Genomic DNA, 57,671 nt, shown 5'->3' with positions numbered 1-57,671 from the left:
TGGACATCATCAAACTGAAAGGTGGCCAGCCAGCTAACTTCTTGGACGTCGGCGGTGGCGCAACCAAAGAGCGCGTGATCGAAGCGTTCAAACTGATTTTGGCTGATCCTTCGGTCAAAGGCGTGTTGATTAACATCTTCGGTGGTATCGTGCGTTGTGACATGATCGCAGAGGCGATTATCGCTGCGGTGAAAGAAGTCAACGTGACAGTCCCTGTCGTAGTGCGTTTGGAAGGTAACAATGCCGAACTGGGCGCAAAACTGCTGGATGAATCCGGTCTGCAATTGATCTCGGCCCAAGGTCTGAATGACGCTGCCGAGAAAATTGTTGCCCAATTGGCTGCAGTCTGATCCACCGCACTTACGGAGTGAACCATGAGCGTACTCGTTAACAAAAATACTAAAGTGCTGGTGCAAGGTTTTACCGGCAAAAACGGCACTTTCCATTCTGAACAAGCGATTGCCTACGGCACCCAAGTGGTCGGTGGCGTGACCCCAGGCAAAGGTGGCAGCACTCACCTCAATCTGCCGGTGTTCAACACCATGAAAGAAGCTGTCCGCGAAACCCAAGCTGACGCTTCGGTGATCTATGTGCCAGCCCCTTTCGTGTTGGATTCGATTGTGGAAGCCGTGGATGCTGGCATCAAATTGATCGTGACCATCACCGAAGGCGTGCCAACATTGGACATGCTGAAGGCCAAACGTTATATCGAGCAAACCGGTGGCGTGCGTCTGATCGGGCCAAACTGCCCAGGTATCATCACTCCAGGTGAATGTAAAATCGGCATTATGCCTGGCCATATTCACCAACCAGGTAAAATCGGTATCGTGTCGCGCTCCGGCACCTTGACCTACGAAGCAGTGGCACAAACCACCGCCGCTGGTTTAGGTCAATCGACATGTATCGGTATCGGTGGCGACCCCATCCCTGGTACCAGCCACATTGATGCCTTGGAACTGTTCCAAAACGATCCACAGACTGAAGCCATCATCATGATTGGTGAAATCGGTGGTACCGCTGAAGAAGAAGCCGCTGAATATGCAAAAGCCCATGTGACCAAGCCAATCGTTGGTTACATTGCTGGTGTCACCGCACCAAAAGGCAAACGCATGGGTCATGCTGGTGCGATTATCTCGGGCGGTAAAGGCACTGCTGAAGAGAAATTTGCTGCTTTCGAAAAAGCAGGTATCCGCTACACCCGCAGCCCAGCTGAATTGGGCAGCACCATGGTGGCACTGTTGAAAGAAAAAGGCATGCTGTAATCTGGGTAGCCATCTAGCCTAGATGAAAAAAGGGAAGCTCAGTGGCTTCCCTTTTTGCTTGCTAACGCGGTTGAAAATTAAACCACGCCCTGCTCAATCATCGCATCAGCCACTTTACGGAAACCAGCGATGTTGGCACCTAACACCAAATTACGCTCAGCACCAAATTCGCGAGCCGTTTCACTCGCTGATTGATAAATCCCCGCCATAATGCGCTGCAATTTGCTATCGACTTCTTCAAAAGTCCATTGCTGCATACTGGCATTTTGTGCCATTTCTAATTGGCTGGTTGCCACACCACCTGCGTTGGCCGCTTTACCCGGGCCATACAAAATATTAGCAGCCAAGAAAGCTTCCACCGCTTCTTGTGTAGAAGGCATATTGGCACCTTCTGCCACTAAGGTGCAGCCGTTTTTCAGTAATTCTTTGGCATCTTCGCCATTGAGTTCATTTTGTGTTGCGGAAGGGAAAGCGGCATCACATGGCACCGACCAAACCAAATTACGACCCGCTGGATAATCGCTGACCGGCACAAAACGCACACCACCGCGACGTTTAGCGTATTCAGCCAAAGAGGTACGTTCAACCTCTTTGACTTGCTTCAACAGCGCAAGATCAATCCCTGCTGGGTCGTGAACAAAACCGGAGGAATCACTCACGGTGATCGGTTTGGCACCAAAATGATAGAGTTTTTCTACGGTATAAATCGCCACATTACCGGCACCTGACACCGCACATTGTTTGCCTTCCAAGCTCTCACCAATGTCACGCAACATATTGTCAGCGAAATAGACAGTGCCATACCCAGTGGCTTCTTTCCGACCAAGAGAGCCACCCCATTTCAATCCTTTACCGGTCAACACGCCTTCATAGCTGCCAGTCAGTTTTTTATATTGGCCGTACATATAGCCAATTTCACGCGCACCAACGCCGATGTCTCCCGCTGGCACATCGACGGTTGCACCAACATGGCGATAGAGTTCATTCATAAATGCTTGGCAGAAGCGCATGATTTCTTGCTCGGATTTCCCTTTAGGATCGAAGTTCGAGCCACCTTTGCCGCCGCCAATCGCTAAGCCAGTCAGCGCATTTTTAAAAATCTGTTCAAAACCTAGAAACTTGATAATGCCGGCGTTGACACTTGGATGAAAACGGATACCGCCTTTGTAAGGCCCCAAGGCAGAGTTAAATTGCACACGATAGCCTTTGTTGACCTGTACTTGGCCGCGATCATCCACCCATGCCACACGGAACATAATTTGCCGCTCGGGCTCGACAATACGGTCGATAATCCCGTACTTGCGATATTTGGGGTCGTTGTCTAATAGGGGACGCAAAGATAACAACACTTCTTCGCAGGCTTGATAGAACTCATGTTGGGCTGGGCTGGTGCGATTGAGGTGAGCAATCGTATCGGCAACGTAAGGCATCAAAAGCTCCTAGAACATAAAGAGAAATAGTGGCAACACAAAAACAGTGCATGACTTACAGATATTGCACTAAATTTGCGCAAAGATTACTCCTTTATGATGTCGCTTTGCAATAATTTTGTGTGCCAAAAACGAAAAACGCCCCAAATAGGGGCGTTTCGGTGTTTCAAAATAGTGCGTAAATTAGCCAAATTTACCAGTAATATAGTCTTCAGTGGCTTTTTGCTTCGGTGCCGTAAAGATTGTGTCGGTATCACCAAACTCGATCAAATCGCCAAGATACATATAAGCGGTGTAATCAGATACCCGTGCCGCCTGCTGCATATTGTGCGTCACAATCGCAATGGTGTAGTTTTCTTTCAACTCGTTCACCAACTCTTCGATTTGTGCTGTGGAAATTGGATCGAGCGCCGAGGTCGGTTCATCCAATAACAATACTTCTGGCTTCGAGGCCACGGCACGCGCAATACATAGCCGCTGTTGCTGACCACCGGATAAAGAGTGACCCGACTGTTTCAGCTTGTCTTTCACTTCCTCCCACAGCGCCGCCTTACGCAACGCCCATTCCACCCGATCATCCATTTCGGATTTACTGAGTTTTTCGTATAACTTCACCCCAAAGGTTACATTGTCATAAATCGACATCGGGAATGGGGTCGGTTTTTGAAACACCATACCGACTTTGGCACGCAGTAAGTTGATATCGACGTCTTTGTCGAGGATGTTTTTACCATCCATCACAATCTGTCCTTCAGCACGCAAGCCGGGATAGAGTTCATACATGCGGTTGAAAATCCGCAACAGCGTCGATTTACCGCAACCGGATGGGCCAATAAACGCCGTGACTTTTTTCGAAGCAATCGACAGATTGATGTTTTTCAGCGCATGAAAGCCGCCGTAGTAAAAATTGAGATCTTTGACTTGCAGTTTGGTGGTATCAGTAGTCATGACGGAAACCTTATTATTGCGAATTATTTTGTTTGCCTAACCAGCGGGCAAGCACGTTCAAACCCAATACGCTGACGGTAATCAACAGCGCACCAGCCCAAGCCAAAGCATGCCAATCTTCATACGGGCTCATGGCAAACTGGAAAATCACCACCGGTAAGTTGGCCATCGGTTGATTCATATTGCTGCTCCAGAACTGGTTGTTCAGTGCAGTGAATAACAACGGGGCAGTTTCACCAGAAATCCGCGCCACAGCCAATAAAATACCGGTCAAGACACCTGCTTTAGACGCACGCAGGGTCACCATCATCACCACTTTCCATTGTGGTGCCCCCAAAGCCGCCGCGGCTTCACGTAAGGTGTTCGGCACCAAACGCAGCATATTTTCGGTCGTCCGCACCACCACCGGCACCACGATAATCGCTAGCGCCAGCGCCCCCGCCCAACCAGAGAAATGGCCGACAGAGATCACGTAGATTTCATAGACAAACAAGCCAATCACAATTGAAGGGGCTGACAGCAGAATATCGTTGATGAAACGGGTGGCAGGGGCCAACCAGCCACGCTCGCCAAACTCGGCCAAATACACCCCAGCCAAAATGCCAATTGGGGTACCAATTAAGGTGCCAAACAACGTCATCAACAAACTACCGTAAATAGCATTGGCCAAACCACCAGTACTGCCGGGGGGCGGGGTGCTTTGAGTAAAGACCGATAAGTTAATCCCACCCAAACCATAGCTAAACAAGGTCCACAGAATCCACACCAGCCAGAACAAACCGAATCCGACAGCCAACATCGACATCACCATATTGATGCTGTTGACGACGCGGCGCTGGCGATACAAGTTATGATCCATGCGCATACTCTCCGTTAGGTTTTCTTACCTTCGTTTTTCGATAAGCGCAGCAGTAACAGTTTTGCGCAAGCCAACACCACAAAAGTGATAAAGAACAGAATCAAACCTAATTCAATCAGTGCCGAAACGTGTAAGCCTTCTTGCGCCTCAGCAAATTCATTGGCCAAAGCCGAAGCAATCGAGTTACCAGGATCCATCAACGAGCCTGTGATTTGATAGGCATTACCAATCACAAAGGTTACTGCCATTGTTTCACCTAAAGCACGACCCAAACCCAACATAATGCCGCCAATCACCCCTGCTTTGGTGTAAGGCAATACCACATAACGCACCACTTCCCATGTGGTAGCACCAAGGCCGTAGGCAGATTCTTTTAACATCACTGGCACAATTTCAAACACATCGCGCATCACCGAGGCAATAAACGGAATCACCATAATGCCGAGGATCAAACCAGCGGTGAACACACCAATCCCCATCGGCGCACCTTGGAACAAGAAACCGATGCCGGGCAGATGACCGAGGTTTTCGATAATCCAAGGTTGAACATGATCGGCAAACAGCGGGGCAAAGACAAACAAACCCCACATACCGTAAATAATCGAAGGAATGCCTGCCAACAATTCAATCGCTACGCCAATCGGACGGCGCAACCAGGCAGGACATAACTCAGTCAGAAATAAGGCAATACCGAAACTCACCGGCACACCGATAAGCAAGGCAATAAACGCAGTGACCAAGGTGCCATAAATGGGCGCGAGGGCACCAAAGTTTTCAGCAACCGGATCCCATGAACTGCTGAATAAAAAACTGAATCCAAAAGATTGGAGGGTTGGCATCGCCCCGATAATCAGGGAAATAATGATGCCGATTAAGGTAGCAAGTACCAGAAACGCAAAACCGCGAGTAGTGCCTCGGAATAAGGTATCTAGGCGGCGCTGCATTTTGAGGGTGTTCTCAATGTGCTGGGCGTGCATGTCACTCTCTCAGGCTGACCGACAAAAAAGCCGGGGTTACCCCCGGCCTGTGATAGACCCATCTGCTTTCCGTCCACTCACAGCCGAAAAGCAGACGTTAGCAAGGGGCAAAAAATTAGTTATTCCAAACTGGTTTGCCGCTGGTGTCGGTGATGTTAGCTTTCCAGTGTGCACGAATTTGGTTAGCCACCACATCTGGCAGTGGGATGTAATCCAAGTCCAAGGCCAGTTTGCCACCCTCTTTATATGCCCAATCAAAGAACTTCAGGGTTTCCAAACCTTGTTCTGGTTTGTCCTGTTTCTTTTGCATCAGGATGAAGGTTGCACCAACGATAGGATAAGATCCCTTACCTGCTTGGTCAGTCAGGATTTCGTAGAAACCAGGCGCATTTTTCCAATCTGCATTAGCAGCAGCAGCTTTAAAGCTTTCTTCGCTTGGCAAGGCAAATTGACCATCTTTGTTTTTCACCGCGCCGTAGGTAATTTTGTTTTGCTTGGCGTAGGCATATTCAACGTAACCTAAGCCGCCTTTGATACGGGTCACGTAGTTCGCTACCCCTTCATTACCTTTACCACCCACACCGACAGGCCAGCTCACCGCTGTACCTTCACCGACTTTTTGTTTCCAATCTGCCGATACTTTGGACAAGTAGTTGGTCCAAATGAAGGTCGTACCCGAACCATCTGAACGGCGTACGATAGTGATAGCTTGATCTGGCAAGTTCACACCGGGGTTTAATTGACGAATTGCAGGGTCATTCCACTTACTTACCTTACCCAGATAGATATCCGCCAACAGTGGGCCAGTAAATTTCAAGCCGGTTTGCACACCCGGAACGTTAAAAATTGGCACCACACCACCCACGACAGTGGGGAACTGTAATAAACCATCTTTTGCCAGTTGTTCTGGCTTCAGCGGCATATCAGAGGCACCGAAATCCACCGTTTTCGACACAATCTGTTTAATCCCACCACCAGAACCAATCGATTGATAGTTGACTGAATGGTTGGTCTTCGCCTTGTAGGCTTCCGCCCATTTTGCATACAAAGGATAGGGGAAAGTTGCACCAGCACCAGTGATATTGGCGGCAGCGGCATAACCTGACAACATTGCACCGGCCACAGTCAGTGCGGCGGTAAGGCGAACAGTGTGTTTCATGCTGGGAAGCTCCGTGCGAAATGGAATAAGCAAAAATAGCAACGTGGCCGGATGGTAAAGGGCTGCCATTGCAGAAATATTACAAGTCGTGTTTTTATCCAGCATCGCGTTTGGCATCATGAAGAGGGCTATCTGTTGTGCGATCTAGCTGATTGTTGGCAGAGTGTTTGCTTAGCTTGCCGTTAAACAATTGTTTTACGGTACAATCGCCGCCTTTTTCCGCACTAAAATTCCACTCACTTCAGGCACATCATGCAAATTCTCGAACGCTATTTTCAGCTACGTGAGCATGGCACTTCAGTCAAAACCGAAGTCCTTGCCGGTCTCACCACTTTCCTCACCATGGCCTATATTATTTTCGTCAATCCGGCGATTTTGTCGCAAACGGGGATGGATTTTAATGCGGTCTTTGTTGCCACCTGCATTGCCGCTGCCTTGGGTACTTTAGTGATGGGGGTTGTCGCTAACTATCCCATTGCCCTAGCGCCGGGGATGGGGTTGAACGCCTACTTCACCTTTGCCGTTGTGAAAGGTATGGGTGTGCCGTGGCAAACGGCGTTGGGGGCAGTCTTTATCTCCGGTATTATTTTTGTTTTGGTGAGTTCATTTAAGCTGCGTGAGCTGATCGTCAATGCCATCCCCTACTCTTTAAAACTGGCGATTTCAGCAGGGGTAGGCTTGTTCCTCGCGATCATTGGCTTAAAAGGTGCAGGGGTGATTACCGGCTCCGAAGCCACGATGGTTACCTTAGGAAATATTCATTCCCCCTCAACCCTCTTAGCCGTATTTGGCTTTTTATTGATCGTGGTGTTGGAATACCGCCGAGTCACCGGATCAATCATTATTGGTGTATTGGCTGTCACTTTATTGTCTGTGGCTTTGGGGTTATCAGAGTTCAAAGGCGTGTTTTCTATGCCCCCCTCCATTGAACCTACTTTTATGCAGATGGACCTCGCCAGTGCGTTAAACGCTGGCCTGATTGGTGTCATTTTCATCTTTTTCTTTGTCGACTTATTTGATACCACAGGCACCTTAGTTGGTGTGGCACACCGTGCAGGCTTACTAGATAAACAAGGTCGTCTCACACGTCTGAAAAAAGCCTTGTTTGCCGACTCCACCGCGATTATGGCGGGTGGTGTGTTGGGCACATCAAGCGTCACCGCTTATGTTGAATCGGCTGCGGGTACCGCTGTTGGAGGTCGCACAGGCCTCACCGCCGTCGTTGTCGCGTTACTGTTTATCGCAGCATTATTTTTATCGCCTTTAGCAGGAACCGTTCCGGCGTATGCAACAGCCCCCGCGCTGTGTTATGTGGCGGTGTTAATGGCACGCGGTTTAGCGGAGATTGATTGGGATGATTTAACGGAATCGGCACCAGCGGTGATTACAGCAGTTGGCATGCCTTTTACCTATTCAATTGCAGATGGGATTGCCTTCGGCTTTATCAGCTACACCGTGATTAAGCTGCTATCTGGCCGTTATAAGGACATTACACCCATGGTTATTGTGATTGCAGCCCTGTTTACAGTGAAATTCGCCTTCTTCCATTAAAACCTAACAAGGCAGTCATGGCGCATCACCCTGTCAGAGCGATGCGTCATCTTCTCTGCACAAGATAAAGGGCGAACACATCGGTTCGCCCTTTATCAATCAATCAGTGTAAAACGGTTAATCTACCCTCAAGCCTTCGGTGTCAAATCTTTTGACAAGAAAAACGCATCAGAGAAGAAGCTATCCGCCGGTAGTTGACGTTCTTGGATAAAACTTTGGTGCGCGGCTTCGACTACGACTGGCGCACCGCAGGCATAGACTTCATGTCCAGATAGATCTGCAAAATCATCCAGGACCGCCTGATGGACAAAACCAGTCCGACCGGTCCATTGGTCTTCCTCAGTCGCATCAGATACCACTGGGACATAACGGAAATGTGGCAGTTGTTGTGCCCAACTTTCAGCCATTTGGTGGAAATACAAATCAGCAGGCCGACGACCGCCCCAATATAAAGTCATGGGCCGCTGAATATTCTGATGAATCATGTGTTCAATAATGCCTTTAATCGGGGCAAAACCAGTACCGCTGGCAAGGAACACAATCGGTTTATCGCTAGACTCATTCAGACAGAATGTCCCTAATGGTCCTTTGAAACGCAAAATTTCACGCTCTTTCATGGTATGGAAAACATATTCCGAGAACGTCCCACCGGGCATGTGACGGATATGCAACTCCAAGAAAGCATCATCATGTGGCGCATTCGCTAATGAGAAACTACGCGCCTTACCATCACGCATCAAAATATCAATGTATTGACCGGCCATGAACTGCAAACGCTCACTGGCGGGAATTTTGAGTTTCAGCACGGCGACATCGTGGATTTTTTCAATCGACTCGACACGACATGGCAGGGTTTTTACTGGAATCTCACCGGCGCTAGATTCGCGTGCTTCAATCACCAGTTCACTGCTACTGGCTTCAGCACAGCATAACAAAGCCTGACCCGCTGCTGATTCTGCCGCAGGTAAGGCTTTTTCTTGATATTGGCGGTGTTTCACTTGACCTTCTACCACACGGCCTTTACATGCACCGCAAGCACCGTTACGACAACCATAAGGCAAACCAATGTTTTGCCGTAGGGCCGCTTCTAGGATAGTTTCGTGGGCATTGACGCTAAACGAGCGGCCGCTTGGCAACAGCTTGACAGTAGATGCGTTTACTTCAGACATGATAAAGCTACCTTATTCGATCAATTCCGACCTCTGTTAAGCGCAATTCGGCGCCGAACAGGCTTTGCTAGAAAGAAGACAGATTGTGATGCAACACAAAACAGGACGTACTCGGGTGTTACTGGTAGGGTGTGGCGACATTGCTTGGCGAGTATTGCCCAAACTCACTTCTCGTTACACCGTTTTTGCGCTTTTACGCCGCCCAAGTGAAGCGGCCAGATGGCGTGCAGCAGGGGCGAAGGTGGTCATAGGCGATTTAGATCAACCAAAAAGTTTACAACGCTTGGCGGGTTTGGCCATTGATAAACTATTGATGTTAGCGCCCCCGCCAACATCAGGGCACCAAGACAGCCGCTCGCAACACCTGATTGCGGCGCTGCAAAAACGGGGGATGCTACCACAACATGTTGTTCTTATCAGCACCAGCGGCGTCTATGGCAATCGGGCAGGGGCATGGCTGACCGAAACCGCACCACCTCATCCTGAATCAGCACGTGCCCAACGGCGTTGGCATGCAGAACAGTTATGGCGCAGCGCCAGCCGGCGGTGGGGTGCCAGTTTGCTAACCTTACGTGTGCCCGGTATTTATGATGCAGAACGGCTACCCATCAATCGGATCACACAACGCACACCGGCCCTTATCGCAGAAGAAGATGGCTATAGCAACCATATCCACGCTGATGATCTGGCTACGATTTGCGCCAAAGCATTGCAATGGCATCGCGGTTCGCGGGTGATTCATGCTTGCGATGCACAACCGATGAAAATGGGCGATTATTTTGATGAGGTTGCCACGGCTTTCGGTCTTCCACCTCTCCCTCGTTTGCCAAGCGTAGCGTTACAACCGCTTGTTTCGCCGCAGTTATGGTCATTTTTACGCGAATCGCGACGTTTAGATTCACAACGCTTGCAACGCGAATTAAAAGTTCAACTGCGTTACCCCAGCGTCAGCCATTTTTTGGTGCAATATCTTGGTGAGAAAGAAGTCTCTCCGCCAAAACTGGTAACATCTCGCCCCTAAAAAAATTTCTGGATGAAATGATGTCAACCGACCACGACACTGATGCCGCTTTAGACAGCGAAAACCCGACCCATCGCCGTATTCGCAGTTTCGTCTTGCGCCAAGGCCATTTATCACGGGCTCAAGAACGTGCGCTTGAAACCTTATTGCCCGTCTTTGGGGTACCTTATCAAACCACCCCACCAGATTGGGACAGCGTTTTTGGACGCACAGCGCCAATGATTGTCGAAATTGGCTTTGGCATGGGACAGGCCACCGCCGACATCGCACAAACCCTACCAGACTATAATTTTCTCGGTTTAGAAGTACACAGCCCGGGTGTCGGTAGTCTGTTAAAGCTGGTAGAAGAAAAACAACTGAGCAATATTCGCGTGGCACAACATGACGCGGTGGAAGTGCTGCGCGACATGATCGCGCCGAACAGCCTCGCCGGCGTGCATATTTTCTTTCCCGACCCTTGGCACAAAAAACGCCATCACAAACGCCGTTTAATCCAAGCCCCATTTGTTGCTGATTTAGTGTCTCGCATTGCCCCCGGTGGCTATCTGCATGTGGCGACCGATTGGGAAGATTACGCGATCCAAATTTTAGATGTCCTGTCACAAACAGCCGGTTTGGAAAACACTGCCGAAGGCTATGCAGAGAAACCGGCCTATCGACCACAAACCAAGTTCGAAGCACGCGGCTTACGCTTAGGACATGGAGTGTGGGATATTGTGTTCCGAAAATCAGCCTAACAAGGCCTCAATTTCTGCCAATAAATCACTGGGTTTGGTGGTCGGTGCATAGCGGCCAACCACCTCGCCTTGGCGATTGATCAGAAACTTAGTGAAGTTCCATTTAATCGATTCGGTATTTAAGATGCCGGGCTTTGCCTGTGTGAGAAACTGGAACAATGGATGTGCCTGTGCACCATTGACCTCTACCTTGGCAAACATCGGAAACGTCACCGCAAACCGTGTCTGACAAAAAGTGGCAATTTGTTGCTCATCACCCGGCTCTTGTCCACCGAATTGATTACACGGGAACCCTAACACCACCAATCCACGATCCGCCAAGTGCTGATACAGTTCTTGCAGACCCTGATATTGTGGGGTGAAGCCACATTCACTGGCGGTATTAACAACCAGCACCACTTGGCCCCGATAGTCGGTCATGGCTTGCTCGGTGCCATCTAACCGCTTGGCGGTAAAATCGTAAAAACTTGCCATTTCTCTGTTCTCCTGTGTTGACGGCGCGTGGGATAATCAGCCTTCGTTCCCATCTTGAACTTTGACCATGTTTAACCCCAGTCGTGACCAAGCGCGCCAATTTTTGTTTGATACTTGGCGTAAACACCTCAGCCATCAACCCCTAACCGATCTCGAAAAGCTGACGCTGGCAGTGTTGTTCCAACATCCTGAATATCACACGATGTTAGGACAACCAGAACGCTGGCAGCAACAAGATTGGCCACCAGAATTAGGTGAAACCAATCCTTTCCTTCATCTGTCTTTGCATCTGGCGATTGAAGAACAGTTGTCGATTAAACAACCTCATGGGTTATATGAGCTTTATCAACAACTGTGCCTGCAATGTGGGGATGAACATCGCGCACAACATGAAGTAATGGATGGTCTAACAGAGATGATTTGGTATGCCCAACGCTACCAAACCCCTCCAGACCCAACACGCTATTTAAATGTATTGCGGCGTAAACTTGGGCAAGTAGAACAGCCTAATGCGACTGACGCTGCTGCCGCCACTGGTTCAAACACTGGTCCAACTCATTAAAGTTCGCCAACACGGACAACTGCCCGTGCGAGCGCAAACTACGACAACCACCTCCGCCTACCCAAATTTCGGTGTGGGGAGGCAATAAACTCTGTAGCGTTTGCACTTGCTCGGCAACATCCCCTTCATACGCCGACGAAAACGATAACAACACCACATCAACCTGATGTTTGCGCGCAGCAGAAGCAATATCAGAACATGGCATCTCGCAGCCAAATGGTAGCGTTTCTGCATTTGCCATCCGCAACACCACCTCAACCATCAGCAACCCCAGCATGTGCATTTCTCCCGGGCAAGTCGTCAACAATACCCGAGGGGGGTTCATCGGTAACGACATCCGCGACAGTGTTTCACGCAACAGGCGGTTAATCTGTTCCGAATAAAAATGCTCTTCGTAAACCTGCAACTCACCACGCATCCATGCTTCACCCACCAATTGATTACACGTCGCAATAAACTCTCGCACAAAAACCTGTAATCCCAACTCATGTAAGCGGGTTTGTAAAAAAGCCTGCACCTGTGCCGGATTATGGCCCAACAGCACCCGAATCAATTCATGACAAGGGGCAGGGGCTTCTAAACGAGGTTGATGGGCTTGCACCTGTTGCAACAACTCGGCCATCGGTAGGTTAATAATTTTTCCGGGACGAAACCCCATATCCATTAAACGCCGAACTAAGCGCAGTTTTTCCACTTGTTGACGCGAATACAAGCGATCACCCTGTTCATCGCGGGCAGGTTCAGGAAAGCCATACCGACGTTCCCACATCCGCAATAAATCTTTTGAGATACCAGTCTCTCGTTCCACTGCACCAATGGGCAGTCCCATGTTGACATCGCTCATAACTATTTTCTTAATTGTGTTGACGTGATACACCAAAGCGGCGGAATTATGCCATGTGCCGTTTTATCCGCCGCAACAAAGCGCCGAGCAACGGAATTTTTTCATATAACTCACCCGCTGCGTCCCAATAATCTCGATGGTTAACCACCCGTCCATCCGGCGCGAAATGCAGCAGGGTGCCACCATGAATGTGCATGGCCTTTCCTTGCCATAAAAAGGTGAAGTCCCACACTAAAAATGCTTTGTCAGCCTGTTCAATCCGTTCTTGTACGACAAAACGGGGTTGTTGCAAGGTATGAAACATGCGTTGAAAGAGCGCTTCAATCGCAGCCGTTCCTTGAATACGGTTAAAAGGATCTTGAAACCAAGCATCTGGCGCATAGAGCTGATGTAGCTGCGGCAGCGTTTGTGGAGAGAGTTGCTCATACCATGCCACGATGGCAGAACACGAAGTCGTTACGGGTAAGTTCATCACCAAACTCGCTTCACTCGGCAAGGGAATACTCTAAGGATAGAGAAACCACTTATTTTGTCAAAGCATTGTCTTATACGAAAATATAAATATTCGTCTGACCACCGACAAATATTTGTTCTAAAATCACATTCTTTGACTAAGTCAGGGATAAAAAATGGAAAATATCACCACTGCATCAGGCCTCATCTATTGTGATGAAGTGATCGGAGAAGGCACCGTTGCCACAGCCGGAGAAGAAGTGACCGTGCATTACACAGGTTGGTTAGCAGATAATGGCGAACAATTTGACTGCAGCCGCCAGCGCAAACAGCCCTTTACTTTCCCACTGGGCGCGGGACGCGTGATTAAGGGCTGGGACGAGGGCGTGCAAGGGATGAAAGTCGGCGGTAAACGCCGTTTAACCATTCCGGCGGCCTTGGGCTACGGAGCACGAGGCGCAGGTGGTGTTATCCCACCCAACGCCACCTTGGTCTTTGATGTTGAATTGCTGTCGGTGGGCTAAGCCGATTGGTTTGATTTAAGCCGATTTCGCCGTCTTACGGCGGCGAAGCCACCACCACACGCCTAAACCCACTGCAGCCACGGCCAACACCATCAGAATGCCCGATTGCCCACGATGTAACCATGTCAGCAACCAATCACGGTTGTTGGCGCCAAAATAACCAAGATATACCCACACCGGCACACTAATCAGGGCGGCAAAACCATCCATCAATAAAAAACGCCAGAATGACACTTTGCGTGTCATACCAGCGGTCAGGAAAATTGGCGAACGCAAACCAGGGAGAAAGCGGGCGACAAACAACACCCAATTGCCGTATTTAGCAAACTTTTCCTGCACAGCCATAAATCGTTCTTCGGTGAGATAACGCGCCACAAAACGCACTTGCATCACCTTAGTCCCATAAATGCGACCAATGGTAAACATGGTGGCATCACCGACCAACACCCCAGCCATACCGACGGCAAACATAGTATGGACATTGGTATACCCTAAACCAGAAATAATACCGCCAGCCACCAGCGTCACGTCTTCTGGAATTGGCACCCCAAAACCACAAATCAGCAACACAAAAAACACCGCAGCATAGCCATAATTGGTGAAAAAATCGGTGAGCAGTTGCAGGATGTCCATGTGCTTACGCCTCTTTAATAACTTGGGCAATTTGTTGTGCCCAACGTTCTGCCAAGCCAGCATCCTCTGCCTCAACCATCACCCGCACCACCGGCTCCGTCCCCGATGGCCGCAGCACCACACGGCCTCGCCCATGTAATGCCGCCTCTGCCTCTGCCAATACTGCCGCCGAGGCTTGTTGCCAATCTTGGCCATGTAAACGAACATTGATAAGCGTTTGTGGAAAGGCTTGCCAATCGCGGCAGACTTCGGACAACGAGAGGTTAAGATCAAACAAACTACGCAATACTTGCAACGCCGAGACAATCCCATCACCCGTATTGTGTTTGTCTAAACACAGCACATGACCGGACGCTTCTCCGCCAATCAACCAAGAACGGGCTTGTAACATTTCCAGCACATAACGATCCCCGACCTTGGCACGGGCAAAGGGAATATCACGGGCTTGAAGGGCAAGCTCCATCGCCATATTGGTCATCAACGTCCCAACCACCCCGCCTTTTAATTCGCCGCGTTCAGCACGCGCCCGCGCAATCACATAAATCAGTTGATCGCCGTCATAGACTTGGCCTTGTTGGTCAACCATCAACAGCCGATCACCATCGCCATCTAAGGCAATACCAAAATCGGCTTCATGCTGTAAGACCGCCGCTTGGACCGCGCGAGGATACATCGCACCGGCACGATCATTGATATTAAAACCATTGGGTTCAGTGCCAATACTAATGACATCCGCACCCAGTTCGTGAAACACCTTCGGTGCAATGTGGTAGCTGGCACCATGGGCGCAATCAACCACGATCTTACAGCCGCGCAAATTGCGGTCATTCGGGAAAGTGCTTTTACAAAATTCGATATAACGCTCAGCAGCGGCATCCATCCGCCGCGCTCGTCCCAACAAAGCAGAAGGCTTGGTTTGTAATGGCATATCGAGCGCAGCTTCGATTTCTTGCTCAATATGGTCGGCTAGTTTCCGTCCACCTTCCGCAAAGAACTTAATACCATTGTCTTGATAAGGGTTGTGCGAAGCCGAAATCATCACCCCTGCCGATAAACGCAAAGCGCGGGTTAAATAAGCAACCCCCGGTGTGGGTAACGGCCCAGTCAACAACACATTCACCCCTGCTGCTGTAAAACCCGCTTGTAACGCGGCTTCTAACATATAGCCAGAAATACGGGTGTCTTTGCCGATTAACACGGTGGGCGTTTGTTGATCGTGATTCACCAACACACGACCAGCGGCATACGCCAGACGCAACACAAAATCAGGGGTAATTGGTTCTTGCCCCACTTCTCCACGCACCCCATCGGTGCCAAAATATTTTCTTGTCATCATCGTTCCGTTATGCGTACTCGGTCACCGCTTGCCACACTTTTAACGCTTGCACTGTGGCTTTCACATCATGGACGCGAATGATTTTTGCGCCATATTGTACCGACCACAACGCCGCCGCCACACTGGCGCCCAACCGTTCGGTTGCCACCGGTTCATCACAGATTTGCCCCAACATCGACTTACGCGATAGCCCGACTAACAATGGCAGAGGGACACACTCTGTCAACAACGGCAACTGCGCCAACAGTCGCAGATTGTGCGCCAATGTTTTACCAAACCCAAACCCAGGATCAATTAACAAACGTTCGCGGGCAATCCCAACGGCCTCACAGGCGTTGACACGCTGTTGTAAGTAATCTGCCACGTCTAACACCACATCGCGCTCATAGTGCGGTGCGCGCTGCATAGTGTCAGGATTTCCTTGTTTGTGCATTAAGCAAATTGCTGCGGAATGAGGTGCCACCGTCGCTAAGGCGCCCTCGTCTTCTAAGGCCGATACATCATTGATGAGATCCACCCCAATCGCCAGCGCTGCCTGCATCACTGCGGTACGGCGCGTGTCAACCGATAACACTGCACCACAGCCTTGTAGTGCTTCTAGTACCGGCAACACACGATCCATTTCTTCTTGAATCGACACTGGCGCGGCATTCGGTCGTGTAGATTCACCACCGATGTCAAGAATCGCCGCCCCTGCTTGCAGCAGGCGTTCGGCTTGTTGTAAAGCTTGATCAGGTTTGCAATACACACCGCCATCTGAAAAAGAATCGGGTGTGACATTGAGAATGCCCATCACCAACGGATGGGACAACGACAGTTGATGCCGACCACAGTTGAGAATCTGCATAGATGTGTGCTTACAAAAACGGAGAGCAAAAACAACACCAGCGGCAGAAAGCTGCCGCTGGTGTCATGTCAAAAGACCTTAGGGATCAATGCTCCTGCGCCGGTGTCACCGTGACTTCGGGTGCCGAACCGCTGCTAGGCGAGGAAGGCGTATTGCTCACCCCCATCGAACCGCTTGGTTTAGGTGGACGAGGCGGACGACCATCCATAATGTCGTTGATTTGGTCTGCATCAATGGTTTCCCATTCCAACAACGCGGCGGTCATGGCTTCGACTTTATCGCGATTTTCGTCCAACAGCCGGCGAGCCAAGGCATATTGCTCGTCAATAATGCGGCGGATTTCTGCATCCACTTGCTGCATAGTGGCTTCGGATACGTTCTTATGTGTCGTAACAGATCGACCTAAGAACACTTCGCCTTCATTTTCGCCGTAGACCATCGGGCCCAACTTATCGCTCATGCCATACCGAGTCACCATATCACGCGCCATTTGCGTGGCACGTTCAAAGTCGTTGGAAGCACCGGTCGTCATCTGGTTCATGAACAATTCTTCGGCAATCCGACCACCGAACAAAATCGCAATCCGATCCAACAAATAGTTGCGGTCGTAGGCAAAACGATCTTGTTCAGGTAATTGCATGGTCAAACCCAACGCACGGCCACGAGGAATAATCGTGACTTTGTGGACAGGATCGGACTTCGGCAACAACTTGGCGACAATCGCATGACCCGATTCGTGATACGCGGTATTGCGCTTTTCTTCTTCGGACATCACCATGCTGCGACGCTCAGCGCCCATCATGATTTTGTCTTTGGCCGCCTCAAAATCTTCCATGTCCACCATGCGTTTGTTGCGGCGAGCAGCAAACAGCGCAGCTTCATTGGCCAAGTTAGCTAAATCAGCACCAGAAAAACCCGGGGTACCACGTGCCAGAATTTCCGGTTTGACATCATTGCCAATCGGGATTTTGCGGATATGAACATTGATGATCTGCTCACGACCCCGAATATCTGGCAATGGCACCACCACTTGACGGTCGAAACGACCCGGACGTTGTAGAGCAGGATCGAGAACATCGGGACGGTTAGTCGCGGCAATCACAATCACCGTGGTATTGGTTTCAAAACCATCCATTTCGACCAACAACTGGTTCAAGGTTTGTTCGCGCTCGTCATTACCGCCGCCCAAACCGGCACCGCGTTGGCGACCAACGGCATCAATCTCATCAATAAAAATGATGCAAGGCGAGTTCTTTTTCGCATTCTCGAACATATCGCGAACACGAGCCGCCCCCACACCGACAAACATTTCCACAAAGTCAGAGCCCGAGATTGAGAAGAAAGGCACTTTTGCCTCGCCTGCAATCGCTTTGGCTAACAACGTTTTACCCGTACCAGGGGAACCCGCCAGCAAGATACCGCGTGGCACGCGACCCCCTAGACTTTGATAGCGTGTTGGGTCGCGCAAGTAATCGACGATTTCTTTGACTTCTTCTTTTGCTTCATCACAGCCAGCCACGTCAGCAAACGTCACTGTGTTGCTGTCTTGGTCGAGCATACGCGCCTTGCTTTTACCAAAGCTAAACGCACCGCCCTTGCCACCGCCTTGCATTTGGCGCATGAAAAACACCCACACCCCAATCAATAGCAACATCGGGAACCAGCTAATAAAGAGGTTCATTAAGAATGAAGGCTCTTCCTCTGGTTTGGCAGTAAAGCGGACATTGTTTTTAATCAGATCGTTGACTAACTGCGGGTCGTAGGGCGCATAGGTGGTAAAACTCGACCCACCGGTATAGCGCCCACGCAGCCATTGCCCGCGTAACGGGTGGCCTTCGATGGTCACCGACTGCACACGTCCTGATTGCAGTTCAGTGATAAATTGTGAGTAGTCCACCAGATTTTGTGTTTCTTGGCGGCGATTAAACTGGTTGAATACAGTCATTAAAATCAGACCGATAATCACCCAGATAGCGATATTTTTACCAATATTGTTCAAGAGCGGACTCCTTCCCCTGCTCACTCCCACCACGTGAAACATTCACGCTCGGGTCTATTGTACTCTTTGCTGACCAGCAAGTGTCAGCGCCGCCCACGCCCAAGCAAATAGACTTCGCTTGAACGATCACGAGATGCCTTCGGTTTACGCGAAATTACCTCGGTGAAGCTTTGACGCATCGCAGCTAAAAAACTGGCGAACTCACTACCTTGAAACACTTTGACCAAGAAATTCCCACCGGGTTTCAGTTGGGTTTGCGCGAAATCAAGCGCCAACTCAACTAAATGGGCGGAACGTGCTTGGTCAGCCGTGCGGTTGCCTGACATGTTGGGGGCAATATCGCAAAGCACAAGGTCTAGCGGACGATCTGCTAAAAGCGTGAGGAATTGATTTAAAACGACATCTTCACGAAAGTCGCCTTGAATAAACTCGACCCCCGGCACAGGATCCATCGGCAAAATGTCCAAAGCAAACACTTGCCCTCGACCATCCAAAATTCGCGCCGCCACTTGTGACCAACTGCCGGGAGCACTGCCCAAATCGGCAACCATCATCCCAGGCCGAATCAAATGATCTTTTTCGTTAATTTCCAGCAATTTATACGCAGCACGTGCACGGTAACCGTCTTTTTGTGCTTGTTGCACCCAATGATCATGCACATGCTCGTTTAACCACGCGGCACTGCTTTTACTGCGCGCCATATCTTTCCTCTTTAGACGGCAAAAAGTCGGGTAAAATCAAGGTTTTTGCCAGACTTACACCATGAAAATCGAATTAACCCCTGCCGAACGGCAATATCTCAAAGGCCTTGCCCACAGCCTCAACCCTGTCGTAATGATAGGCAACCAAGGCTTAAGCGATCCTGTGATGCGCGAAATTTCCATCAGCCTTGATGCACATGAGTTGATTAAAATTCGGGTGCAAGGTGATGATCGCGAACAACGCACGGCAATGATGGAACAAATTTGCGATGAGCTTGATGCCGCGCCCGTACAACACATTGGTAAGTTGTTAGTCATCTGGCGGCCTTCGGACAAAGAAAAAGTCACCCTGCCGAAAGTGAAAAAAGCCTAATTTTTTCGGACAGACAAAAGGCGAGCTCAATTTAGCTCGCCTTATTTTTCTGCTCAGTCCAACTCACACCGCATCCATCACAGATATTGCACGTCGAGCACTTCATATTCGCGCACACCACCGGGGGCCTGCACCTCGGCAATATCGCCAGATTCTTTACCGATCAACGCACGTGCAATCGGTGAATTCACCGAGACTTTGCGAACTTTGATATCCGCTTCATCATCACCGACAATTTGATAACGCACCGTTTCCTCGGTTTCTAAATCCATCAGCTCAACCGTCGCACCAAATACGATACGCCCCTCAGCCTCGATGGTTTTGGGATCGATAATTTGTGCATTGGACAGTTTTGCTTCAATTTCCGCAATCCGGCCTTCAACAAACCCTTGACGCTCTTTTGCTGCGTCATATTCCGCATTTTCAGACAAATCACCGTGACTGCGTGCTTCAGCAATCGCAGCAATTACACTGGGGCGCTCGACGCTTTTCAATCGCTGCAATTCGGCTTTGAGCATCTCGGCACCGACCACGGTCAGGGGGACTTTGATCATGGTGTCATTCTCCAACAGCAGCTTGTTCAACTGCTTTAATAAAAACGTGAGCCGCCGTGAAAGTCACGGCGGCTCAACGGGTTCTAGACATTGCCGGCGATTGTAGCCGGAAAATGCCGAATGGCAAAGTGTTTAGAGGCGGGCAAGGTCTTGTAAGCTATACACGTCCAACTCATCCAAGTGCTGCATCCCAATACACACCGCTTTGGCACCGGCCAAAGTGGTATACATCGGCAAGCGCATTTGCAGGGCAGAACGACGGATTGAGTGGCTGTCGTGGATGGCTTGGCGTTTTTCGTCAACGGTATTGATGACCAAACGGATATCACCGTTTTTAATCATATCCACGATATGTGGGCGGCCTTCGGCCACTTTATTGACTTGTTTCACCGCTAAACCAGCTTGGGTAATGGCTTGCGCTGTACCACGCGTTGCCGCCAAATCAAAACCCAGCGCCAACAGCTCGCGTGCCACATCCGCCACCCCTGCTTTGTCAGAATCCCGCACCGACAAGAACACAGTACCCTGTTTTGGCAAACGCTCACCGGCTCCCATTTGCGCTTTGACATAAGCTTCAGCAAAGGTTTTGCCCACGCCCATCACTTCACCGGTCGATTTCATTTCTGGCCCCAGAATGGTATCAACGCCGGGGAATTTAATGAAAGGGAAAACCGCTTCTTTAACAGCGTAATAAGGTGGAATCACCTCACCAGCAACATTTTGCTGATCTAAGGACAGACCAGCCATGCAACGGGCAGCAATTTTAGCCAATGGCTGCGTGGTCACTTTCGACACAAACGGCACCGTCCGCGAAGCACGAGGATTCACCTCCAACACATATATAGTCGAACCTTGTACCGCAAACTGCACATTCATCAAACCAACCACATTCAAGGCTTTGGCCATCGCTACCGTTTGGCGGCGAATCTCATCTTGAATTTCCATTGGTAAGCTGTATGGCGGCAGCGAACATGCCGAGTCGCCAGAGTGCACACCGGCTTGTTCGATGTGTTGCATAATGCCGCCGATGATGACACGCTGACCATCACTGATAGCATCGACATCCACTTCAATCGCATCATTTAAGAAGCGATCGAGCAACACTGGGCTGTCATTCGATACTTTCACCGCTTCACGCATATAGCGTTCGAGGTCGGCCTGTTCGTGGACAATTTCCATTGCCCGACCACCCAATACATACGAAGGACGCACCACCAACGGATAGCCAATTTCAGCAGCCAATTGGATGGCTTCTGCTGGCGTACGGGCCGTCCGATTAGGTGGCTGTTTCAGATTCAACTCGGCCAGTAATTTTTGGAAACGCTCGCGGTCTTCTGCACAATCAATCATGTCTGGCGTAGTACCGATGATTGGCACCCCGTTCGCCTCCAAGGCACGGGCCAGTTTCAACGGGGTTTGACCACCGTATTGCACGATCACGCCGAACGGCTTTTCCACGTTCACAATTTCCAACACATCTTCTAGCGTCAGCGGTTCGAAGTAGAGACGGTCGGAGGTATCGTAGTCGGTTGACACCGTTTCAGGGTTGCAGTTCACCATGATGGTTTCAAAACCCGACTCACGCAGCGCCAATGCCGCATGAACGCAGCAATAGTCAAACTCAATCCCTTGGCCAATGCGGTTAGGCCCGCCACCCAAGACAATCACTTTTTGTCGATCGCTTGGCTGTGATTCACACTCTTCTTCATAAGTGGAATACATATAGGCGGTGTTGGTTGCAAATTCAGCGGCGCAGGTATCAACGCGCTTATACACTGGGCGTACATTCAATGCCCAACGGTGAGCACGCACGGCACCTTGATCGGTACCCAATAAGGCGGCCAAACGGCGGTCGGAGAAACCTTTACGCTTCAAACGGCGCAATTCGTCTGCGGCCAGCGATTCCACCGTGCGACCTTTTAAGGTTTGCTCTTCGGCAACGATGTCTTCAATTTGTGCCAAGAACCAAGGGTCGATTTTGGAAATATCGAACACTTCATCACGTGACAAACCGGCACGGAACGCATCTGCTACATACAAAATCCGCTCAGGGCCAGCAGAGCCGACTTCGTGACGGATCACATCGAGATCTTGTGTCCGCTCATCAAATCCACATAAACCGGTTTCCAAACCACGCAACGCTTTTTGCATCGATTCTTGCAAAGTACGGCCCATCGCCATCACTTCACCAACCGATTTCATTTGGGTGGTCAAACGGTCATCCGCTTGTGGGAATTTTTCGAACGCAAAACGTGGAATTTTGGTTACAACATAATCGATAGAAGGCTCAAACGACGCTGGTGTGGCACCACCAGTAATGTCGTTTTTCAGTTCATCGAGGGTATACCCCACGGCCAATTTTGCCGCCACTTTAGCAATCGGGAAACCGGTAGCTTTCGACGCCAACGCCGAAGAACGCGAGACCCGTGGGTTCATCTCGATCACGATCATTTCACCGTTATCAGGATTCACCGCAAATTGCACATTTGAACCACCGGTATCGACACCAATTTCACGCAACACCGCCAAGCTGGCATTCCGCATGATTTGGTATTCTTTATCGGTCAGCGTTTGTGCTGGTGCGACAGTGATCGAATCACCGGTATGCACCCCCATTGGGTCGAAGTTTTCAATTGAACAGATAATGATGCAGTTATCGTTACGATCACGCACCACTTCCATTTCGTACTCTTTCCAACCGAGTACCGATTGTTCAATCAACAGCTCATGAGTCGGCGAGGCTTCGAAACCACGCTCACAAATCGCCAAGAATTCTTCTTTGTTATACGCGATACCACCACCAGAACCGCCCATGGTGAACGAAGGACGAATTAAGGTTGGGAAACCCACTTGCACTTGTGCATCGAGGGCTTGTTCCATCGTGTGGCACACAAACGATTTAGGGCAAGACAACCCAATTTTTTCCATCGCTTCTTTAAAGCGACCGCGATCTTCTGCTTTATCGATGGCGTCTTCTGTCGCGCCAATCAACTCAACTTTGTATTTTTCCAATACACCATGACGGCTTAAATCGAGGGCACAGTTCAATGCAGTTTGCCCACCCATCGTCGGCAAGATGGCATCTGGGCGTTCTTTGGCGATGATTTTTTCTACCATCTGCCAAGTAATCGGTTCGATATAGGTCACGTCAGCCATATCAGGATCGGTCATGATCGTGGCTGGATTTGAGTTGACCAAAATGACGCGATAGCCTTCTTCTCGCAAGGCCTTGCAAGCTTGGGCGCCGGAATAATCGAACTCACACGCCTGCCCAATCACAATGGGGCCGGCGCCGATAATCAGGATACTCTTGAGGTCGGTGCGTTTTGGCATGGACTCAGTTCTCGTAGAATGACAGAATCTTTGAAAGTGGAACCGACAACGGCGACGCCGTGTCGGTGTGTGTCTTAATTTAGGCTAGCCGTCGCCAGTTTGGCACCAAAGCCAATAAACATTGCCCCAACACCCCCTGCCATCGACACCGCCAATTTGCGATGACGGCGGAAACTCGCGGCCAAACGGGCGCCCACAAAAATAATGATGCTTAGGTAGGTGAAGCTACACAGCTGCACAATGCTACCCAACATCAAAAAAGTCAGCGCAGGGTAGGGATACGTTGGGTCAACAAACTGAATAAAGAAAGACACAAAAAACAAAATCGCTTTTGGATTTAACAGGCTGATGACTAATGCGCGCCGGAAAGGATGGCTCGCATCCAGTTTGGGCTCTGCCACAGCGGGCTTGTCGGCAGCAGGCGTGCGCCAGTTTTTCCAAGCCGAGTAGAGCATATTGAGCCCAATCCATGCGAGGTAGGCCGCGCCGATATATTTCAGCACAAAGAACAGCCCCGGCACGGTCTTCAATACCGCCGCCACCCCCGTCGCGGATAACAACATCAGAATGGCATCACCTGTAAATACGCCACACGCCCCAGCATAAGCAGGGCGCACACCACGTCGTGCTGCGACAGACAGCACATAAATCGAATTGGGCCCCGGCAACAACACAATAAAGAGCGTGCCGAGAACGTAAGTGGTCAAATCAGTAATGCCAAACATGGTTCCTGTTCCTGCAAAATGGCTGCGCTTTAGCCACGCGCCTGTTTCATGTTATTGATGAAACGGTCAAACAGGTAGGCAACATCATGGGGGCCAGGGCTGGCCTCAGGATGGCCTTGGAAGCTGAACGCAGGCTTATCAGTTAAAGCAATCCCTTGCACAGTGTGGTCAAACAAACTGCGATGGGTGACGCGGACATTCGCCGGCAAGCTGGTTTCGTCCACTTGGAAGCCGTGGTTTTGGCTGGTAATCATCACCCGACCACTGTCTAAATCTTGCACAGGGTGGTTGGCACCGTGATGACCAAATTTCATCTTGCTGGTTTTGCCACCGCTGGCCAAGCCCAACAGTTGATGCCCCAAACAAATACCGAAGATCGGCAGATTGGTTGCTAACAGTTGTTGGATAGCAGTAATCGCGTAGTCACACGGTTCGGGATCGCCCGGGCCGTTAGACAAGAACACACCATCAGGGTTTAAGGCGAGCACCTCTTGCGCCGAGGTTTTAGCTGGCACGACAGTGAGACGACAACCGCGTTCTGCCAACATGCGCAAGATATTGTGTTTGACACCAAAATCGTAGGCAACTACATGGAAAGGGGTGTCGGTGGTTTGGCCATAACCTTGACCCAGTTTCCATTCGGTAGTGTTCCAAGGATAAGGTTCGGTACAGCTCACCACTTGCGCCAAATCTTGCCCCGCCATCGAACCAAAGCCACGAGCCAGTTCAACAGCTTTTGCTTCGTCAATCTCACCTGCCATGATACAACCGGCTTGAGCGCCTTTTTCACGCAATAAGCGGGTGAGTTTACGGGTGTCGATATCAGCGATGGCGACAGTTTGATTGCGAACGAGATAGGCGGAGAGTGATTCTTCAGCGCGGAAATTCGAATGCAGCAAGGGCAGATTGCGGATAATCAAACCAGCGGCAAACACACCGTTGGATTCCGCATCTTCAGCATTAGCACCCACATTACCAATATGTGGGTAGGTCAAAGTCACGAGTTGTCGGGTATAGGACGGATCGGTCAGGATTTCCTGATAACCGGTGATAGCAGTGTTAAACACCACTTCACCGACAGTGTGGCCGGTCGCGCCGATCGACACGCCACGGAAAAGGGTTCCGTCGGCGAGCGCAAGAAGGGCGGGAGTCTGGGTCACGAGTTGCTCCTGGTAGGTATGGCGAAAGCGGAAAATACAAGCGATAGATATGAAGAACGGGACAAGGCGCATTCGCCCGTCCCGTTTTCTTAAACCCTTTAATTATAGCCGCTAGGCGGGGTGTTGCGCAAATTAGGCACGATGGCGGTTTGCCGACGCAATGTTTTGCGGAGAATCTCGCCGAGTGCAGTCAACACACGGTTGATCGAAAAAAATCAATCCCATCATCTAACCGGCTAAAAGGCGTTGCCATCGGCTTTTAGCGGGTTTTGCCAATTTTTATCAACACCCTGCGGCGGTTGTTTAACATTTAGGATTGGTTTTCTGCTGCGGCCAATGCCGCTTCAACCTGTGTTCGGATCACCTCGGGCAACGGGATAGATTGCCCCGTTTGATAGTTCACCCATACCAAAGTGGCTTCGCCAATCGCATAGACCGTCTCAGGATCGCCTTGGCGGTAAAAGTGATGGCGCAGCTTTAAGCTAGAACGGCCTAATTTTTCCACCTCAATGGTGACCTCCACTGTTGCGGGATAGGTCAATTCACGTTTGAACGTGCAGCCAGTATGAGCAATCACTGGGCCAGTGGATTCAGGGTTAATCGACAACCCCATACGATCTAACCAGTTAATCCGCACCTGCTCTAAATAGCGAAAATAATAGGTGTTATTTAAATGCCCAACCGCATCCATATCACCCCAACGCATGGTGATTGTTTCGCGGCCAATCTCCGGATAATGCTTATCCATGTCTCATTTCCTCGCTGTAATTTTTTTAAAAGAAAAGGGGACTACGCGAGTCCCCTTAGGTGTTACGGTAATACTCACATCGGCTTAGAACAATGCTTCATCCAAAGCCATCACCGATTCTGCACCTTGCAGGATGGCAGGAGCCAAACCAGCGATTTGTGGCAACAGATGTTCACCGTAGAAACGTGCAGTCACCAACTTAGCCGACAAGAATTCAGCATCCGCACCGTCTTCTGCCAACTTCGCCTGTGCAATCAACGCTGCCCGGCCCATTTGCCAGCCGCCTAACAAAATCCCCATCAGCTTCAAGAAGGGCACGGCACCGGCCGCAGGCAGGCGAGGTTCGTTGCCAAATTTTGCCAAGATAAATTCCACACACTCACCAGCAGCTTGAATACCTGCTTCAAGGTTACGACGAGTTTGTACGAAAGCCTCGCCCAAGTCAGCCAATTTATCCGCCACCACTTGCACTTCAGCCAACACAGCACGCGCTGTCGCACCGTTTTCGCTAAAGGTTTTACGGCCAATCAAGTCGAGGGCTTGAATACCGGTGGTGCCTTCGTAAATCGCAGTAATCCGTGCATCACGATAGTATTGTGCTGCGCCGGTTTCTTCGATAAAGCCCATACCGCCATGCACTTGCACCCCGAGGGAGGTGATTTCGTTGGCTTGCTCGGTGTTCCAACCTTTCACAATTGGAATCAAGAAGTTGACCAAGGCTTGATTACGGGCTTTTTCTTCTGGATTAGGATGGGTTGCTGCGCGGTCGAGGGCAGTAGCGGTGTAATACGACAACGCACGTTGTGCCTCGATTTGTGAACGCATGGTCATCAACATCCGACGCACATCAGGATGACGGATGATGGCAACACCGTTTGGATCGCTTGAACCTAATTCACGCGACTGCACACGGTCACGCGCATACTCAACCGCTTTTTGATAAGCACGGTCGGAAATCGCCATCCCTTCCACACCCACACCCAAGCGCGCATGGTTCATCATGGTGAACATATAGCCCAAGCCTTTATTGGCTTCGCCCACCAGATAACCCACGGCACCGCCTTCATCGCCAAAACTCATCACCGCAGTTGGGCTACCGTGAATGCCTAATTTGTGTTCAATCGACACACAGCGGGCATCGTTACGCGCCCCTAAGCTACCATCGGCATTGACCAAGTATTTTGGCACCACAAACAGGGAAATCCCTTTCACCCCAGCCGGTGCATCTGGCAGACGCGCTAACACCAAGTGAATGATGTTCTCGGCCATATCATGCTCACCCCAAGTGATAAAGATTTTTTGGCCGGTAACCAGATACGAACCATCACCACTAGGATGAGGCACGGCTTTTGAGCGGATTTGTGCTAAATCCGAACCCGCTTGTGGTTCGGTTAAGTTCATGGTGCCAGTCCATACGCCTTCACACATTTTAGGCAGATAGACAGCTTTTAATTCTTCAGAAGCATGATGATTCAGCGCTTCGATTGCGCCCAAAGTCAGCAGAGGTGCCAACGAGAACGATAAGTTGGAAGCACACCACATTTCTTCAGTTGCCATCGCCACCAATGCTGGCAGACCTTGGCCACCAAATTCAGCCGGTGCACGCAACCCCACCCAGCCAGATTCTTGGAACTGTTGATAGGCTTCTTTAAACCCTTCGGCGGTGGTAACGGTATAGTTTTCCCACTTATTGCCTTTGTCACCCGCCCAGTTGATGGGTGCCAACACGCCTTCGGCAAATTTCGCTGCTTCTTCGGTGATGGCATCCACCAACTCGACGTTGCAGTCTTCATAACCGGGCAAAGTACATACGGCTGGCAGATCAGCCAGCTCATTCATTACAAAGCGAATCTCTTTCAAAGGGACTTGATAGCTCATTTTTTTATGCTCCTCAATTTATTCCGGATACAAAAAACGGCCACCACCCCGATAACAGGAACAGATGGCCGCTTGATAGACCGCTTAGTCGTGGACGAGTCGGACTACAATTACTTCGACAATTCGCTCATCAACTCAGGGACAACCGAGAACAGGTCGCCCACAATGCCGTAGTCAGCCACTTGGAAAATCGGGGCTTCTTCGTCTTTGTTGACAGCAACAATAATTTTGGAATCTTTCATCCCTGCCAAGTGCTGAATCGCACCGGAGATACCCACCGCCAAGTAGAGCTGAGGTGCCACCACTTTACCGGTTTGACCGACTTGGTAATCGTTTGGTGCATAACCCGCATCAACAGCAGCACGAGACGCACCAACAGCAGCACCCAACTTATCAGCCAAAGGTTCGATCACTGCGCTGAATTGTTCAGCAGAACCTAAAGCACGACCACCGGATACAATCACTTTTGCTGCGGTCAGTTCTGGACGATCCGACTTGGTCAGTTCAGCACCAACAAAGCTAGACAAACCTGCTTCAGCGCCAGCGGCTGTGTTTTCAACCGCAGCGTTACCGCCCTCGCCAGCCGCTTCGAAAGCAGTGGTACGGACAGTAATCACTTTAACGGCATCAGCAGATTTCACTGTGGCCAAGACGTTACCGGCGTAGATAGGACGCACGAAAGTATCGGCAGCCTCGACAGCGATAATGTCAGAGATTTGTGCCACATCTAACAGTGCTGCCACGCGTGGCAACACGTTTTTACCTGTGGTGGTTGCAGGTGCCAGCACATGGCTGTAGCCACCGGCTTTGCTCACTTCAACCACAACAGGCGCTACGTTTTCAGCCAAAGGATGAGCCAAGTTAGCGCCATCGGCCAACAACACTTTGCTCACACCATCAATTTTGGCGGCAGCAGCGGCAGCAGCGGCAGCATTTGCACCTGCGACTAAAACGTGGATGTCACCGCCGATTTTTTTGGCAGCGGTCACAGTATTCAGAGTGCCCGACTTGATCGAGGCATTGTCGTGTTCAGCAATAACAAGAATAGCCATGGCTTACAGCACCTTTGCTTCGTTTTTCAGTTTCGCGACCAATTCGGCAGCGGAGGCAACTTTAATCCCAGCGGAGCGTTTAGCAGGCTCGGCCACTTTCAAAGTCGTTAAACGAGGGGTGATATCCACACCGAAATCGGCAGGGGCTTTTTTCGCCAGTGGTTTTTTCTTCGCTGCCATGATGTTTGGCAGTTTGACATAGCGTGGTTCATTCAAACGCAAGTCGGTCGTCACCACAGCAGGCAACTTCAACGACACGGTTTCTAAACCACCGTCGATTTCGCGGGTGACGTTGACGCTGCCATCAGCCAGATCGACTTTCGAGGCAAAAGTGCCTTGGCCGATATTCATCAGTGCTGCCAGCATTTGGCCGGTTTGGTTGCAATCGTCGTCAATCGCTTGTTTACCCAATACGATTAGCTGTGCTTGCTCTTCTTCTGCAACCGCTTTCAACAGCTTGGCTACAGCTAAAGGCTCCAACACCGCATCGGTTTCAACGTGAACAGCACGGTCAGCACCCATCGCCAACGCGGTACGCAAAGTTTCTTCACATTGCTTGGGTCCCATCGATACCACAACGATTTCGCCTGCTTTGCCGGCTTCTTTTAAGCGCACAGCTTCTTCAACGGCGATTTCGTCAAATGGATTCATCGACATTTTGACGTTAGCAATATCCACATCCGAGCCGTCAGCTTTGACCCGAACTTTTACGTTGTAATCGACAACGCGTTTTACAGCGACGAGAACTTTCATATGCCTCCAAGACGATTCTGATTGTTTGGCTGCGCCCACAGCCCAGCGCTCTTGTTTGTGAGCGATCGACGGAAGCAAAGGTTCCCATCGCACCCACTTAAACGAGCGTTTAACTTATACCGTGAAAACAAGCCGGTGTAAACGGCTGCTTAACGATAGCCCCGATTGTTATTCGGCTGGTCTATGCTTGGCAAGAGCAGAACCCCTTCTTGCAACAATTGGCCACAACTCGTTAAGTTTTGCGAAACAGATTTTCTGATCTGGGCCATCATCTATTCCGCACAGCAAAAAATGGTTATAAGCTGAATTGCGCGACGCGCTGGCGAATGTCTTGCGATAGGTCGGTGAGGGTGTGGACAGTTTGGGCGGTGTGTTGAATCGCCAGATGGTTTTCCTCGACGGCCTGTGCCACATGCTCAACTTGGCCGGCGATAAACTGCCCTGCCGAGGTTTGCTCAGCAATCGCTTTTGCCAGTGCATGAACCGTATTGGCCACATCATGCGAGCCTTTGCCCATCGCTGCAATAAATTCGCTGGCATGTTGAGCCAACTCCGCACCCGTGTTCGCCTCGTTAACGGCCACATCCATTTTTTCCAGCGCCACATTCGCGCTGGATTGAATCGCACCGATCATGTCAGCAATCTCGATGGTCGCCCCTGCGGTACGTTCAGCCAGCTTACGCACCTCATCAGCCACCACCGCAAAGCCGCGCCCTTGCTCACCGGCTCGTGCCGCTTCAATCGCGGCATTGAGGGCCAGCAAATTCGTTTGATCAGCCACTTCCCGAATCACACTGACAATCTGGGAAATTTGTGTGGTTTGTTCATTGAGCTGGTGAATGGATTGTGAAACGGCAAAAACTTCGGTGGTGATACGCTGCATGTCTTCAATGGCATTGCCAATCACCCGATTGCCTTGATCCGATTGCGAGGAAGAAACATCGACCACTTGCAAGGCAGCTTCTGTGTGTTGGCGCATTTGGTTCAGGCCAGAGGACATCTGTTCCACCGCCGCCGCCATGCCCGAAGCGGATTGACTGGTTTCCTGTGCGCTACGTGATGAGGTTGTAATCACCTCAGCCAATTCTGCCGCCATGTGGTCAAGTTGGTGAATATCATGGGTAAACTGTTGCAACATCTCACGCAACATCACCACTAGCTGGTTAAAGCAGTTCGATACATTGGCAATTTCGTCTTTCCCCTTGACGTCTAATTGCACTGAAAAATCTTTTTCTGCAATCAGCTTGGTCATTAAATGACTCAGGTGATTTAACGGCAACGCCACCCCACGCGCCAACAACGTGCCACCAAAAATCAACACCAATAGGATTGATAACATTCCCAACAAAATCCACCACTGGATGCGTTCAAGATCAGCAATACTTTTATCAATATCATGTCCGGCATCTTGCATTTGCCCGTTAATCACTGGCTCAAGCGCTTTTTGTAGCTGTGTAGACACCTGATCGAATTCACCCATGATCGGGTTGCCCGCTTCTGGACCACCCGCGATATACGCCCGTGCCATTTTTTCACCCGTTTGGTACCACTGCCCCAAACGCTGTTCAATTTCAGCAATCTGTTGCAAGCCTTGGGTGTCATGTTGTTGCTGATAGTGACGGCGTAGAATTTCGAGGTCGTGAAAAAACAATTTTTTGGCTGCTGCGGCTTCTTGAAAGCCATCATCTAAATCATCAAGCCCACGGGTGGCAGAAATATCAGTGAGCCACTGTTGCATCTGAACCACCTGCATTTGCATGTCTTTTGCCACCATCGCATTCGGCATACCTTGATTTTTCACCACATCCAGTTCTTGCCGCAGATGTGAAAAAGAGAGGAAAGACACGGCAAATAACAATGCCAGCAACACACCAACGAATGACACAATCAGAAAGATTTTGTGGGCAACTTTGATACGGTGCAGCATAGGTGGCTCCAAAGCAATGGCAGTGGTGGTTAAGACAATGTGCTGATTTTAACAGAGTCTTAAATTGCCTTTCTGCAATAACTGGCACAGAATCTAGCACTGCACCAATTTGATTAACATGTTTTGCACAGGATACAAAATGACTTGTTACTTTGAAGATCTCAGCATTGGCCAAAGCGCAGAATACGCAAAAACCATTACCGAAGCCGATGTGCTGTTGTTCGTTGCAGTGTCGGGTGATGACAACCCTGTTCACATCAATGCCGAATACGCAGAAACCACCATGTTCAAAGGTCGTATCGCTCACGGCATGTTGTCGGCAGGTTTTATCTCCACCGTGTTAGGCACCCGTCTGCCCGGCCCTGGCACCATCTACCTCGGTCAAAACCTGAAATTCAAAGCCCCTGTTCGTATCGGTGATACCGTGACAGCAAAAGTGACCGTGACGGCACTGGATCCTGCGAAAAAACGTGTCACCCTGTCCACCGTATGCACCGTCAAAGGCAATGTGGTTATCGACGGTGAAGCGGTTGTGATGGCACCAAGCAAAGGTTAATCACGATGGCGAGTTCTGCACACATCATCGCGATTACCGATGGACAAGGGCAGATTCTCGAACCGCTGTGGCTAGAACGTGCTGCAGCGGTCCATCGCCAACTGCGCCCGATGTTGCCAGAAGCCTATGCCGAAAAAATGCAAAGGGTGTTTGCTGGCGGGGCAAGAATGGTGGTGGCGGTACAAGATGAAGTGGTCGTAGGCTTGGCTTTGTACCGTTTATACGAGAATACCTACGAGAATTTACGGTTGTATGTCGATGATCTGGTCACCGACGAAACCGCCCGTTCGCAGGGAATTGGTACTCGACTCTGGCACTTGGCGCACCGATGCCCACCGCCTTTACTTCCGTCACGGCTTTGTCATCAGTTCGTTTCACTTCACGCGCAAGCTGTCTTAATCCTCTTAACTCCCCAGCCGCACCATTTCAAGTTGTCGAATTGAACGACCTAAAAAGCGTTCGCCGATGCTTTGAAAGCGTAAGGGAATGTCTGTCACATAATAGTGATAGTTCGGCATCTCTCGCTGGGGATTCAGCAAACCAAGTTCGCTCAAGCGGCGGGCGGTGGCTTCGGCAGTGGTGACAGCAGAATCCACAATCGTCATCTCATCACCACACACTTGCTGCAACAACGGTTTAATCAGAGGATAGTGCGTACACCCCAACACCAGCGTATCGACATCCTCGACTAAGACAGACTTCAAATATTCTTCCGCAGTCAACCGCGTTACCGGATGATCTAACCATCCCTCCTCCACCAACGGTACAAACAAAGGACAGGCTTGCGAATACACGCGCACATCAGGATCAAGATGATGAATGGCGCGTGCATAGGCGTTACTGTTCACCGTTGTCGGCGTTGCAATCACCCCAATCGCACCGGAATGGGTCACCCGCGCTGCCGCACGGGCGCCAGCATCAATCACATCCAGCACAGGCACCTCACCTGCCACCTGTTTTACCACCTCAACCGCCACCGCCGCCATCGTATTGCACGCAATAATCAAGGCTTTGACTTCACGCTGTAGCAAAAACTCGGCAATTTGACGGGTAAAATCTTCAATCGTGGCGACAGACTTCACCCCGTACGGCACCCGAGCACTGTCACCAAAATAGACAATATCTTCAAACGGCAATCGGTCCATCAGTGCGCGAACCACGGTCAGTCCGCCAATCCCAGAATCAAAAACGCCTATTGGCCGCCGGTCGGCTGTGCTCATTCCGTCTTACTCACTTTCAAAAAACAAATGGCTGTTTGAGGTGCGAGGCATCATACCACGCCATGTTGTGCCAACGCCCACCCGACATGCTCCCGCACTAACTCGGAAGCATCCGCCGCCCGCTGCTGTAAAGCCTGAATCACATCAGGCTGAGTGGGTGCATTCCCCAAAGCAACGGCAATATTACGCGACCATTGCTCAAAACCGATCCGGTAAATGGCGCTGCCTGCCATTCTTTGGGCAAACTCGGCTTCAGTCCAATGGAAAAGTTCAACCAGCGTTAATTGATCGAGCTGGTGACGCGTTGCAAAATCAGTGAGGGGGCTCAGTTGGGCAAAGCGATTCCACGGGCACACCAACTGGCAATCATCACAGCCATAAATGCGATTCCCCAATAAAGGGCGCAGCTTGTCTGGGATTGGGCCACGGTGTTCAATCGTTAGATAAGACACACACAGCCGAGCATCGACCTTATACGGCTCTACAATTGCCCCCGTCGGACAGGCATCTAAACAACGACGACAACGCCCACAGTGCGCCGGCACGGGTTCCGTTGTCGGCAAGGGCAAATCTGTCACTATCTCACCCAGAAAGAAAAACGACCCCTCACGGCCATCCAGCAATAAAGTGTGTTTACCGCGCCAACCAAGTCCCCCCGCCTGTGCTAATTCAACCTCCATCAGCGGCGCACTGTCAGTGAAGACACGATAACCAAATGGCCCAAGATAGTCGGTCATCTGGGTTGCCAATTTTTGTAAGCGTTGCCGCAACACTTTGTGATAATCGCGTCCTAAGGCATAACGAGAAATATACCCTTGCTGAGATTGGGCAAGGGCTTGTTGTGCTTCGGCAGGCGAATGAGGTAAATAAGGCATCCGCAGAGACAAAATACTGACCGCGCCCTCGACCAATAACGTAGGGTCGGCGCGTAAATGGGCATGATGTTGTAAATATCCCATCTCACCATGACAGCCCTCAGCCAGCCATGCTTGCAAACGGGCAACCGCTGCAGGTGAGATATGAGCTGCACTGACCGACAATCCAGAAAACCCTAGCACATCGGCCCAGACTTTGATTTGCTCAAGAAATCCGCGATAATCAACCACTTGCGGCACCGCTATTTGATAAATTCTTTACCATTTATGACCTATTCTTTTGACAGCCTGACGATTGATTTACCCGATGAAGAGGCTACATTGGCCGCAGGCCACGCACTGGCACAGTGTTTGCAGCCCGGTATGACCGTCTATCTACAAGGTGACTTGGGCGCAGGGAAAACCACCCTCAGCCGTGGTTTGCTACGGGGATTGGGTCATCAAGGCCGAGTAAAAAGCCCAACTTACACCCTCGTTGAGCCCTATTCTTTGGCAAAAGCAGAAGTGTATCATTTCGACCTCTATCGTTTTGCCGACCCCGATGAGTGGTTTGAAGCGGGGTTTGATGAATATTTTCATCCACAATCGTTGGTCTTGATTGAATGGCCCGACAAGGCCGCTGGTTTAACCCCACCACCCGATCTGACGCTGGCGCTTGCAGTCCACAATCATGGTCGGGTGTTGCAGCTTTTTTCTCATACAGATACGGGACGCATATGTCTGAACACGCTATCGATCTAAACCGCCGCCGTTTGTTACAAGCGGGTGCAGCTGGTTTATTGCTCACCGTATCGCGAGTGGGTTTTGCGGCGGCCAGTGAGATTATTGCGGTACGAACATGGCCTTCCGACACCTATACTCGCGTCACCCTCGAAGCCTCCAATTCCCTCAAGTTCAAGTATTTCACCATTAAAGACCCCGAACGGTTGGTCGTGGATGTGGAAGGGGTGCAGTTAAACGCGATGTTGCGGGCACTCAATGGGCAAGTGGTGGATGATCCTTTTATCCGCGCTGCACGGGCAGGTCAATTTACACCAACCACCGTCCGCATCGTGCTCGACCTCAAAAATGAAGTCAGTCCACAGGTCTTTACACTACCGCCGGTAGCTGAATATCGACATCGACTGGTGATCGATCTCTACCCGACCCACAGCGATGACCCATTGCTGGCACTCCTCAACGAATTCAACAAAGGTGACTTAGACAAAGACGATAAGAGCGCACAAAGTCAGGCCGACAAGCATCAGAAAAAAGCGGAACGTGATAGTAAAAGCGATAAGTCTGACCAAACAGAACCAGACAAGACAGCGAAAACAGATAAAAACGATAAGCCGCGTCGAGATAGCAAACGCGATCAAGACGATGATGACAAACCGAGTAAAAATAACAGCCGTGGAACACGCCCTTTTACCGTCATGATCGATCCCGGTCACGGTGGAGAAGATCCGGGCGCGATTGGGCCATCCGGAACGCGAGAAAAAGATGTGGTATTGGCGATTTCGCGTTTGTTGAAAAAACGCATTGATGCCATGCCGGGTATGCGTGCCTATCTCACCCGCGATGCAGATATCTTCATTCCTCTTGGGGTTCGCGTGGCGAAAGCGCGACAAGTCCGCGCTGATTTATTTATTTCGGTCCATGCTGATGCTTTTATTCAACCGAGTGCACGCGGCTCATCTGTCTTTACCTTGTCCGAGAAAGGCGCCACCAGTACCGCTGCCAAATGGTTGGCACAAACACAGAACGATGCCGATTTGGTGGGTGGGGTGAAAATCAACACCAAAGATAAATATCTGGCACACACGCTGTTAGACCTGACACAAACCGCAACCATCAATGACAGCGTGCGTTTAGCTAACTCGGTGTTAAAACAACTCGGGGGCATCAACCGCTTACACAAAAATCAGGTCGAACAAGCAGGATTCGCGGTGCTAAAAGCCCCTGATATTCCTTCGATTTTGGTTGAAACTGCGTTTATCAGTAATCCAGACGAAGAAGCTAAACTGGTCAACCGCGCCCATCAAGAGCGTATTGCCGATGCCATGCTACAAGGCATTAAGTCCTATACCAATCGCGGCCCGATTGTCGCACGCAGTTAGGGTCGAGCAGGGGGTCGATCAAATGGCAGGGAATAGAAAATATCAACTGCATTTTCCGACCCCGTGCGGCCAATCAACGACCAATGCTTCGACAATCGGTAGCTAATTAACATCAGCTGTGTGGTGCCGGACAAACTTTGTTGATAGCTAATTGAGAGCGCATCGGATAAACGCTTACCAACCGAGAGCAGCTGTTGTTGTGGGCTTTGTGCTTGAGTGCCTTTGACTTGCCGAATCGACAATTCATCTAAACCCAAGGTATCAGCAATACGTTGTTGCACAGAAACCGCATCGCGATCTGACAGCAGCGCACTGCCGGCGGCAAGTAATAGCCCAACATCGCCACTACTGCCACCGGCAAAACTATCTCGTCCCAAAATCAACCACGACAGCTTTTGTGCATCGGGCACCGTAGGCTCTGATACCAAACGCGCTTTTGGTTGCAATGCCGAGCCAGTGATAGCCACCCCAGCCTCCACAGCCAAGCCACGGCGCATAGCGACAATATCCAACGCCGGATTATCCGCCAACCCTTGGAACGTAACTTCACCGCGCTCAATGGCTAATTCCTGCCCATAAGCGGTAAATTTACCGCGATCGACTCGAATGACGCCGCTTAGCTGTGGCGCTTGCTTGGGGGGCGCTTTTAATAACAATTCACCAGATAACCACGCATCCACGCCACGCCCCCGCACGCGCAACGCTTCCTCCGGTAGGCTGATTGTTAACTGCACTTGTAACGGCAACGCGGCCGGCGGCGCAGGCAAGGGACGGGGGCGCCCTTTCACCACCACATCAGAGGCCAATTGTGGCGCATCCCCCTCTGGCACATCCATCATCCCCCGTACCACCACCAATTTCCCCAACAACTGAATCCCCGAAGCATCCACTGTTGCCTGTGTTTGTCCAGAGACCACCAGCTCACGCGAGGGGGTTTGGCGTAGCAATAACTGGTCTAACACCAACTCAGCCCGACCACGGATAGGAGAGGTTAGGAGATCAAATTGGCCATTTTGTAAACGCAAACTGCCTTGTTGACCTTGAAAACTCAGGGTATCAATTTGCAAGCGGTTATCACGCATTTGGGCGCGGAGCTGACCCTGTTGCCACGCAATCCCATATTGCTCGGCTTGTATCGCCAAACGATCACCAGACAGTTGACCTTGCCACAACGGGCGTTGCCAGCTGCCTGTCAACGTCAAAGCCGCAGCGAATTGACCGCTGGCTTTTCCTTGTGGCCATAGTGCATAGCTAATCGGCGCTAAATCCGCCAATTGCCATTGCACTTGGCCTTGTAATGGGCTGTCTGGGCGAAGCTGTCCTTGTCGCAACGGCAGTTGCACCGATGCGGTCAATTGTCCGGCAACGCTTTGCCAGTGTGTCCGCAGGGTGAGCTGTTGTTGGGCAAACACCGCTTGTAATGTCGCTTGTCGCAGTTGTAATGGCAAAGGCTGACTGGCGGTGTGTTGGGGAATAACAGTCATGTCACCCTGTTCTCGCTGCAGATTCACCTGCCCCTGCCATTCCCCTGCTTGATGTTGCACATTCCATTCCGCAGCCAGTTGTAGCTGACTTTCTAGATGCCAATCAGGTTGTTGTAGCCACGTTGCCGGTAGCCACAAGGTCGGCACCACCCCTTTTGCCCAGCCTCGGCTTTGCCATGCTTGTGGTCGCCATTGCAGCTGCTGTAGGGCAATTTCACCTTGTGCCAGCTTAAAACGTGCGTTTTCTAACGAAATTGCCGAGGGGGACACCATCAATGCCGTCGGTGCCATTAACGTGACGGAATAGGCACCCGCTTGTTGTTGCCATTGCTGCCATGTACCACGCCACGTCACATCATGTTCTTGAAACCCACCTTGCCACCGCAGTTGATTTTGTACTGCTTGCCCAGCGATGTCAGCGGTCATCTGTAACTGCAGCTGATGGTGTTGGCGTTGCCCCTGCCCTTGTAACGACAGCTGAGATACCGCTATGTTTTGACGGGGTAGACGCAATTGGCGCAGGGCCAAATTGATTTTAAATGGGCTGGCAGCGGCCAATTGCAGCTCACCACGCCCTTCAGCCTCTGCCAAACTCAACCATTGTGGCCAGACCACTTGTTTGGCCTGTAATTCAAACTGGACTTCTGGTGCCGTAAAACGGCCGGCGAATTGTGCTTTAGCCTGTACCTGCCCGCTGAAATCGCCCCCCAACTGCGCCAAGTTAGGTGCGTGAATTTGTGCCGTCAACCGATCACCCACCTGCCCAAAGGCACCGGCTAGCGACAGCTGATTACTGCCCAAACGCAGCGATAACTGTGGCACTTGTAAGCGTTCGGCTTGCCACTGCAACTTGCCTTCACCTTGCAAGGGCTGTTGTTGCAGTTGGCTCGGCAACATGACAAATTGCAGTTTGCCTAACCATTCAGCTTGCCATTGCCCTTCAGCGGTAAACGATAAGCCCAGTTTGCCCTGCGGCCAGTCCGGATGATAGTGCGCTGGATTCAAGCCTTGCAGTTCACCGGTCAGTGATAGTTTCGCCGGCTGTTGTCTCGTGGCGGCTTGCCACGCACCGGCGGCCTGTAATGAACCAGCCCCATCTTGCAACCGCAATTGCGACAGTTTGACCGCGTGTAAAGCCAAGGTGCCACGCGGATCACCGACCAACTCGGCCGCCACGGTCAGACGACGTTGTTGTTCAGTGATATTCGCCTGTAATAGCAGTGCTTGCCACGGGCCAGCCAGTTTCCAATCCAATACCGGTTGTAGCGGTGGTAATTCAGGGGCCAATTGAGCGAGTTGTAAGGGGTGCGTGGTCTGTAACTGTGCTTGCAAGTGCTCGGCACTGACTTCCATTGCGGCCTGTAACTGCCCACCGAGGGTATCAATCTCTAAGTGGTCAACGATCAGTTTTGGTTCGCGCCATTGCCATTTCGCCACCACCTGACGAACAGGGAAGCCATTTCCCCACTTCGCAGGTTGTTGATTGTCTAACCAAAATTCGCCTTGCATCGCCTGTTGGTCACCCTGTGCCCGAAATTCGGCTTGCCATTGTCCGGCCGGTAAAGTGGGCAACCACTGTTGTGGATTAAACTGCCGCACATGACCTTGTAACCAAGCGATTTTTTGCCACGGTGTTGCTGCAAAAGGAAAGGCAGTGAGTTGAAGATGGCTATTGAAATCAGTGGCGTGGCGCGCCTGCAAAGTCACACCAAGACGTGCTAACTGACCACGCAATGCAAGCGTGCCGTGGGCAGTGGCTTGTCCTGCTTGAAAATCGATATCAGCTTGTAGTGGAAATGGCGCTTTGCCATCAAGGCGCATACGGCCTTGGGCCTGTGCAAGAAGCAGCGGACTATCGAGTTGTTGCAGTTGTAATTGATGTTGCCGGCCATCGCTGTCAAAACGTAACGCCACTTGCTGCATAAACAGCGTCTGTTCTGAGCCCCATAACAGCGCCCCCAGTTCAAAACGATCCACAGCCACCGCTAACGGCAGTTGTAAATCTGCTGGGACTTGTAGCGGAGAATCATCTCCTTGGCTGGTAATATGAAGCTGCCCAAGTTGGAACTGCCGCCAATGCAGTTGACCTTGCCATAAGGCGGGGAAGTTCCAATCCCAGCGCAGTTGAGACAAGCGCACTTGCATAGTCGGTAACGTCAGGACAATGCCCTGCGCCTGCCATTTTTGGGTCACAATGCCTTGACTATCGGCGATGGCAACAACGCCTTGCCCCCAATGATTGAGTTGATCGACCGCCCACCGGCTGCCCCCCTCGCTGCTCAATAAGCCTAATAGCCATAACAGGCCAGCAAGCACAAGCAAGAAAACAGCACTTCCCCATCGCAGCAAGCGTCGCACTTACCACCCCATATTCAAAGCAAAATGCAAGCGCCAGCGTTGCGTCGCTTCACCATAGGCCACATCAAAAGCCAACGGCCCAACTGGGCTGGCCCAACGCGCCCCCACACCATAGCCGCGTTTCAAGTTCAAGGCGGGCCAATGACTGGTGGCATCACCTACGTCAATAAAAACAGCACTGCCCCATTGAGGGGTCATTGGGTAAACATATTCCGCACTGGCTGCCATCATCACCCGTCCACCTAACACACTTTGTCCTTGCCGCACACCTAGGCTTTCAAAGTCATAGCCACGGACGGTTTGACTGCCACCGGTACGAAACAATAAATCGGTGGGAACGTCCGCCCCTTGTTCTGCCCACACTTGCCCCGCCTCGGCGCGCAATAATAGATAGCCCCAACGGCGTTCCGGCAGAGGGAGATAGCGAACCCCTCGGGCATAACCGCGCACCATTGAGGTATCAGACAATGCCCCACGCACCGCCCCTCCGAGTTCAAATTGCCACGCATAACCACGTTGCGGATTCAGGGCAGGCGTCAGTTGCCGTTGGCTCCACACATAGTTAGCCCACAACACTTGCGTCCGCCGAACGGGTGCAGCAGCCGGTTCGGCCCGTTCCCGTTGGTATTGCAACGCCAGCGTGGTGTCAATTTGCTGACGTTGTCGGCTGCGGCTGAGAGAAATTTTGTCGCGTTGCAATGGCAGGTTTTCTAAATCTTGTCGCTCTTCCACAAAGCCAAAGCGATGGCGATAACCTTTTTCATCGACAGGCAGCCGTACACCCAGTTCAAACTGCTGTTGTTTCTGTTCCCATTTCAACCCCGCCTCGGCCATCCAGCCCCATCCAAAAAGGTTATGATGGCGGTAGTTCATTTCGCTGCGGTAGCCGGTGTTACTGCTATAGCCTGCCCCCAAGGCAAAACGCTGTTGTGGCCCTTCTTCAACCGCCACACGAACCGGAATCTGTTGGGCCTGCGCCAAACTGACATCACTATCGACAAACACCCGAGCAAAATAGGGCGTACTTTGCAAAGCCGTTTGAAAATCTAACAGACTATCTTGCCGATAATCGTCGCCGACCTGAAATGGGGCAAGGTGGCGAATCACGGTATCGGGATAGCGTTGTAACCCGTCAATACTGATAGCCCCTAAGCGATAGGGGGCACCACTGTCATAGCGCAGCACCAATTTGGCTTGCGCGGTTTCAGGATCCACCTCTGCTTGGCTAAACGCCAGTGTTGCCGCAGGATAGCGGTCAATTAACAGCTGTTGCAGCCCCTTTTTTTTCGCCTCTGCCCACAATGCACTGGTAAAAGGCAGCCCGCGTTCCAATCCCATTGCCAGACGCATTTGCCGCCGCCGTGCGGCATAGTCATCGCGTTGTGCAATCTCGCCTTCGAGCTGAAATTGCACTTCGCCGATAGTCGTTTGTGGGCCTAATTCAACGATAAAACGGGGTGGGTGGCTGGTATCGTCCAAACGGACAACCGAGGAAAAATAGCCTTCGCTGGCTAATAGATCATGGATATGTTGCGGTGTCTGTTGTAACAAGCGCTGCCACTGCGCCTCACTGACGCGGTCATCACCGCGCCAGCGCATCACTTCCAGATGTTTTTCTAACAGGCTACGCAACGAATCATCGGCAAGTTGGATAACCAGCTGCGGCGCCGCCAATGCTGACGCACACAGCAGCCATCCCCCCATCACGCCGAGCACCCCACGCCAGCGCATCACGGTAATTTCCGGTACTGCACATCGAGGATTTCGATGTCCTCAAACCCAGCAGGGGTACGCAAACGCACCACATCGCCTTCTCGCGCCTTGAGTAAGGTGCGCGCAATCGGTGAAATCCAACTCACCCGCCCTTGGCTGAGATCCACTTCATCAATCCCAACAATCGACAGCGTTTGTTCTTCACCACTTTGCCGCCATACCGTTACCGTCGCGCCGAAAAACACCTGATCGGTGGCTTCGCGGGTTTCTGGATCAACCACTTCGGCGATTTCCAACCGCTTGGTCAAAAACCGAATGCGGCGATCAATTTCACGCAATCGCCGCTTACCATACAGATAGTCGCCATTTTCTGAGCGATCACCGTTTCCTGCGGCCCAACTCACCACATTCACCACTTCGGGCCGTTCTTTATGCACCAGCTGGTAGAGCTCATCTTTCATGCGCTGCCAACCAGCTGGCGTCATATAGTTACGGCCGGTTGGCAATTGCTTCAGTTCTTGTTCATCTGCCTCATCATCGGCAGCAAAATCATGACCTGACATACTCACTCACGTGCTAAACCGTTCACATCCAAGCCAGCCCATTTCATCACCTGTGCCGCTTCGCTGGCGTTCAGCTCATAAAACTGGCCGCGTTTTAAGCGGGGTGGCAAAGTCAACGCACCAAAGCGCACCCGAATCAAGCGGCTCACCGTCAAACCAACAGCCTCAAACAAGCGCCGCACTTCGCGATTCCGACCTTCACGAATAATCACTCGATACCAGTGGTTGGCACCTTCGCCGCCTTGGTCAATCAAACGGTCAAATTTTGCCGTCCCATCTTCCAACTCAATCCCAGCCAGTAACGATTTTTTTAACTCATCGGTCAACTCGCCCAACACTCGCACAGCGTACTCGCGCTCGACCTCAAAACTTGGGTGCATCATCCGATTGGCCAATTCGCCGCTGGTAGTCATCACCAACAAACCACTGGTATTCAAATCCAAACGCCCCACCGCCACCCAACGACTGGAATGGGCTTGCGGCAGACGGTCAAACACAGTGACTCGACCTTCTGGATCATCGCGGGTTACCAACTCACCTTCTTGTTTGTGATAAATCACAATCCGTGGCAAACGATCAGGCCAACGGATAAACACAGGTTTACCGTCTAAACGCACTTTATCATCTGGTGAAACACGGTCACCCAGCTGTGCAGGACGATGGTTAATGGTGACACGGCCAGCCTGAATCAATTCTTCCATCGCACGGCGAGAACCCAAACCAGCCAAAGCCATCGCTTTTTGCAAACGCATCGCTGGCAAATCCTCTGGTTTTACCCGCAGATCTTTTAAGCGTTCAATGCGTAACTGTTCTTTGTGCGAAGGCGCACGCAATGCCAGTTTTTTCGCCCGTTGTACCGCGACATACGACCCTTCGGCAGGTCGGCTGCTCGCTTGGAAATGGTTTGCTGCCGCCGTTTTGCGGTGGTTTATTGCCAGTGGCATTACGATCACGGAAGCCGGTGCTGGCAAATGGTGCTTCTTGACCATCACGATTGGCTTGACGGCGTTGTTCGTTTGGTTTGCGATCACGGTAACCCGTGCTGGCAAACGGTGCTTCTTGACCATCGCGATTGGCTTGACGACGGGGTTCGCTTGGTTTGCGATCACGGTAACCGGCACCTTCTGCGTCCGGCGCAGCGGAGGCAGTACGGCGACCTTGAGGGGTGTTTTGTTGGCGGAAGGCGTTGTTGCCTTGACGCGGCGATTGGGCGGCATCACGCGCCCGATGGCGTGGAGTTTTAGACATAGAAAAACACTTTATTGTGATTCGTACTGTGCGGACGCACAGCACTGCTTTTAGTTGGTGGAAGATTCTGGGGTTGCAACCACAGAATCCAGATCAGGCAAATCGGGCACAATTAAGTGACCCAAATCGGTAAGAGGTGGTAAATCGCGCAAACTGGCGAGGCTTAAATCATCTAAAAATTTGCGGGTGGTGGCATACAAGCCGGGGCGACCCGGTACCTCTTTATGGCCAATCACTTCAATCCAGCCACGTTCACTGAGGGTTTGCATCACATGACTTGATACACTCACCCCGCGAATCGCTTCGATATCCCCACGGGTCACCGGTTGACGATAGGCGATAATGGCCAAGGTTTCCATCACTGCCCGTGAATAACGTGGCGGGCGGCTTGGGTGGAGGCGATCAAGATAGGGCTTAAATTCAGCGCGGGCACGAAAACGCCAACCCGACGCCAGTTTTACCAATTCCACCCCACGCGCCTGCCAATCGGCTTGGATATCTTGCAGCAGTTCATTTAACAGCGCGGTCGAAATCGGCTCATTGAATAATTTTTTTAAATCACCCACCGAAATTGGTTCGGTACTGACCAATAAGGCCGTTTCCACCACGGTTTTCAAGTGGTTCAAATCCGTGTTTTCCATCGGTCTCACTGTCCATCAATCTCTAATTCGCCCTGACAAAAGGACGCGTTCAGTTGCAACCAAATAGGTGCAAACGGTGCTTCTTGGGCAATCCGTAACAAACCTTCTTTTGCCAATTCTAAAATGGCGATAAAACACACCACGATATGCGCCACCCCAGCCAACGGCGGAAAAACAGCCGTCCACTCAAGAAAAGGCTGTTGTTGCAGTCGGCGCAAGATATCGCTCATTTGTTCACGCACCGACAATTCATCTTGTTGCACTTGATGATGACGGTGATGGCGGGCGCGCGATAATAACGCTAACCACGCCTGCTGCAAATCAATCGCTGAAACATCAGGAAGAATATGTGCCGTATTTGGCTCAACCCATACCGATAACCACGTGAAATCACGCTCGGCTTGTGGCCGACGGTCGAGGGCTTGGGCGGCCAATTTCATCTGTTCATATTCCAACAACCGCCGCACCAATTCGGCACGCGGATCTTCCGTTGGATCGTCTTCAGTGACATGAATGGGCCGTGGCAACAACAGGCGAGATTTAATTTCAATCAGCGTCGCCGCCATCAACAGATATTCCGCCGCCAATTCTAACCGTGCCGCCTGCATGGTGTTGATGTAATTGAGGTACTGCGTGGTTACCGCAGTCATCGGAATATCTAACACATTCAAGTTTTGTCGCCGAATTAAATACAGCAACAAATCCAGCGGCCCTTCAAACCGTTCTAAAAACACCCGCAGGGCATCAGGCGGAATAAACAAATCCTGCGGGGCTTCAAAAACTGGCTCACCAAATACATGGGCGAGAGGGACTGCGCTCAATAGCCTAAACCCATGGCTTCGCGCACATCACGCATGGTGTCTTGTGCAATTTTACGCGCCCGCTCACAACCATCAGCAACAATCGCTTTGACTAAGGTTGGGTCATCTAAATAACGCTGCGCCCGTTCAAACATCGGTTTTTGTTCTTCCAACACCGCATCAATCAGCGGCTGTTTACATTCCAAACAGCCAATGCCAGCGCTCTTACAGCCGGCTTCGGCCCATTCATGGGTATCGCGGTCGGTATAGACCTGATGTAATTGCCAAACCGGACATTTCTCGGGATTACCCGGATCGGTGCGGCGGACTCGCGCTGGGTCGGTTGGCATACCACGAATTTTACGCGACACCGAATCGGGTTCTTCGCGCAAGAAAATGCCGTTACCGTAGCTTTTCGACATCTTTTGACCATCTAAACCCGGCATCCGACTGGCTTCAGTTAACAAGGCTTGTGGTTCAACCAAAATCACTTTGCCTTTATTTTCCAAATAACCAAACAAGCGTTCACGGTCGCCATGACTGATATTTTGTGCATCGGCCAACAACGCCCGCGCTGCTTCTAACGCCTCGTCATCACCTTCTTGCAGATAGCGTGTGCGCAATTCTTGATAGAGGCGGCCTTTTTTATTGCCCATTTTTTTGATCGCGGCACAGGCTTTATCCTCAAACCCCGCCTCACGGCCATACATATGATTAAAACGGCGCGCCACTTCACGGGTGATTTCAATATGAGGAATTTGGTCTTCGCCCACCGGCACATACAAGGCGCGATAGATCAAAATATCCGCCGATTGCATCAGGGGATACCCAAGGAAACCGTAGGTGCCGAGGTCTTTATGCGCCAATTTTTCAATTTGGTCTTTATAGGTTGGTACTCGCTCTAACCACGATAAAGGCGTAATCATCGACAACAGCAGATGCAACTCCGCATGTTCAGGCACACGGCTTTGGATAAATAATGTCGATTGAGACGGGTCTACCCCTGCTGCCAACCAGTCGATCACCATGTCCCATGTGCTTTTTTCAATGATGGAAGGGTCGTCATAGCTGGTGGTTAACGCATGCCAGTCAGCCACAAAGAAAAAGCACTCGTGTTCGCTTTGCAATTTCACCCAGTTTTTCAAAGCGCCGTGATAGTGGCCAAGATGCAGGCTACCCGTAGGGCGCATACCAGAGAGAACGCGATTGAGATACATGGAAATCGTCTTTCAGTTAAAAACACACAAGTTGAAACAGATTAAATAAAGAAGCGGAACAAACCATACAAAGCCGCCATAAACGGACGCATAATCACGCTCAACAAGCCGGTCGCCAGCAAGCCAAGCAAAATCCACATGCCGTAGGGTTCAAGGCGCGAAAACTGCCACGCTTGTCGATTGGGCAACAGACTCATCACAATACGACCGCCATCCAGCGGCGGCAACGGCAACAAGTTGAGCACCATCAGCGACAAGTTAATCATCATACCAGCCTGCCCCATCAACACCATAGGCTGGCTATACATGCCGTCCATCGCCAAGCCCAACTTTAAGACGATTAACCAGCCAATCGCCATCAAAAAGTTAGCCGCTGGGCCGGCGGCAGCTACCCACAACATATCTTTTTTGGGTTGGCGTAGCTTGCCAAAATCCACCGGCACCGGCTTGGCCCAGCCAAAAATAAAGCCGCCCAACATCACCGCCAATAATGGGACAACAACCGTCCCGATCATTTCAATATGTTTTAACGGATTGAGGGTCATCCGCCCCAACATAAACGCCGTGTTATCGCCAAAGTGACGAGCGGCATAAGCATGGGCAGCTTCGTGTACAGTGATGGCTAATAACACCGGCAAAGCATAGACACTGATTTTTTGAATCAGGTTTAATTCTTCCATAGAGGGACTCTTTATGGTTGCAATTTAGGCAAAGCCAAATAAGCTGGTATCCCCAGCCCCCTGCCGTATTAACACCGGAACATCATCTGTTAAATCAATCACCGTTGTCGGGTCAATACCGCAATATCCCCCTTCGATAATCGCATCAACCTGATGTTCCAACTGTTCACGAATTTCCCACGCATCCGCCATCGGCATGGTTTCTCCGGGCAGCAATAAGGTACATGACAACAAGGGTTCTCCCAGTTCGGCCAACAAGGCTTGTGCCACCGTATGTTCAGGCACCCGCAGGCCAATCGTGGCACGTTTGGGATGTAAGGTGCGCCGTGGCACTTCCTTACTGGCTTGTAAAATAAACGTATAAGGGCCCGGCAAGGCAGCTTTGAGCTGACGGAATTGCACATTGTCCACTTTGGCATAGCTGCCTAATTCAGATAAATCACGGCAAACCAAAGTAAAGTGATGGCGAAGATCCAACTGGCGAATGGCCATAATGCGTTCCATCGCCTGTTTATCGCCTAAATGACAGCCGAGGGCATAACACGAGTCGGTTGGATAAACAATCACACCGCCTTGTTGCACGATTTTCACTGCTTCACGGAGCAAGCGTTGTTGTGGATTATCGGGGTGAATCGAGAAAAATTGCGCCATAATTTGCTAAAAAACCTATCAAAATAAACCATAAAAAACTTATACCGCTTCGAGTGCCGCCTGTGCGCCAGCAAACCGCGAACACACTGACACCACATCAGCGGGCAATGGTTGTGTCCAACCAATATCACGCCCACCTTCGCCCGGCCCATGAAAATCGCTGCCAGCGCTGGCTAACAATTCATACTGACGGGCATAACGCGCAAACAATCGGTTATCGTCCTCGCTATGGCTACCGCTGACCACTTCAATTGCCTCGCCACCATACGAGATAAACTCTTGCAGCAATTCACTCATTAACTGCTTACCAATCGGGTAACGGCCCGGATGGGCCAATACCGCCACACCACCGGCGGCACGAATCCATGCCACGGCATCAGCCAGTTGTGCCCATTCATGTTTGACGTAACCGGGTTTACCTTCAACCAAATACTTGCGAAACACCGCCGCCACATCTTTACACACCCCAGTTGCCACCAGATGACGAGCAATATGTGTACGGCCAATCATGTCTAAATTCGCGCAGTGGGTTTTTGCACCGTCAAAAGCCCCCACAATTCCCACTCGTTCCAAATCCGCCGCCATCTGCCGCGCCCGTTCAATCCGCCCTTGGCGAATCGACAACAAGCCGGCCTGCAACTCGGGATGGGTTTCATCAATTCCCAAGCCGACAATATGCAGCGTCCGTTTGCGCCATGTCACCGATATTTCCACACCAGCAAGAAAATACAAGCCATGCTGTTGTGCCACCTGCCGCGCCACTGCAATCCCTTGTGTGCAATCATGATCGGTGAGTGCCAATACCCGACAACCACGTTCGGCGGCCCGTACCATCAACACGTCGGGAGCCAAGGCACCATCAGAAGCAGTGGAATGGCAATGCAAATCCAAGGCCATCATGAGTGTGTTTCCTGCGTTTTGTGTTGTCGTTGCTGCCACGCGGCGTGTAGCTGTCGCCATTGCGCCAGCTCGACGTAGTACATATCCATAATGCAAGGGTCACAACCGCTTTGACAGCACGCGCCGTCTGGTGGCATCTCGGGAGCAATCGGTTCAGGATCCTCAGCAAGCGGGAACGGCGTTGACATCATGCCCCCCGCCCTTTGACCACCACGGTAAAACCGGGGCCAGTCACCTGTTGATCGGGGCGGATTTTGCAGGTTTTACGCAATTCCTGCACCCCATTGACGGCGACAACACCGGAGGCAACCAATGCTTTGCCAGCGCCACCGCTATCCACCACACCGGCCACTTTGAGCAAGTCGCACAGGGCGATGTATTCGTTATGAATTTCAACAATCTCTGTCATGTTACCCAGTCTTTCAATTTAATAAGGCCAAGCCGGGCGCACCTTCGCCAGCCCAATCACTAATCCAATGCACCCGCCGTTGTTCGGGGGTGTAATCCGCCGATAGCAAAATCTGTAACTTGGTTTGCGCGGCTTCTGGCGTCAATTCACCACCAGACCACACGCCAATCGCAGCCAAAGCACTGCCGGTTGCGTAGGCATTCATGTCCACTGAGCCATTCCACACCTGCGAGACATTGACCACCACCGTTCCCCGCTCAATCGCCCGTGCCAGCGCGGCCAACAAGCGAGGATCATCTGGCGTATTGCCACTGCCATACGACAACAACACCAAGCCATCCAATTTACTGCGTTCGACCATCTCGGCCAGACAAGCCACCGTCGCGCCGGGGCTCATCATCACCATCGCAACCCGCAGGTTAGGATTAAAAGGACGTAAACTAAATGGCACCGTGTCCACACGCCACAAGGCAGCATGCCACAATACCTCGGGCTCGAATTCGGCTAAGGGTGCTAAACCAGGTGTGGCAAACGCATCCAACGCGACACTTTCATGTTTCCGCACACGGCAAGCACGCCATAAACGACGACCAAACGCCACGGTCACTTCAGTTAGGTGCATAAAACACGCGGCGGCCAGTGCATCAGCAACATTGTCGGGGGCATCGCTGCCAACAATGGAAAAGGGTTTTTGTGCCCCTGTTAACACAATTGGCTTCCCAAAACCGGGCAGTAAAAATGCCAATGCCGAAGCCGTCCATGCCAAGGTGTCGGTGCCATGCAGGACAACAAAACCATCAAACTCATCACGCAACGCAGCCAACCGACAAGCGATACGTTCCCAATTAGCCGGCGTTGCCGCCGCAGAATCGATCAGGGGAGAAAAAGCCTCAAACGCACATTCAACATGGGGTGGGGCTAAACGGGCAACACGTTCGGCAATTCCTTCTAATGCAGGCACCAGTCCATTTGGGCTGGCGCGCATGCCTAACGTTCCACCAGTATAAAACACGGCAATTCGGCGCATGCGATTTCCTCTTTTCTTAAAAGCAAGCTGTCTGACAGCAAGGCCATCATTGTGCATGGCTCAAGCACAATTGTGCAGGGGCGAGATAGCAGAAAGTACAACGGCAAGTGTGTCGTTGCCTGCGGAAAGCGACAAAAGAAGATTGCCAAAAGGCACAGAAGCTGTTTTAATCACAGCCCGTTGGATTTGCTTTGCGGGTGTAGCTCAATGGTAGAGCAGAAGCTTCCCAAGCTTACGACGAGGGTTCGATTCCCTTCACCCGCTCCACAACAGCACCGTCCGTCTCAACTCCCCTGTTCACGGCCAATCTGATGAAGCTGAACTCAGGCCGCTTATGGCTGAAAGCCATCGTTTTTTCTCTCATCGCCTTTCTCTCTGTTTGGCTTGGCCTGACTGCCATGGTGCATTGGCAATTTAATGCCGAACAAGTACGACAAGATATCGAGTCAGCGCTGTCTGATCGCGAACGCAGTATTAGCGTGCAAGGCAAAATCAGTGCTCAAGCTTGGCCACGGCCGGGTGTGTATATCGAGAAAGTGTTTATTAGCGAAGCGAATAGCCCAGATCGATTCGCCAGCTTATCCGATATTGAATTGGGGTTTGATTGGTGGGCCTTGTTATTAAGCGGTGAAAAAGTCGTCACCCATCTTGCTGCCCGCGATATCGAAGCCAATCTCTACCGCAATGATACAGGTCGTTTGAATATTGCTGACTTGCTGCAAACAGCCAGCCAAAGTGATGTCAAAATTGACTTAGATGATGTTGAGCTACGCGATATGACCTTACATATCAGCGATGCCAACCAGCCCTATCGCCTCCGCCTTGAACAAACTCGCTTTAGCCTAAACGGTTTACATCAACAAGCAGAACTCAATGTTGAAGCTATTGTTCACGAAGGTGAACGAGCCTTAAGCTTGCAATTAAGAGGGCCGGTGGTGGTTGAGGGCGAGCAACTCACAACCTCTGGCATGACCTTGCTATTAAATGGCGAAGCCGCCGGTGTGCGCGGTCTACACTTTGAAGCCAGCGGCGCAGCACGCTTTAATGTCGCCAGCAGCCGCCTCGAAGCGCAAATGCTGCATGTTGATTTACGCGCAACGGAGCCTTTGCTTAACTTCACCGCCGATATTCCCAGTTTAACCAGCATGGCACAGCGGCTAGAAGCCCCACGGATGATGGTGGAGGGGCAACTCAACCTGCCCGGTTCGCGCTATGCCTTTGATGGCGAGATTCAAGCGGTGTCGGTGGGCAGTGATGATGGGCGCGCACGGCGGATTGAAGGCCGTTTAGAGTGGCGTTTTGGTCAACATCGCTTAAATGCGGCGATAGATACCCCGCTGCATTTTAATGCTATCGATGATATCCACCTCGCCCCACTTCGTTTGTCTACCCGCCTCAATTCACCTCACCTGCCACGGCGTGAAATGCGCTCAGCGTTGATCGGTGAAATGCGTGTTGACCTTAAAAACCATCTGCTCAATGGGACTTTTGACGGCACATTAGACGGCGAGAAATTGCGGATTCAGGGCAAACAGCAAGGGTTTAGCGAACCCAAACACAATCTCTCGCTTTCGTTAGCTCGCCTCGACCTCAACCGCTACCTTCCCCGCGCCCAAGCTCAACAGGCAAAAGCCTTATTAGATTCGAAGCAAAAACTTGGCTTAGATTGGCTTGGCCCTTTGGCGGTCGAAGGTGATTTTGAAATTGGCGAGTTGTCTGCAGGCCGCTTTGCCATGCACAACGTCGGTTTCCATCTCAGTGCTAAACCAGACCGCCTCGCCCTCGAAGGCCTCAAAGCTGACATCTACGAAGGGCAATTGTCTGGCTCGTTCCAAATGGAAAATCCCGAACAACCGATTATTCGGATTGACCAACGCCTCAGTCGCATGAATCTCCATCCCTTGTTAAAAGATGTCTTCGATTTTGGTCGCTTAGAAGGTTTTGGTGATGGGCGGGTACAAATTCGAGCACAGGGAAAAAGCTTTGATGAACTGCGTAAAACCCTGAATGGTTCGTTAGCACTGAGTCTGAATAAAGGAGCCCTCACGGGCATTGATTTGGTCGCCGCTTTGCGTAATCTGCCAGCAGAATTGGAAAGTTGGTCATTACGCCCGATGACCCCAGACGGCAGTAAAAAAACCGAGTTCCAACGGCTGAATGCCAGCTTCCGCTTTGATAATGGCATCGCACGCAATCAAGACCTGCGCTTAAATTCAAGCTTATTGAATTTATCGGGCAGTGGTAAATTTGATTTAGTAGATAACATTATCGACTATGCCCTCGAAGCCAGCGTCAACCCCACCGCTATTGCCTCAGTCAAAACGCTCTCCGTTCCGTTAAAAATCACTGGCGCGATTGCAACGCCCACCTATGCTTTGGATTTCAACCGCTTGGTGAAAGAAAAGAAAACGGAAACGGAAAAACAAGAAGCCCTCAAAGAACAACTCACCCAACCACTACGGGCATTAGGTCGCTAATACCCTTTCTGCACCAAAAAAACAAAAACCCGCTAAAAGCCGCAGTCAACGGTGTTTAGCGGGTTTTTGAATTCTCCGTTCTTAAACTTTCAAAAAGCGGTAGCCAGAATATGCCGATACGGTGCGCTTTTGAGAAATTCCGAAAAATCAGCCGGTGACTGCTGCATGACAGTAATCGCGTTCGCAAGCCAGCGCTTGCGCTCATCGACAAGGTTGGAATCCCTGTTGAGACCTAGCATGTCACGAGTCTGGGTAACAGCGTGGTGGCGTTGACGAGTTAGATCGGGTAATGGCTCGATTGTCCCATCAGTGGAAAGCGCCCATTCAGCATTACAACCGAGGCTGGGCTCAATAGGTAACAGGCCATTTTTCTTTTTTTGCCCGCAGGTTTTCTGGTTGATACAGCTGTGGGCATAGTTGTGGTACACGAAACATAGGTCTGGCCTAGCATTCACACCTGCTTTGGGTTTGATGTGGTCAATCTGGCCTTCGGTCGGCTGTAGCAACTTTTCGCAATAGGCACACAACCCACCCTGATCGACATTCAAGTCAGCTTTTACCGCTTGTTTGACGGGTCTGAAAGCAGGACTGTCAAAGTCAGCAGCGCCTAGCACGGGATGGGCGGCGACAAAATCCGTCAGCGTCGGCGTTGGTGTGCTACGGTGTTGCAGTTCAACCATGCTCAGCCGCCTTATTCGACTTGCGTGCTGCAAGAAAACGCCAAGTCACCAAGTCACTTTCGTGGAATTGGTAGCCAACCTTTTCCAGTAAACCACGCAGTTGCTGTGCGTCAGCACCATCTTCCCTACCTGCTCGCACCAATTGCTCGTAACGACGGATGTCATCCTGCAGAGGCAACTCGGGCTCTCGGTGCGTCCCCATGACTTTGGCTAGAGCATCACCAGACTCGTGTGCCAGAGGGCTGAAATCCGGCGTTTTAGCTTCGAAGCCAGTTTCTGTGGGTTGGAGAATCCGGATATTGTCGCGGCTGACCGTGGTGAGTACCTGAGGGCTGTGAGTGGTGACAATGAACTGCATCATCGGAAACGCACGGGTAAGATTTTGCAGTACCACTTGCTGCCATTCCGGATGCAAATGCATATCCACTTCATCAATCAACACAATGCCCGGCGTCTGTACGGCGGCTTGTGCACCCAACTGTCCATTCAGCTTGGTAGCACGAAACGCAATATCTGCCACCATACCAATCATATTGCGAATACCGTCACTGAGTAGCTCAACAGGCAGTTCACCATGTTGCTCGTGATGTGCGACTAATGTATCGAGTTTGAAGCTGTATTCGAGGTTTTTCCAAGCGGCAGGTTTTAGACAAGTATCAACAGCTGATATCACCGAAGCGATATAGCCAGCAAATTCTTCATACGCTGCCGTGTGAGCTTGTTCTTTCAGTTGCAAATCTTTGGCGTTGAGATTCCAGTATCGAAACCAAGCAGCGAAAGTTTTATAACTGGATGCTGGGTCAAGGCAGTCAACATAGCCAATGGTGCGCGAGGTTCTCTCAAGTTTATTGTTGACGGTAAGTTTTTTTTGCTGCCACAGGCGCCCTGTGCCGTAGTACGCAATCAGAGGCAACAACACATCATTGCCTCGTGTACGCACTGCCTCTTGCATACGCTTACCGTAGTCGATGAGCGCTTTGGCATCCTTAATGGTGGTTTTAGCTTTGGTGGGACTGATGAGCGCACGCCGCCATGTCGAAGAGACATGATTATCGCCCTGTCTATCAGGAATAAAACCGATAGCCTCCAAGGAAACACCCTTGGGTGCGTATTCCATTTCGTTGGTCGCAGTTTGCCGAATTTGAGTCAAGCGGATATCACTGGATTCGAAATGCTTGCCGACTGCCTCATCAAATGCGCCAATATAGGGGCCAAAAGCAACGGCAATAGCATCAAGAATCGACGTTTTCCCTGCTCCATTGGCAGCAACCAGTACCGTCAACTGGGGGTGAAATTCAATGTCAATCGATTCGAAACAACGGTAATCGCGTAGTCTCAATTTCTGGAGATTCAGATAGGGCATAGCGCCTCCGCACGTTTAGGAACAAGGCTGACAAAAAAACAATCACACCTCCCTCTACCCCTCCAACAACAACGCTTCAGCAGCGGCGAGTTGGTCGGGGGGGCCGAGGAGGACGACGACATCATCGGCTTGCAGCTCAAAATCAGCCGGCGGGTGGTTATAACGCTGCTGTCGCCGTTTCACTGTTCTGATTTCAACATCAAGACCAGATTGATATAAGGTTTGTAATGTCTTTCCGACAGCAGACGCAGCCGGCGTGAGCAAAATCGCCCCTAAACGCGGTTGCTTATTGTCGTCTAACGCCAAACTGTCATCCGTCACCCCCCGGAAAAAGCCACGGAACAAGTTATAACGCTCTTCGCGCACACTACGAATCCGCCGCAATACCCGATTTAATGGCACCCCCATTGCCATCAGTGCTTGAGAGCCCAGCATCAAGCTCCCCTCCATCACCTCAGCCACCACCTCATCAGCCCCCGCTTGGCGCAAGACATCCATATCGCTATCGTCAATCGTCCTCACCACCACCGGCAAATCGGGCCGTACGGCTTGCACCACATTCAGAATCCGAATACTAGAGTGAGTATCGGCATACGTAATCACTAACACCTTGGCACGCATCAAACCGGCTGCCAACAACACCTCTTTCTTCGCCGCATCACCAAACACCACCGCATCACCAGCAGCAGCCGCTTCTTTCACCCGACTGGGATCTAAATCCAATGCAAAAAAAGGAATGTCCTCACGCTCTAAAAAACGGGCCAAGGCTTGGCCACTGCGACCATAGCCGCAAATGATGACATGCTCATCACGCATCATGCTCGACACCAAAATATGGTGTAGATCGGCTGCCTGCATCACCCAATCACTGCGAATAAGACGACGCACAATTCGATCAGATTGTTGAATTAAAAATGGGGAAGCCAACATCGACAAAGTCACCGCAGCAATCGCAGCCTGTTCAATTTCACGGGGCAATAGACTCAGGTTACCGGCCAAAGCCAACAACACAAAACCGAACTCGCCACCTTGCGCCAAGGCCAAGGCAGTACGAAGGGTGTCACCGGCTTTGTAACGTGCCATCCGTCCAATGATATAGACCAGCAGTGCCTTACCGGGAATCAGCCACAACAACAAAGCAGCCACCCACCAAAACTGATCTAACAACACCGACAGCTCAAGCCGCATACCGATGGTGATAAAGAAAAAGCCTAATAAAATGTCACGAAAGGGTTTGATGTCTTCTTCAACTTGATAACGGTATTCCGTCTCGGCAATCAACATCCCTGCCACAAAAGCCCCTAACGCCAGCGATAACCCAGACAACTCGGTCAACCACGCTATGCCTAACGTCACTAACAACACGTTGATCATGAACAATTCGCTGGAGCGTTGTCGCGCTACCATGTGAAACCAAGGCCGTACTACGCGCTGCCCCACTGCAAATAACAGCGCCATCACCACCATCACTTTTAACAGCGCCAGCCCCAAATCCATCCACAGGGTTTCACTGTTACCAGCAAAGGCAGGTAGCAAAATCAACAGCGGCACCACCGCTAAATCCTGAAACAACAGCACACCAATCGACATCTGGCCATGTGGGGCATTTAATTCCAGTCGTTCGGTGAGCAATTTCGACACAATCGCCGTTGACGACAGCGCAGCAACTGCCCCCAAAGCAAAGCCGGTCAAAGGAGAAAAGCCCAACAACCATGCAAGGGCCAATGTGGCAAATAAAGTCACCCCAACTTGGGCAATGCCTAAACCAAATACCAAATGCCGCATCGCACGCAGCTTGGGCAAACTGAATTCTAGCCCGATGGTAAACATCAAAAAGACAATACCAATTTCGCCCAGAAATTCGGTATCAGCCCCCTCGTCAATCAACCGCAAGCCACCGGGCCCTACAATCAAGCCAACCAACAGATAGCCCAACATCGCAGGGATCCGTATGGCACGGCAAACTGTAATCACCAATACTGCCGCTAAGAGCGTGATGACAACTGGAGCAAGAGAATGCATGAAGTAACAACCAATAGAGAAAAGAGAAAGAATGGTGCAAATTATCCCACGCGCCGTAAAACCTCGCTATTCATAGAATCTCCGCAAAGAAACCCCTGACTTGAGTCAGGGGAGGAATTGCGGGTGCGCAAAGCGCACCCTGTGGTATAAACTGTGACGCATGGTCGATGTTGTCACGAAACGTAATTGCGTCTATCAAACGGCCTACCATGTGATCTGGTGCCCGAAGTATCGGCGCGACGTACTGATTGGAGCGGTGGCATCAGCGCCGAAACCATCCGTCGCTACATCGAGCGTTGCGAGCATGTCACCAAGAGGCGATGAGCGATGATGCGCACGGCGTCGATCCGGCTGGCATTGAGCGCGGCACAGACTAGAGCGCTTGCCGCGCTGCGAACGGCCTACGCGGACGCCTGCAACCGTCTCGTTCCCATCGTACGCGAGCACCGTCTCTACAACCGCGTCGGCCTGCACCAGCGCACCTATACCATGCTGCGCGAAGCGACGCCGCTGGGCAGCCAGATGTGCTGCAACGCCATCTTCTCGGTCTGCAAGGCGTATAAGGCACAAAAAGAACTCGGGCGCATCAGGAAGGATGCGCCCATCCCCGACATCCGCTTCAACCGCGCCAGTGTCCACTTCGACAAACGCACCTACACCCTCAAAGGCAAGACCGTCTCGCTCTATACCCTCGATGGG

At 51.1% G+C, this 57,671-nt stretch carries 56 protein-coding genes and 1 tRNA gene (1 of these 57 running past the window's edge); 16 read left to right on the top strand and 41 right to left on the bottom strand.

What is annotated here, in order from left to right; genetic code table 11:
• A protein-coding gene (sucC, locus tag ACTBZS_RS01705) for an ADP-forming succinate--CoA ligase subunit beta (protein ID WP_460430888.1) crosses the window boundary here: on the top strand, window positions 1–350 show its end. The gene continues 820 nt to the left of window position 1, outside the view; 350 of the gene's 1,170 nt are visible here — the last part of the coding sequence; the start codon falls outside the window, past its left edge; it ends in the stop codon at window positions 348–350.
• Between the two features lie 24 nt (window positions 351–374).
• Complete coding sequence (gene sucD, locus ACTBZS_RS01700) at window positions 375–1,262, top strand: succinate--CoA ligase subunit alpha (protein WP_022653905.1); 888 nt, start codon at window positions 375–377, stop codon at window positions 1,260–1,262.
• Window positions 1,263–1,339: 77 nt separating this feature from the next.
• Here the strand turns inward: sucD and gdhA are convergent, their stop codons facing one another.
• The 5 genes from gdhA to pstS all read right to left on the bottom strand — a co-directional run bounded on the left by gdhA (window position 1,340) and on the right by pstS (window position 6,635).
• Entirely contained in the window at window positions 1,340–2,692 is a 1,353-nt protein-coding gene (gdhA, locus tag ACTBZS_RS01695; RefSeq protein WP_460430889.1) for an NADP-specific glutamate dehydrogenase, read from the bottom strand.
• A gap of 183 nt (window positions 2,693–2,875) precedes the next feature.
• On the bottom strand, window positions 2,876–3,640 hold the full coding sequence (gene pstB / locus ACTBZS_RS01690) for a phosphate ABC transporter ATP-binding protein PstB (protein ID WP_460430890.1): 765 nt from the start codon (window positions 3,638–3,640) through the stop codon (window positions 2,876–2,878).
• Window positions 3,641–3,653: 13 nt separating this feature from the next.
• Window positions 3,654–4,499 carry a phosphate ABC transporter permease PstA gene (gene pstA / locus ACTBZS_RS01685; RefSeq protein WP_460430891.1) on the bottom strand — a complete coding sequence of 282 codons (846 nt, stop codon included), beginning with the start codon at window positions 4,497–4,499 and terminating at the stop codon, window positions 3,654–3,656.
• A 14-nt stretch (window positions 4,500–4,513) separates the two neighbouring features.
• Window positions 4,514–5,476, bottom strand: a complete 963-nt coding sequence (gene pstC, locus ACTBZS_RS01680; RefSeq protein WP_460430892.1) for a phosphate ABC transporter permease subunit PstC — start codon at window positions 5,474–5,476, stop codon at window positions 4,514–4,516.
• 115 nt (window positions 5,477–5,591) lie between these two features.
• On the bottom strand, window positions 5,592–6,635 hold the full coding sequence (pstS, locus tag ACTBZS_RS01675) for a phosphate ABC transporter substrate-binding protein PstS (protein ID WP_460430893.1): 1,044 nt from the start codon (window positions 6,633–6,635) through the stop codon (window positions 5,592–5,594).
• Between the two features lie 252 nt (window positions 6,636–6,887).
• Between pstS and ACTBZS_RS01670 the strand changes: the two genes are divergently transcribed.
• The gene (locus tag ACTBZS_RS01670) at window positions 6,888–8,186 is read left to right on the top strand and encodes an NCS2 family permease (RefSeq protein ID WP_460430894.1); all 1,299 of its coding nucleotides are present in this window, start codon (window positions 6,888–6,890) and stop codon (window positions 8,184–8,186) included.
• 128 nt (window positions 8,187–8,314) lie between these two features.
• On the opposite strand, the gene ACTBZS_RS01665 is transcribed toward ACTBZS_RS01670, so the two are convergent.
• The gene (locus ACTBZS_RS01665; RefSeq protein ID WP_460431156.1) at window positions 8,315–9,355 is read right to left on the bottom strand and encodes a CDP-6-deoxy-delta-3,4-glucoseen reductase; all 1,041 of its coding nucleotides are present in this window, start codon (window positions 9,353–9,355) and stop codon (window positions 8,315–8,317) included.
• Between the two features lie 88 nt (window positions 9,356–9,443).
• On the opposite strand from ACTBZS_RS01665, the gene ACTBZS_RS01660 reads away from it, so the two are divergent.
• Together ACTBZS_RS01660 and trmB are read left to right on the top strand one after the other, a co-directional pair.
• Window positions 9,444–10,376, top strand: coding sequence for an SDR family oxidoreductase (locus tag ACTBZS_RS01660; RefSeq protein ID WP_463043094.1), 933 nt, complete (start codon window positions 9,444–9,446; stop codon window positions 10,374–10,376).
• A gap of 17 nt (window positions 10,377–10,393) precedes the next feature.
• Window positions 10,394–11,113, top strand: a complete 720-nt coding sequence (trmB, locus tag ACTBZS_RS01655) for a tRNA (guanosine(46)-N7)-methyltransferase TrmB (RefSeq protein WP_460431154.1) — start codon at window positions 10,394–10,396, stop codon at window positions 11,111–11,113.
• On the opposite strand, the gene ACTBZS_RS01650 is transcribed toward trmB, so the two are convergent.
• Window positions 11,105–11,587 (bottom strand): glutathione peroxidase, encoded by a 483-nt coding sequence (locus ACTBZS_RS01650; protein WP_463043093.1) that lies wholly within the window; start codon window positions 11,585–11,587, stop codon window positions 11,105–11,107. The two genes, trmB and ACTBZS_RS01650, sit on opposite strands and share 9 nt — an antisense overlap.
• Before the next feature lie 67 nt (window positions 11,588–11,654).
• Between ACTBZS_RS01650 and ACTBZS_RS01645 the strand changes: the two genes are divergently transcribed.
• Window positions 11,655–12,149 (top strand): DUF1841 family protein, encoded by a 495-nt coding sequence (locus tag ACTBZS_RS01645; RefSeq protein ID WP_463043092.1) that lies wholly within the window; start codon window positions 11,655–11,657, stop codon window positions 12,147–12,149.
• Here the strand turns inward: ACTBZS_RS01645 and ACTBZS_RS01640 are convergent.
• Together ACTBZS_RS01640 and ACTBZS_RS01635 are read right to left on the bottom strand one after the other, a co-directional pair.
• A complete protein-coding gene (locus ACTBZS_RS01640; RefSeq protein ID WP_463043091.1) occupies window positions 12,094–12,993 on the bottom strand; it encodes a MerR family transcriptional regulator in 900 nt (299 codons plus the stop codon). The genes ACTBZS_RS01645 and ACTBZS_RS01640 overlap by 56 nt on opposite strands.
• 46 nt (window positions 12,994–13,039) lie before the next feature.
• On the bottom strand, window positions 13,040–13,465 hold the full coding sequence (locus ACTBZS_RS01635; protein WP_460431150.1) for a nuclear transport factor 2 family protein: 426 nt from the start codon (window positions 13,463–13,465) through the stop codon (window positions 13,040–13,042).
• A gap of 157 nt (window positions 13,466–13,622) precedes the next feature.
• Between ACTBZS_RS01635 and ACTBZS_RS01630 the strand changes: the two genes are divergently transcribed.
• A complete protein-coding gene (locus ACTBZS_RS01630) occupies window positions 13,623–13,970 on the top strand; it encodes an FKBP-type peptidyl-prolyl cis-trans isomerase (RefSeq protein ID WP_022652928.1) in 348 nt (115 codons plus the stop codon).
• A gap of 15 nt (window positions 13,971–13,985) precedes the next feature.
• Here ACTBZS_RS01630 and ACTBZS_RS01625 read toward each other — a convergent pair whose 3' ends face one another.
• From ACTBZS_RS01625 to ACTBZS_RS01605, 5 genes are all read right to left on the bottom strand, one after another.
• Entirely contained in the window at window positions 13,986–14,603 is a 618-nt protein-coding gene (locus tag ACTBZS_RS01625; RefSeq protein WP_460431149.1) for a DedA family protein, read from the bottom strand.
• 4 nt (window positions 14,604–14,607) lie between these two features.
• Window positions 14,608–15,936 (bottom strand): phosphoglucosamine mutase, encoded by a 1,329-nt coding sequence (gene glmM, locus ACTBZS_RS01620; protein WP_460431148.1) that lies wholly within the window; start codon window positions 15,934–15,936, stop codon window positions 14,608–14,610.
• Window positions 15,937–15,946: 10 nt separating this feature from the next.
• Complete coding sequence (gene folP, locus ACTBZS_RS01615; protein WP_463043090.1) at window positions 15,947–16,786, bottom strand: dihydropteroate synthase; 840 nt, start codon at window positions 16,784–16,786, stop codon at window positions 15,947–15,949.
• 85 nt (window positions 16,787–16,871) lie between these two features.
• A complete protein-coding gene (gene ftsH, locus ACTBZS_RS01610; protein ID WP_022652924.1) occupies window positions 16,872–18,785 on the bottom strand; it encodes an ATP-dependent zinc metalloprotease FtsH in 1,914 nt (637 codons plus the stop codon).
• A gap of 83 nt (window positions 18,786–18,868) precedes the next feature.
• The gene (locus tag ACTBZS_RS01605) at window positions 18,869–19,486 is read right to left on the bottom strand and encodes an RlmE family RNA methyltransferase (protein WP_022652923.1); all 618 of its coding nucleotides are present in this window, start codon (window positions 19,484–19,486) and stop codon (window positions 18,869–18,871) included.
• Window positions 19,487–19,547: 61 nt separating this feature from the next.
• Here ACTBZS_RS01605 and yhbY point away from each other — a divergent pair, with 61 nt between their 5' ends.
• Complete coding sequence (yhbY, locus tag ACTBZS_RS01600; RefSeq protein WP_022652922.1) at window positions 19,548–19,859, top strand: ribosome assembly RNA-binding protein YhbY; 312 nt, start codon at window positions 19,548–19,550, stop codon at window positions 19,857–19,859.
• 77 nt (window positions 19,860–19,936) lie between these two features.
• On the opposite strand, the gene greA is transcribed toward yhbY, so the two are convergent.
• The 9 genes from greA to ACTBZS_RS01555 form a co-directional block, all read right to left on the bottom strand.
• Window positions 19,937–20,413 carry a transcription elongation factor GreA gene (gene greA / locus ACTBZS_RS01595; protein ID WP_022652921.1) on the bottom strand — a complete coding sequence of 159 codons (477 nt, stop codon included), beginning with the start codon at window positions 20,411–20,413 and terminating at the stop codon, window positions 19,937–19,939.
• 132 nt (window positions 20,414–20,545) lie between these two features.
• A complete protein-coding gene (carB, locus tag ACTBZS_RS01590) occupies window positions 20,546–23,746 on the bottom strand; it encodes a carbamoyl-phosphate synthase large subunit (RefSeq protein WP_022652920.1) in 3,201 nt (1,066 codons plus the stop codon).
• A 74-nt stretch (window positions 23,747–23,820) separates the two neighbouring features.
• Window positions 23,821–24,471 (bottom strand): leucine efflux protein LeuE, encoded by a 651-nt coding sequence (gene leuE / locus ACTBZS_RS01585; protein WP_022652919.1) that lies wholly within the window; start codon window positions 24,469–24,471, stop codon window positions 23,821–23,823.
• A gap of 29 nt (window positions 24,472–24,500) precedes the next feature.
• A complete protein-coding gene (carA, locus tag ACTBZS_RS01580) occupies window positions 24,501–25,631 on the bottom strand; it encodes a glutamine-hydrolyzing carbamoyl-phosphate synthase small subunit (RefSeq protein WP_463043089.1) in 1,131 nt (376 codons plus the stop codon).
• Window positions 25,632–25,941: 310 nt separating this feature from the next.
• Window positions 25,942–26,379 (bottom strand): acyl-CoA thioesterase, encoded by a 438-nt coding sequence (locus ACTBZS_RS01575; protein WP_463043087.1) that lies wholly within the window; start codon window positions 26,377–26,379, stop codon window positions 25,942–25,944.
• An 84-nt stretch (window positions 26,380–26,463) separates the two neighbouring features.
• Entirely contained in the window at window positions 26,464–28,257 is a 1,794-nt protein-coding gene (locus tag ACTBZS_RS01570) for an acyl-CoA dehydrogenase C-terminal domain-containing protein (protein ID WP_463043086.1), read from the bottom strand.
• A gap of 110 nt (window positions 28,258–28,367) precedes the next feature.
• Window positions 28,368–29,309, bottom strand: coding sequence for an electron transfer flavoprotein subunit alpha/FixB family protein (locus ACTBZS_RS01565; protein WP_460431143.1), 942 nt, complete (start codon window positions 29,307–29,309; stop codon window positions 28,368–28,370).
• 3 nt (window positions 29,310–29,312) lie between these two features.
• Window positions 29,313–30,062, bottom strand: coding sequence for an electron transfer flavoprotein subunit beta/FixA family protein (locus tag ACTBZS_RS01560; protein WP_022652914.1), 750 nt, complete (start codon window positions 30,060–30,062; stop codon window positions 29,313–29,315).
• Window positions 30,063–30,357: 295 nt separating this feature from the next.
• The gene (locus ACTBZS_RS01555) at window positions 30,358–31,989 is read right to left on the bottom strand and encodes a methyl-accepting chemotaxis protein (RefSeq protein ID WP_463043085.1); all 1,632 of its coding nucleotides are present in this window, start codon (window positions 31,987–31,989) and stop codon (window positions 30,358–30,360) included.
• Window positions 31,990–32,128: 139 nt separating this feature from the next.
• Between ACTBZS_RS01555 and ACTBZS_RS01550 the strand changes: the two genes are divergently transcribed.
• A complete protein-coding gene (locus tag ACTBZS_RS01550; protein ID WP_022652912.1) occupies window positions 32,129–32,545 on the top strand; it encodes a MaoC family dehydratase in 417 nt (138 codons plus the stop codon).
• Window positions 32,546–32,550: 5 nt separating this feature from the next.
• On the top strand, window positions 32,551–32,988 hold the full coding sequence (locus ACTBZS_RS01545; protein WP_463043084.1) for a GNAT family N-acetyltransferase: 438 nt from the start codon (window positions 32,551–32,553) through the stop codon (window positions 32,986–32,988).
• Here the strand turns inward: ACTBZS_RS01545 and murI are convergent.
• Both murI and queG read right to left on the bottom strand, forming a co-directional pair.
• Window positions 32,950–33,765, bottom strand: coding sequence for a glutamate racemase (gene murI / locus ACTBZS_RS01540; protein WP_463043083.1), 816 nt, complete (start codon window positions 33,763–33,765; stop codon window positions 32,950–32,952). The genes ACTBZS_RS01545 and murI overlap by 39 nt on opposite strands.
• A gap of 50 nt (window positions 33,766–33,815) precedes the next feature.
• Window positions 33,816–34,871 (bottom strand): tRNA epoxyqueuosine(34) reductase QueG, encoded by a 1,056-nt coding sequence (gene queG / locus ACTBZS_RS01535; protein ID WP_463043082.1) that lies wholly within the window; start codon window positions 34,869–34,871, stop codon window positions 33,816–33,818.
• Window positions 34,872–34,907: 36 nt separating this feature from the next.
• Here queG and tsaE point away from each other — a divergent pair, with 36 nt between their 5' ends.
• Together tsaE and ACTBZS_RS01525 are read left to right on the top strand one after the other, a co-directional pair.
• Window positions 34,908–35,381, top strand: coding sequence for a tRNA (adenosine(37)-N6)-threonylcarbamoyltransferase complex ATPase subunit type 1 TsaE (gene tsaE / locus ACTBZS_RS01530; RefSeq protein WP_463043081.1), 474 nt, complete (start codon window positions 34,908–34,910; stop codon window positions 35,379–35,381).
• Window positions 35,357–36,739, top strand: a complete 1,383-nt coding sequence (locus ACTBZS_RS01525; protein WP_460431221.1) for an N-acetylmuramoyl-L-alanine amidase — start codon at window positions 35,357–35,359, stop codon at window positions 36,737–36,739. The genes tsaE and ACTBZS_RS01525 overlap by 25 nt, the downstream gene beginning before the upstream one ends.
• Here ACTBZS_RS01525 and ACTBZS_RS01520 read toward each other — a convergent pair.
• From ACTBZS_RS01520 to ACTBZS_RS01460, 13 genes are all read right to left on the bottom strand, one after another.
• On the bottom strand, window positions 36,736–40,539 hold the full coding sequence (locus tag ACTBZS_RS01520) for a translocation/assembly module TamB domain-containing protein (protein WP_463043100.1): 3,804 nt from the start codon (window positions 40,537–40,539) through the stop codon (window positions 36,736–36,738). The two genes, ACTBZS_RS01525 and ACTBZS_RS01520, sit on opposite strands and share 4 nt — an antisense overlap.
• Window positions 40,540–40,581: 42 nt before the next feature.
• The gene (locus ACTBZS_RS01515; protein ID WP_463043099.1) at window positions 40,582–42,312 is read right to left on the bottom strand and encodes an autotransporter assembly complex protein TamA; all 1,731 of its coding nucleotides are present in this window, start codon (window positions 42,310–42,312) and stop codon (window positions 40,582–40,584) included.
• Window positions 42,312–42,779: a transcription elongation factor GreB gene (gene greB / locus ACTBZS_RS01510; RefSeq protein ID WP_040399031.1), complete on the bottom strand. Its 468-nt coding sequence runs from the start codon at window positions 42,777–42,779 to the stop codon at window positions 42,312–42,314. Before greB ends, ACTBZS_RS01515 begins: the two co-directional genes overlap by 1 nt.
• An 80-nt stretch (window positions 42,780–42,859) precedes the next feature.
• Window positions 42,860–43,801 (bottom strand): 23S rRNA pseudouridine(2605) synthase RluB, encoded by a 942-nt coding sequence (rluB, locus tag ACTBZS_RS01505; RefSeq protein ID WP_463043080.1) that lies wholly within the window; start codon window positions 43,799–43,801, stop codon window positions 42,860–42,862.
• A gap of 354 nt (window positions 43,802–44,155) precedes the next feature.
• A complete protein-coding gene (scpB, locus tag ACTBZS_RS01500; protein ID WP_460431224.1) occupies window positions 44,156–44,746 on the bottom strand; it encodes an SMC-Scp complex subunit ScpB in 591 nt (196 codons plus the stop codon).
• A 5-nt stretch (window positions 44,747–44,751) separates the two neighbouring features.
• Window positions 44,752–45,567 (bottom strand): segregation and condensation protein A, encoded by an 816-nt coding sequence (locus ACTBZS_RS01495; RefSeq protein ID WP_463043079.1) that lies wholly within the window; start codon window positions 45,565–45,567, stop codon window positions 44,752–44,754.
• Entirely contained in the window at window positions 45,564–46,763 is a 1,200-nt protein-coding gene (locus tag ACTBZS_RS01490; protein ID WP_460431226.1) for a tryptophan--tRNA ligase, read from the bottom strand. The genes ACTBZS_RS01495 and ACTBZS_RS01490 overlap by 4 nt, the downstream gene beginning before the upstream one ends.
• 41 nt (window positions 46,764–46,804) lie before the next feature.
• Window positions 46,805–47,443, bottom strand: coding sequence for a site-2 protease family protein (locus ACTBZS_RS01485; protein ID WP_463043078.1), 639 nt, complete (start codon window positions 47,441–47,443; stop codon window positions 46,805–46,807).
• Window positions 47,444–47,467: 24 nt separating this feature from the next.
• Window positions 47,468–48,094 (bottom strand): L-threonylcarbamoyladenylate synthase, encoded by a 627-nt coding sequence (locus ACTBZS_RS01480; protein ID WP_022652898.1) that lies wholly within the window; start codon window positions 48,092–48,094, stop codon window positions 47,468–47,470.
• Window positions 48,095–48,133: 39 nt separating this feature from the next.
• A complete protein-coding gene (locus tag ACTBZS_RS01475) occupies window positions 48,134–48,994 on the bottom strand; it encodes a 3',5'-nucleoside bisphosphate phosphatase (RefSeq protein ID WP_463043077.1) in 861 nt (286 codons plus the stop codon).
• Window positions 48,991–49,185, bottom strand: a complete 195-nt coding sequence (locus ACTBZS_RS01470) for an oxidoreductase-like domain-containing protein (RefSeq protein WP_460431229.1) — start codon at window positions 49,183–49,185, stop codon at window positions 48,991–48,993. Before ACTBZS_RS01470 ends, ACTBZS_RS01475 begins: the two co-directional genes overlap by 4 nt.
• Window positions 49,182–49,403 (bottom strand): RNA-binding S4 domain-containing protein, encoded by a 222-nt coding sequence (locus tag ACTBZS_RS01465; RefSeq protein ID WP_460431230.1) that lies wholly within the window; start codon window positions 49,401–49,403, stop codon window positions 49,182–49,184. Before ACTBZS_RS01465 ends, ACTBZS_RS01470 begins: the two co-directional genes overlap by 4 nt.
• Window positions 49,404–49,416: 13 nt before the next feature.
• Window positions 49,417–50,430, bottom strand: a complete 1,014-nt coding sequence (locus ACTBZS_RS01460) for an asparaginase (protein WP_460431231.1) — start codon at window positions 50,428–50,430, stop codon at window positions 49,417–49,419.
• Between the two features lie 193 nt (window positions 50,431–50,623).
• Here ACTBZS_RS01460 and ACTBZS_RS01455 point away from each other — a divergent pair.
• Together ACTBZS_RS01455 and ACTBZS_RS01450 are read left to right on the top strand one after the other, a co-directional pair.
• Window positions 50,624–50,697, top strand: a tRNA-Gly gene (locus tag ACTBZS_RS01455).
• 44 nt (window positions 50,698–50,741) lie between these two features.
• Window positions 50,742–52,907 (top strand): AsmA family protein, encoded by a 2,166-nt coding sequence (locus ACTBZS_RS01450; RefSeq protein WP_463043076.1) that lies wholly within the window; start codon window positions 50,742–50,744, stop codon window positions 52,905–52,907.
• Between the two features lie 89 nt (window positions 52,908–52,996).
• Here the strand turns inward: ACTBZS_RS01450 and ACTBZS_RS01445 are convergent, their stop codons facing one another.
• Genes ACTBZS_RS01445 through ACTBZS_RS01435 form a run of 3 tightly spaced genes read right to left on the bottom strand, consistent with a single transcriptional unit; the run spans window position 52,997 to window position 56,972 of the window.
• Window positions 52,997–53,587, bottom strand: a complete 591-nt coding sequence (locus ACTBZS_RS01445; protein ID WP_463043075.1) for a retron system putative HNH endonuclease — start codon at window positions 53,585–53,587, stop codon at window positions 52,997–52,999.
• The gene (locus tag ACTBZS_RS01440; protein ID WP_463043074.1) at window positions 53,580–54,950 is read right to left on the bottom strand and encodes an AAA family ATPase; all 1,371 of its coding nucleotides are present in this window, start codon (window positions 54,948–54,950) and stop codon (window positions 53,580–53,582) included. Before ACTBZS_RS01440 ends, ACTBZS_RS01445 begins: the two co-directional genes overlap by 8 nt.
• A gap of 54 nt (window positions 54,951–55,004) precedes the next feature.
• Window positions 55,005–56,972, bottom strand: a complete 1,968-nt coding sequence (locus ACTBZS_RS01435; protein WP_460431235.1) for a cation:proton antiporter domain-containing protein — start codon at window positions 56,970–56,972, stop codon at window positions 55,005–55,007.
• A gap of 160 nt (window positions 56,973–57,132) precedes the next feature.
• Between ACTBZS_RS01435 and ACTBZS_RS01430 the strand changes: the two genes are divergently transcribed.
• A complete protein-coding gene (locus ACTBZS_RS01430; protein ID WP_463043073.1) occupies window positions 57,133–57,303 on the top strand; it encodes a transposase in 171 nt (56 codons plus the stop codon).
• On the top strand, window positions 57,300–57,671 hold a 372-nt coding region (locus tag ACTBZS_RS01425; protein ID WP_463043072.1), incomplete at its 3' end, for a hypothetical protein. The genes ACTBZS_RS01430 and ACTBZS_RS01425, both read left to right, overlap by 4 nt.

It is taken from the genome of Aquaspirillum sp. (genome assembly GCF_055136605.1).
The sequence above is the reverse complement of the archived record's forward strand: the minus strand, read 5'-3'. Positions and strand labels throughout refer to the sequence as shown.

Excerpts from the sequence above, each read along its gene's own strand:
- leuE (WP_022652919.1), bottom strand. The coding sequence starts at position 24,471 with ATGTTTGGCATTACTGATTTGACCACTTACGTTCTCGGCACGCTCTTT.
- ACTBZS_RS01635 (WP_460431150.1), bottom strand. The coding sequence starts at position 13,465 with ATGAACTTACCCGTAACGACTTCGTGTTCTGCCATCGTGGCATGGTAT.
- ACTBZS_RS01460 (WP_460431231.1), bottom strand. The coding sequence starts at position 50,430 with ATGCGCCGAATTGCCGTGTTTTATACTGGTGGAACGTTAGGCATGCGC.
- ACTBZS_RS01605 (WP_022652923.1), bottom strand. The coding sequence starts at position 19,486 with ATGGCGCGCAGTAAAAGCAGTGCCGCGTGGTTAAACGAGCATGTGCAT.
- sucD (WP_022653905.1), top strand. The coding sequence starts at position 375 with ATGAGCGTACTCGTTAACAAAAATACTAAAGTGCTGGTGCAAGGTTTT.
- ACTBZS_RS01490 (WP_460431226.1), bottom strand. The coding sequence starts at position 46,763 with ATGTATCTCAATCGCGTTCTCTCTGGTATGCGCCCTACGGGTAGCCTG.
- ACTBZS_RS01650 (WP_463043093.1), bottom strand. The coding sequence starts at position 11,587 with ATGGCAAGTTTTTACGATTTTACCGCCAAGCGGTTAGATGGCACCGAG.
- ACTBZS_RS01660 (WP_463043094.1), top strand. The coding sequence starts at position 9,444 with ATGCAACACAAAACAGGACGTACTCGGGTGTTACTGGTAGGGTGTGGC.
- ACTBZS_RS01435 (WP_460431235.1), bottom strand. The coding sequence starts at position 56,972 with ATGCATTCTCTTGCTCCAGTTGTCATCACGCTCTTAGCGGCAGTATTG.
- greB (WP_040399031.1), bottom strand. The coding sequence starts at position 42,779 with ATGACGCCAGCTGGTTGGCAGCGCATGAAAGATGAGCTCTACCAGCTG.
- ACTBZS_RS01625 (WP_460431149.1), bottom strand. The coding sequence starts at position 14,603 with ATGGACATCCTGCAACTGCTCACCGATTTTTTCACCAATTATGGCTAT.
- gdhA (WP_460430889.1), bottom strand. The coding sequence starts at position 2,692 with ATGCCTTACGTTGCCGATACGATTGCTCACCTCAATCGCACCAGCCCA.
- ACTBZS_RS01560 (WP_022652914.1), bottom strand. The coding sequence starts at position 30,062 with ATGAAAGTTCTCGTCGCTGTAAAACGCGTTGTCGATTACAACGTAAAA.
- pstA (WP_460430891.1), bottom strand. The coding sequence starts at position 4,499 with ATGGATCATAACTTGTATCGCCAGCGCCGCGTCGTCAACAGCATCAAT.
- ACTBZS_RS01430 (WP_463043073.1), top strand. The coding sequence starts at position 57,133 with ATGGTCGATGTTGTCACGAAACGTAATTGCGTCTATCAAACGGCCTAC.
- ACTBZS_RS01480 (WP_022652898.1), bottom strand. The coding sequence starts at position 48,094 with ATGGCGCAATTTTTCTCGATTCACCCCGATAATCCACAACAACGCTTG.
- ACTBZS_RS01640 (WP_463043091.1), bottom strand. The coding sequence starts at position 12,993 with ATGAGCGATGTCAACATGGGACTGCCCATTGGTGCAGTGGAACGAGAG.
- ACTBZS_RS01565 (WP_460431143.1), bottom strand. The coding sequence starts at position 29,309 with ATGGCTATTCTTGTTATTGCTGAACACGACAATGCCTCGATCAAGTCG.
- ACTBZS_RS01550 (WP_022652912.1), top strand. The coding sequence starts at position 32,129 with ATGACTTGTTACTTTGAAGATCTCAGCATTGGCCAAAGCGCAGAATAC.
- ACTBZS_RS01515 (WP_463043099.1), bottom strand. The coding sequence starts at position 42,312 with ATGCGCTGGCGTGGGGTGCTCGGCGTGATGGGGGGATGGCTGCTGTGT.
- rluB (WP_463043080.1), bottom strand. The coding sequence starts at position 43,801 with ATGCCACTGGCAATAAACCACCGCAAAACGGCGGCAGCAAACCATTTC.
- ACTBZS_RS01645 (WP_463043092.1), top strand. The coding sequence starts at position 11,655 with ATGTTTAACCCCAGTCGTGACCAAGCGCGCCAATTTTTGTTTGATACT.
- ACTBZS_RS01475 (WP_463043077.1), bottom strand. The coding sequence starts at position 48,994 with ATGATGGCCTTGGATTTGCATTGCCATTCCACTGCTTCTGATGGTGCC.
- pstC (WP_460430892.1), bottom strand. The coding sequence starts at position 5,476 with ATGCACGCCCAGCACATTGAGAACACCCTCAAAATGCAGCGCCGCCTA.
- trmB (WP_460431154.1), top strand. The coding sequence starts at position 10,394 with ATGATGTCAACCGACCACGACACTGATGCCGCTTTAGACAGCGAAAAC.
- carB (WP_022652920.1), bottom strand. The coding sequence starts at position 23,746 with ATGCCAAAACGCACCGACCTCAAGAGTATCCTGATTATCGGCGCCGGC.
- scpB (WP_460431224.1), bottom strand. The coding sequence starts at position 44,746 with ATGGAAAACACGGATTTGAACCACTTGAAAACCGTGGTGGAAACGGCC.
- ACTBZS_RS01450 (WP_463043076.1), top strand. The coding sequence starts at position 50,742 with ATGAAGCTGAACTCAGGCCGCTTATGGCTGAAAGCCATCGTTTTTTCT.
- ACTBZS_RS01465 (WP_460431230.1), bottom strand. The coding sequence starts at position 49,403 with ATGACAGAGATTGTTGAAATTCATAACGAATACATCGCCCTGTGCGAC.
- ACTBZS_RS01630 (WP_022652928.1), top strand. The coding sequence starts at position 13,623 with ATGGAAAATATCACCACTGCATCAGGCCTCATCTATTGTGATGAAGTG.
- glmM (WP_460431148.1), bottom strand. The coding sequence starts at position 15,936 with ATGACAAGAAAATATTTTGGCACCGATGGGGTGCGTGGAGAAGTGGGG.
- tsaE (WP_463043081.1), top strand. The coding sequence starts at position 34,908 with ATGACCTATTCTTTTGACAGCCTGACGATTGATTTACCCGATGAAGAG.
- ACTBZS_RS01440 (WP_463043074.1), bottom strand. The coding sequence starts at position 54,950 with ATGCCCTATCTGAATCTCCAGAAATTGAGACTACGCGATTACCGTTGT.
- ACTBZS_RS01665 (WP_460431156.1), bottom strand. The coding sequence starts at position 9,355 with ATGTCTGAAGTAAACGCATCTACTGTCAAGCTGTTGCCAAGCGGCCGC.
- ACTBZS_RS01545 (WP_463043084.1), top strand. The coding sequence starts at position 32,551 with ATGGCGAGTTCTGCACACATCATCGCGATTACCGATGGACAAGGGCAG.
- folP (WP_463043090.1), bottom strand. The coding sequence starts at position 16,786 with ATGCAGATTCTCAACTGTGGTCGGCATCAACTGTCGTTGTCCCATCCG.
- yhbY (WP_022652922.1), top strand. The coding sequence starts at position 19,548 with ATGAAAATCGAATTAACCCCTGCCGAACGGCAATATCTCAAAGGCCTT.
- ACTBZS_RS01525 (WP_460431221.1), top strand. The coding sequence starts at position 35,357 with ATGTCTGAACACGCTATCGATCTAAACCGCCGCCGTTTGTTACAAGCG.
- ACTBZS_RS01485 (WP_463043078.1), bottom strand. The coding sequence starts at position 47,443 with ATGGAAGAATTAAACCTGATTCAAAAAATCAGTGTCTATGCTTTGCCG.
- murI (WP_463043083.1), bottom strand. The coding sequence starts at position 33,765 with ATGAGCACAGCCGACCGGCGGCCAATAGGCGTTTTTGATTCTGGGATT.
- greA (WP_022652921.1), bottom strand. The coding sequence starts at position 20,413 with ATGATCAAAGTCCCCCTGACCGTGGTCGGTGCCGAGATGCTCAAAGCC.
- ACTBZS_RS01445 (WP_463043075.1), bottom strand. The coding sequence starts at position 53,587 with ATGGTTGAACTGCAACACCGTAGCACACCAACGCCGACGCTGACGGAT.
- pstB (WP_460430890.1), bottom strand. The coding sequence starts at position 3,640 with ATGACTACTGATACCACCAAACTGCAAGTCAAAGATCTCAATTTTTAC.
- ACTBZS_RS01555 (WP_463043085.1), bottom strand. The coding sequence starts at position 31,989 with ATGCTGCACCGTATCAAAGTTGCCCACAAAATCTTTCTGATTGTGTCA.
- ACTBZS_RS01670 (WP_460430894.1), top strand. The coding sequence starts at position 6,888 with ATGCAAATTCTCGAACGCTATTTTCAGCTACGTGAGCATGGCACTTCA.
- pstS (WP_460430893.1), bottom strand. The coding sequence starts at position 6,635 with ATGAAACACACTGTTCGCCTTACCGCCGCACTGACTGTGGCCGGTGCA.
- ACTBZS_RS01470 (WP_460431229.1), bottom strand. The coding sequence starts at position 49,185 with ATGATGTCAACGCCGTTCCCGCTTGCTGAGGATCCTGAACCGATTGCT.
- ACTBZS_RS01575 (WP_463043087.1), bottom strand. The coding sequence starts at position 26,379 with ATGGATAAGCATTATCCGGAGATTGGCCGCGAAACAATCACCATGCGT.
- ACTBZS_RS01570 (WP_463043086.1), bottom strand. The coding sequence starts at position 28,257 with ATGAGCTATCAAGTCCCTTTGAAAGAGATTCGCTTTGTAATGAATGAG.